Below are 57,671 nucleotides of genomic sequence, written 5' to 3'. Positions count from 1 at the left end.
TGGTAGGTACCGAGCTTCTGCGGGATGAAGTACTCGTCGTTCTGCTTGCCCGGGAGCATGTCCTTCTTGTAGAGGAAGTCGATGATCCAGAACGAGTGGTCGACGTCGCGGGACGAGAGCTCGATGTGGACCTTCTTGCCCTTGGGCAGGTAGAGGGTCGGGAGCTGCGACTCGTCGATCGCGCCGTTGGCGTTCTCTTCTTCCTGGGCCTGGATGCCCTGGTAGTAGACGCTCTTGGACTTGTCGTCCTCGTTGATGTAGTTGAAGTCCCACGCCCAGCGCTTGCCGTAGACGTGGATCGTCGCGTCGGCGTTCTTGAACGGCTGCTCGATCGCGGCCTGGTCCTTTGCGGTGAAGGCGAAGAAGCCGAGCACGAGGATCAGCGGCACGATCGTGTAGAAGATCTCGAGCGGCATGTTGTAGCGCATCTGCACCGGCAGGCCGGTCTGGCCCTTGCGGCGGCGGTAGACGATCGCTGCCCAGATGATGAGGCCCCACACGATCAGACCGACCGCGAGCAGCACGACCCAGCTGGTGGTCCACAGGCCGACGATGCGGCTCGTGTGGTTGGTGACGTCCTTCGTCTCCTCCGTGCCGGGGAGCCATCCGTTCAGCTGCTGCTGCGTGCAACCAGCCAGTGCGATGACCAGACCGACGGCCACCGGGACGGCCGCCCAACGTATACGGCGATTCGAACGCACTGTTACCTCTCGGAAGAACGTGAAACCGGAGCAGGCCGCGACGTGAAGGTCGCGCATGGCTCGCTCCCAGCTTGGTTGGAACACTCCTAGCTTACTCGCAGCTCGGGACCGCTCGCGCACACGCGACACACCTCGGGCCGCGATCCGCACTCCGTCCGGGCGGGTTTTCCCTGGTCGTGCGGGATGCCACGCCCGGGAACGAACGAGCGGGGAGCGACCGTGTCGGTCACTCCCCGCTCGTGTCGGGTCGACGGAGATCAGTGGAAGCTGTCACCGCACGCGCAGCTGCCCTGCGCGTTCGGGTTGTCGATCGTGAAGCCCTGCTTCTGGATGGTGTCCTCGAAGTCGATCGAGGCGCCGTCGAGGTACGGGACGCTCATCTTGTCGACGACGACCTCGATGCCGTCGCCGAACTCGGCCGTGGCGTCGCCGTCGAGCAGGCGCTCGTCGAAGTAGAGCTGGTAGATCAGGCCGGAGCACCCGCCGGGCTGGACGGCGAGGCGGAGGCGGAGGTCGTCGCGGCCTTCCTGTTCGAGGAGGCTCGCCACCTTCGCCGCGGCCGCGTCGCTGAGCAGGACGCCGTGCGACGGCGCCTCGGTCGTCGGTGCGTGGTCGGTGATGGTGTCGCTCATCCGCGCGTCTCCCTCCGTGCGGTGTCGTTCACCGCGCTTGGACCGATTGTAAGCACCCTCAGCCGCGAGTCGCGAGACGCGCGAGCAGGATCGTCTCCGATGCGATGGCGCGGTGCAGGACGCCGAGGTGCTGCGACTCGTTCGGGCTGTGCGCGCGGGTGTCCGGGTCCTCGACGCCGGTCACGAGGATCTGCGCGTCCGGGAACTGGGCGGCGAGGTCCGAGACGAACGGGATCGAGCCGCCGATGCCCTGCTCGACGGGCGACTCGCCCCAGCCCTCGGCCATCGCGGTCCGCGCTTCCTGGACGGCCCACCCGGCGGTGTCCACGAGGAACCCGTCGCCAGCGTCCGGCTCGCTGATCTCCATCCGGGCGCCGAACGGCACGTGCGCCCGCAGGTGCCGCTCGACCGCGGCGTACGCGTCCGTCGCGGCCTGCCCCGGCGCGACCCGCACCGAGACCCGTGCGGAGACCGTCGGCATCAGGGTGTTCGACGCGTTCGCGACGCTCGGGACGTCCATGCCCGTCACGGTGATCGACGGCTGGAACCACATCCGCGACAGCACGTCGCCACGGCCGACCGGACGGACACCCGGGAGCAGTGCCGCGTCGCCGGCGAGCTGCTCCTCGGTGCGCTCGGGCACGTCGGCCTCGTACGACGAGAGGCCTTCGACCGCGACGGCGCCGTCGTCGTCGTGCAGCGAGGCGAGCAGGCGGACCATCGGGATCATGGCGTCCGGCGCCGCTCCCCCGAACATGCCGCTGTGGCTCGCGTGCTCGAGGGTCGTCAGGGTCAGCTTGAAGGTGACGTTGCCGCGCAGGGAGACGGTGATCGACGGGACCTCGGTCGACCAGTTGTCGCTGTCCGCGACGACGATGACGTCGGCGGAGAGGTGCTCCTGCTGCTCGCGGAGGAACGTGCGGAACGACCGGGAGCCGAACTCCTCCTCGCCCTCGATGAACAGGACGACGCCGAGCTCCAGGTCGTCGCCGAACTGCGCGTGCAGCGCCCGCAGCGACGCGATGTGGGTCATCACGCCGGCCTTGTCGTCCGAGGCACCGCGGCCGTACAGGCGGTCGCCACGCAGCGTCGGCTCGAACGGCGGGGTCTCCCAGAGCGCGTCGTCGCCCTGCGGCTGGACGTCGTGGTGGGCGTAGAGCATCACGGTCGGCTTGCCGTTGCGGGCCGGGCGGACCGCGAGGACCGCGGGCTGACCGAGCTCCCCGCCGGCGGCCTCGACCGCTGCGGTGTCGCCGTCCACTGCCGACCGGACGATGCGCACGTCGTCCGCGCCGAACACGCCCGTCGACCGCGCCAAGTCCGCGACGGCCTCGGCGCTGGCCCGCACGTTGGCCGGGTCGAACGCCGACCAGGACACCGAGGGCAACCGCACCAGGTCGGACAGGTCGGCGATCGTCGAGGGCAGCGATCCCTGCACGTGTTCGCGGAGGGCGTCGAGGAGTGCGGGGTCGGTGGCGGCGGCGTGCTGGTCGGTGTCGGTCATGTCCCGTAATCTAGAGGACGATCCAGCACGCAGACCGCAGTCAGGAACGCATCGTGGCGAAGGCAGCCCCCAAGACCAACACGACCGTCAACCCGTCCGAGGCCGAGCTCCTCGAACAGGGGAAGGGCCGTCCGACGCCGACCCGTCGCGAGCGCGAGGCGGCGAACCGTCGTCCGATCGTCGGCGGCTCCGCCGAGGACAAGAAGGCGGCTCGTGCACGGCTTACGAACGAGCGCGAGAAGGCCCGTGTCGGCATGGCCAACGGCGAGGAGCGCTACCTCCCCGCGAAGGACAAGGGCGAGCAGCGAAAGTTCGTGCGCGACTGGATCGACGCCCGCTGGAACGTCGGCGAGATCATGATGCCGGTGCTCGTGCTGTTCCTCATCGTCGGGTTCGCCGCGTCGCAGACCGTGATCGCGTCGTACTCGCTGCTGCTCGTGTGGGCGTTCGTGGCGCTCTTCGTGCTCGACTGCATCGTGCTCTGGCTGTCGTTCCGCAAGAAGCTGACGGCCAAGTTCGGCTCGATGCAGCGCGGGACCTTCCTCTACATCCTCACGCGCGCGTGGCAGCTGCGCTTCCTGCGCCTGCCGAAGCCGCAGGTCCGGCGCGGGCAGTACCCCACCGTCTGATCGCTCCCCATCGCAGCGCCGTCCGGTCCGCCGGGCGGCGCTGCGTCGTTCCCGACGCGCGGCCCGGCCCCCGGCCCCCGGGCCCCGTCCCCCGCCGCCCCCGCCGCCCCCACCGCCCCCACCGCCCCCACCGAGCGGGCAGTATCCGTCACGCTCGCGGGCTCCGCACGGCACATTCCGCCCACTCGCCGAATGCGAGCGGCGCGTCGCGCCCACTCGCGGCCTGCCCGCCGACCACCCACCGGACGGGAGGCGCGGTGCGACCCCGCCCCGCGCCTCCCGTCCGTCAGGTGCTCGATGCGGCCACGCAACCCGCCCGGTACGCACCGCCGAGGTCGCGAGAAGTGCCGCCCCGCGGAGCGCGCGACGGCACATTGCGCGACCTCGCCACAGCACACGCGGCGTGTCGTGCGACCTCGACGACGGACACGCGGCCCCGACGACGGCCAGCCGGACCCGGCCGCGGGCGCGCAGACACGGACCCGCGACCTCGACCGGTCACGACTCGCCGCGTACGACTCGCCGAGCGGGCACAACGCACCGCCACGACGCGTCGAGCGTGACGTACTTCGCCCGCTCGACGACGCGCACGCGACGTCAGCGTGCCGCGCGCCCCAACCGCCGCCGCCGGAGCCGGTTGATCCGCGTTGCCCAGGTCGGCCCCTCGTAGAGGAACGCCGTGTAGCCCTGCACCAGGGTCGCCCCGGCGTCGATGCGGTCCTGCACGTCCTGCTCGGTCGTGACGCCGCCGACCGCGATGACGCAGAAGTCCGACGGCACCGCGGCCCGGACCCGCCGCAGGACCTCGAGCGACCGAGCCGCAACCGGTGCCCCGGACAGACCGCCTGCGCCCATCGCCTCGACGTCCACAGCCGGGGTGCGGAGTCCCGAGCGGGAGATCGTGGTGTTGTTCGCGATGACACCGGCCAGCCCGAGGGAGACGGCGAGCCCCGCGATCGCGTCGATCTGCTCGTCCGTGAGGTCCGGCGCGATCTTCACCAGCACCGGCACCTTGCCGGCGGCGTCGCGCACGGCGGTGAGCAGCGGTCGGAGCTGGTCGAGCTCCTGCAGACCGCGCAGCCCGGGCGTGTTCGGCGAGCTGACGTTGACGGCGAGGTAGTCCGCGAACGGCGCGAGCCTGCGCGTCGACTCGAGGTAGTCGTCGACGGCGTCCTCGACGGCGACGACCCGGCTCTTGCCGATGTTCACGCCGATGACGGGCCGCCCGGGGTTGCGCCGGGCACGCTCCAACCGACGTGCTGCTGCGGCGGCACCGTGGTTGTTGAAGCCCATGCGGTTGATGAGGGCGCGGTCGGGGATGAGCCGGAAGAGCCGCGGGCGCTCGTTGCCGGGCTGCGGCTTGGCGGTGATGGTGCCGACCTCGACGTGCCCGAACCCGAGGACACCGAGTCCGGCGATCCCCCGGGCGTCCTTGTCGAACCCGGCGGCCAGGCCGAAGCGGGACGGGAAGTGGATCCCCATGGTCGTCACGCCGTCGGCGGCGGAGGGCCGCGAGTAGCGCTCGACGAGCCGTCCGACGACGGGCACGTGCGGCAGCCACTTGATCACCGCGAACGCGATGTGGTGCGCGCGCTCGGGGTCCATGTTGGCGAACACCGAGCGGAACACGACGGAGTACCCGCCGCGGACGATCCGTTCCGCGATGCCGCTCACGCGCCGGCCCCGGCCGGGGACGAGCCGGCGACCGGGTCGGCCGCGCCGTGGTGGTCGCGGCGGAGTTGGCCGATGGCGTCCTCGAAGTCCTCGAGCGAGTCGAAGGCCTGGTAGACGCTCGCGAACCGGAGGTAGGCGACCTCGTCGAGTTCGCGGAGCGGCGCGAGGATCGCGAGCCCGATGTCGTTCGCGTCGATCTGGCTCGACCCCGAGGACCGCACGGTCTCCTCGACGCGCTGCGCGAGGATCGCCAGGTCGCCGTCGGTCACCGGGCGTCCCTGGCAGGCCTTGCGCACGCCGGACACGATCTTGTCGCGGCTGAACGGCTCGGTCACCCCGTTGCGCTTCACCACGTTGAGCGAAGCGGTCTCGGTGGTCGAGAAACGGCGGCCGCAGTTCGGGCACTGACGACGGCGACGGATGGAGGTTCCGTCGTCGCTCGTCCGGGAGTCGACGACGCGGGAGTCCGGGTGGCGGCAGAAGGGGCAGAACATGTCGACCCCAGGCTACCGGTTCGTACGCTCCGTCACGGCGGCGCCGTGCGCGGGGAGCTGCTCCTCGGTCGCGAGGGCGACGATGTGCGGCGCGACCTCGGCGAGGGCCTCGGGCGAGTAGCGGATGAGCTGCTGCGGGCGGAGGAACGTCGACGCGGACAGCCCGGAGCCGAAGCGCGCCTGCCCGCCGGTCGGCAGGACGTGGTTCGACCCGGCCAGGTAGTCGCCGAGGCTGACCGGCGTGCTCGGCCCGACGAACACCGCGCCCGCGGCGTCGATGTCAGCGAGGACCGCGTCGTCGTCGGTGGTCTGGATCTCGAGGTGCTCCGGCCCGTAGGCGTTGCTCACGGTCGCCGCGTCGGCGAGCGAGTCCACGAGCACGATCGCGGACTGCGGTCCGTCCAGGGCGACCTGGAGGCGCGACGCGGTCCCGACACGCGCAGCACGTTCCGGGATGGCCGCCTCCACCGCGTCGGCGAACGCCGCCGACGTCGTCACCAGCACGCTGCCGGCCTGCTCGTCGTGCTCGGCCTGGCTGATGAGGTCGGCGGCCACGTACCCGGGGTCCGCGGTGTCGTCGGCGATCACGAGGATCTCCGTCGCGCCGGCCTCGGCGTCGATGCCGACGACACCGCGCACGAGGCGCTTGGCCGCTGCAACGTAGTTGTTGCCGGGCCCCGTGACGAGGTCGACCGGCTCGAGGCCGATCGACGGGACGCCGTACGCCAAGGCACCGACGGCTCCGGCGCCGCCCATCGCGTAGACCTCGTCGATGCCGAGCAGGCCGGCCGCCGCGAGGATCGTCGGGTGCACCGCTCCCCCGTGGTCGCGCTGCGGGGGCGACACGAGCGCGATCGACCGCACGCCGGCGACCTGGGCGGGGACGACGTTCATGACGACGCTCGACGGGTACACCGCCTTGCCACCGGGCACGTAGAGGCCCACCCGACGCATCGGCTGCCAGCGCTGGTGCACCTCGGCGCCGTCGGCCAGGGTGGTCACGGACGCGGCGGGCACCTGGGCCGCACTCGCCGCCCGGACCCGGCGGATGGCCTCGTCGAGCGCTTCCCGGAGCTCGGGCGTGAGGCCGGCGACGGCCGCGGCGATCTCGGCAGCGGGGACCCGCACGTGCTCGGGCGCTCCCCCGTCGAACCGTTCGGCCTGGTCGTGCAGCGCCGACGCCCCGTGCTCGCGGACGGCGTCGACGAGCTCGCGGGCGGCGTCCACCGCGTGCGAGACGTCACCGGCGGCGCGCGGCATGAGTCGGAGGAGTTCGGCACGGGCGGGGAGGCCACCACGGAGGTCGATTCGCTGCATCATCAGGTGGTCAAGCCTACCGAGCGCGGACTGGAGGTCGGTGGCGGACCGGCACCGCACCTCCTGGTTCGCGGTGACGGGGCCCGGGGCTCGCGTCGTCAGGCGAGCGCGTCGACGACGGGGCGGTGTCGGGCGGCGGCTGCCGCGTCCCAGGCGCCGAGCAGGTGGAGCGTCGCGATGCGGAACGCGAGCGCGCGGACGAGCAGTTGGTCCCACTCCGCGACGTCGGCGCCGAGCGCGCCGAGCTGCGCGACCGGGACGCCGTGCCAGCACACGGCGTCGACCGCGGCGACGGCCGCACCGAACCCGGCGGGTCGCCAGGACGGCGGCCAGTCGATGACGGCGGGGACGGCGGGGACGGCGGCATCGGCGAAGAGGACGTTGCCGAGCAGGTCGCCGTGGACGAGCTGCGACGGCGCTCGGACGGGCCGGAACGCCGCCGCGAGGCGATCGAGCGTGGGGTCGTCCGGCAGGCGCGCTGCTCCCCAGGCCATCCGGTCAGCGCGGCCCCACGGGTCGGCGGGGCAAGGCGTGGACGGGGCGAGGAACGCGGGGCGGTCGAGGTGTGCGATCGCTCGGTGGAAGGCGTTCCCGACGCGGATGACGTCGGCGACCCGGGTCTCGTCGGCGCGGCCGGGCAGCCACTCCCATGCCTCCCACGCGCCGGCGCGCCAGGGGCCCTCGACTGTTCGGACGGGTCGAGGTGTGCGGAACGTCGAGGTGTGCGCCAGCTCGGCGAGGACGCCCGCCCGCCAGTCCGTGACCGTCGCGCCGTCGTGCGGTCGGAGGACGACGTCGCCGGCGCGCCAGGTCAGCCCGCGCCCGCCCGCGAGCCGTTCGAGCCGCTGGTCGGCCACGCCGAAGGCACGCAGGGTGCCGGCATCCGGAGCGCCCGCCACGGTGTTCACGCGGTCCGGAGCACCTTCGACATCGGACGGCCCTTCGCGACCTCGTCGACGAGCTTGTCCAGGTACCGGATCTGCCGCATGAGCGGGTCGTCGAGTTCCTCGATCCGGACGCCGCAGATCACGCCGGTGATGAGCGGTGCGTTCGGATGGAGGTGCGCGGCCGCGAAGAAGTCCTCGAACGTCGTCTCGTCGGCGAGGTGCTCCTCGAGCGCGGCGTCGTCGAACCCCGTGAGCCACTCGATCACCGCGTCGAGCTCGGCCTTGGTGTGCCCCTTGCGCTCCACCTTCGCGAGGTAGTGCGGGTACACCGCGGCGAACGGCGTGCCGAAGATGCGGTGCCCGGCCATCGTCAGACCAGGCAGCGCGGCCCGAGCAGGCTCTTCAGCTCGCCGAAGAGGTCGGGTGTCAGGTTCACCGGGAACGGCAGCTCGAACGTGCGGGCGACGTCGTCCTTGATGAGCTTCAACCGGACCTCGGTCTCGCCGCTGTGCCGACCGAGGACGGCGGCGAGTTCGGTCACCGTCGTGGTCGTCGCCTGCCGCTCGGGCAGGCTCAGCGTGAGCGGGCCGGACCCCATGGCGTCGCCGACGTTCGGCTGGAACATGCTCACCGCGTGCAGGGCCTTGCCGTCGTCGCGCACGTTGACACGACCGCGCAGGACCACGATCGAGTCGGCGACGAGCGACGGCCCGAACTCTTGGTAGGTCTTGCCCAGGAACATCACGCCGATCTGGCCGCCGAAGTCCTCGATGTCGACGATGCCGTACGGGTTGCCGCTGGACTTCGCCACCCGGTGCTGCACGCTCGTCAAGAGCCCCGCGACGGTGACCGTCTCACCTTCGACCGAGTCGTCGGCCGCGATGAGGTCGGCGATGGTGATCGACTGGTGCTTCGCCAGCTCGATCTCGAGCCCGGCGAGCGGGTGGTCGGAGACGTACAGGCCGAGCATGTCCCGTTCGAACGCGAGCTTGTCGCGCTTGGACCACTCCGGGCGGTCGGGCACCTGGGACACGACGGCTGCCGACGGCTGTTCCTCGGCGACCTCGGCGAACAGCGAGTCGAAGTCGAACCCGACGTTGCCGTGGGCCTCGTCGCGCTTGACCTTCACCGCACCCTCGACGGCGCCCTCGTGGATCTCGACGAGTGCACGGCGGGAATCGCCGAACTCGTCGAACGCACCGGCCTTGATGAGCGACTCGACCGTGCGCTTGTTCGCCGACGAGATCGGGATCTTGCGGAGGAAGTCGTGGAAGGACTCGAACGCGCCCTTCTCGGTGCGGGCCTGGACGATGTCGTCGACGACGTTGAAGCCGACGTTGCGGATCGCGCCCATGCCGAAGCGGATGTCCTCGCCGACGGCGGCGAAGAAGCCGATCGACTCGTTGACGTCCGGCGGCATGACCTTGATGCCCATCCGGCGGCACTCGTTGAGGTACAGCGCGAGCTTGTCGCGAGCGTCGCCGACGCTCGTCAGCAGGGCCGCCATGTACTCGGCCGGGTAGTGCGCCTTGAGGTACGCGGTCCAGAAGGACACCACGCCGTACGCCGCCGAGTGCGCCTTGTTGAACGCGTAGTCGGAGAACGGCAGCAGGATGTCCCACAGGGTCTTGATGGCAGCGGCCGAGTAACCGTTGTCCTGCATGCCCTTCTCGAAGCCGGCGTACTGCTTGTCCAGCTCGGACTTCTTCTTCTTGCCCATCGCGCGGCGGAGGATGTCCGCTTGGCCGAGGGAGAACCCGGCGACCTTCTGCGCGATGGCCATGACCTGCTCCTGGTAGATGATCAGGCCGTAGGTCGTGCCGATGATGTCCTGCAGGGGCTCCTCGAGCTCCGGATGGATCGGCGTGATCGGCTGCTCGCCGTTCTTGCGGAGCGCGTAGTTCGTGTGCGAGTTCGCACCCATGGGGCCCGGACGGTACAGGGCGATGAGCGCCGAGATGTCTTCGAAGTTGTCGGGCTTCATCAGGCGCAGCAGACCACGCATCGGTCCGCCGTCGAGCTGGAACACGCCGAGGGTGTCACCACGCTGCAGGAGCGCGTACGCCTCGGGGTCCTCGAGCCCCATGGTCTCGAGGTCGAGCTCGATCCCACGGTTCGTCTTGATGTTGTCGAGGGCGTCACTGATGATCGTGAGGTTGCGGAGCCCCAGGAAGTCCATCTTGATCAGGCCGAGCGACTCCGCTGCCGGGTAGTCGAACTGCGTGACGATCTGGCCGTCCTGCTCGCGCTTCATCACGGGGATGATGTCGATCAACGGATCGCTCGACATGATGACGCCGGCGGCGTGCACGCCCCACTGGCGCTTCAGCCCCTCGAGCCCGAGAGCGGTGTCGAACACCGTCTTCGCCTCGGGGTCGGTCTCGACGACCGTGCGGACGTCCACGGCTTCCTTGTAGCGCGGGTGGTCCTTGTCGAAGATCCCGGTGAGCGGGATGTCCTTGCCCATCACGGGCGGCGGCATCGCCTTGGTGAGCTTCTCGCCCATACCGAACGGGAAGCCCAGGACGCGCGAGGAGTCCTTGAGCGCCTGCTTCGCCTTGATCGTGCCGTACGTGACGATCTGCGCGACACGCGCCGACCCGTACTTCTCGGTGACGTACTTGATCGCCTCACCGCGGCGCCGGTCGTCGAAGTCGACGTCGAAGTCGGGCATCGAGACGCGGTCCGGGTTGAGGAAGCGCTCGAAGATCAGGCCGTGCCGGATCGGGTCGAGGTCGGTGATGCGCATCGCGTACGCCACCATCGAGCCGGCACCGGAACCACGGCCGGGACCGACGCGGATGCCGTTGTTCTTCGACCAGTTGATGAAGTCGGCGACCACGAGGAAGTACCCCGGGAAGCCCATCTGGTTGATGATGCCGACCTCGTAGTCGGCGCGTTCCTGGACTTCGCGCGTGATGCCGTCGGGGTACCGGTACTCGAGGCCCTTCGCCACCTCTTTCTCGAACCAGGAGTGCTCGGTCTCCCCCTCGGGCACGGGGAACTTCGGCATGTAGTTGGCCGCGGTGTCGAACTCGACGTTGCACCGCTCGGCGATGAGCAGCGTGTTGTCGCAGGCCTCGGGGTTGTCGCGGAAGAGGTGCCGCATCTGCTGCGGGGTCTTCAGGTAGAACTCGTCGGCGTCGAACTTGAAGCGGTTCGGGTCGTTCAGGGTCGAGCCGGACTGGACGCAGAGCAGCGCCGCGTGCGACTTGGCGTCGTGCGAGTGCGTGTAGTGCAGGTCGTTCGTGCCGACCAGCGGGATGTCGAGGTCCTTCGCCAGCCGGATCAGGTCGCTCATGATCCGACGTTCGATCTCGAGCCCGTGGTCCATGACCTCGGCGAAGTAGTTCTCCTTGCCGAAGATGTCGCGGTAGTCCGCCGCGGCCTTGACGGCTTCGTCGTACTGGCCGAGCCGCAGCCGGGTCTGGATCTCCCCCGAGGGGCAGCCCGTCGTGGCGATGATGCCCTCGTGGTACTCCTCGAGAAGCTCGATGTCCATGCGGGGCTTGAAGTAGTACCCCTCGATCGACGCCTTGCTCGACAGCCGGAACAGGTTGTGCATGCCCGTCGTGTTCTCGGCGAACATCGTCATGTGCGTGTACGCGCCGGAGCCCGACACGTCGTCGCCGCCGCCGTCGCCCCAGCGCACACGGGTCTTGTCGGTCCGGTGGGTGCGCGGCGTGATGTACGCCTCGGTCCCGATGATCGGCTTGACGCCGCCGGCCTTGGCGGCCTTCCAGAACTCGAACGCGCCGAACATGTTGCCGTGGTCGGTCACGGCAACGGCGGGCATGCCCTGCGCGGCGGTCTCGGCCACGAGGTCGCCGAGCCTGGCGGCGCCGTCGAGCATCGAGTACTCGCTGTGCACGTGCAGGTGGACGAAGGAGTCGGAATCCGACACGGAACCTCCGGTTCGCGGGAGCTGCTGCGGTCTGGGAACAGCCTAACCGCGACCGGGGACAAACCCGGGCGCGTCGAGGCGGACGGGAGGCGCGGTGCGGGGCCGACCCGCGCCTCCCGCCCGTCAGGGGGTCGCGCCACGCGCGGGGCGCGACGCCGAGGGCGCGCAACACGCCGCGCGCGTCCCGCCGAGAGCGCACGAAGTGCCGCTCCGCAGCGCCGACAGCGACCGATTTCGCGACCTCGGCGGGCGCGGCCGGGCGCGTCGAGACGGACGGGAGGCGCGGTGCGGGCCCGACCCGCGCCTCCCGTCCGTCAGGGGGTCGCGCCGCCGAGGGCGCGCAACACGCCGCGCGCGTCCCGTCGAGAGCGCACGAAGTGCCGCTCCACGGCGCCGACAGCGACCGATTTCGCGACCTCGCCGGGCGCGGCCGGGCGCGTCGAGGCGGACGGGAGGCGCGGTGCGGGCCCGACCCGCCTCCCGCCCGCCAGGGGGGCGCGCCGCCGAGGGCGCGCAACTCGCCGCGCGCGTGCCGTCGAGAGCGCACGAAGTGCCGCTCCTCGGTGCCGACAGCGACCGATTTCGCGACCTCGGCGGGCGTGGCCGGGCGCGTCGAGACGGACGGGAGGCGCGGTGCGGGCCCGACCCACGCCTCCCGTCCGCCAGGGGGGGGGCGCCGCCGAGGGCGCGCAACACGCCGCGCGCGTCCCGCCGAGAGCGCACGAAGTGCCGCTCCGCGGCGCGGCGAGCGGCACTTCGTGCGACCTCGGCGCGCCAGGCGCGCGCCAGGCGCGCGCGCGCCCTACGCGGCGCGGATCCGGTCCAGCGCCCGCTGCAGGTCATCGGGGTACTCCGCCGAGTACGACACCCACGACCCCGTGCGCGGGTGCTCGAACCCGAGCCGGACGGCGTCGAGCCACTGCCGCGTGAGCCCGAGCTCCTCGGCGAGCACCGGGTCGGCGCCGTACATCGTGTCGCCCACGAGCGGGTGCCGGGTCGCCGCCATGTGCACCCGGATCTGGTGCGTCCGACCGGTCTCGAGGTGCACCTCGAGCAGGGTCGCGGAGCGGAACGCCTCGAGGGTCTCGTAGTGCGTCACGCTCGGCTTGCCGTCGGCCGTGACCGCGAACTTCCAGTCGCTCGAGGGGTGCCGGCCGATGGGCGCGTCGATCGTGCCGGAGGTCGGGTCGGGGTGCCCCTGCGCGAGCGCGTGGTAGACCTTCTCGACCGTGCGCTCCTTGAACGCGCGCTTGAGGTGCGTGTACGCGAGCTCGGTCTTCGCCACGACCATCAGCCCCGAGGTGCCGACGTCGAGCCGGTGCACGATGCCCGCGCGTTCGGCGGCACCGGAGGTCGCGATCGTGAAGCCGGCGGCGGCGAGGCCACCGGGGACCGTGGGGCCGTCCCAGCCGGGCGAGGGGTGTGCGGCGACGCCGATCGGCTTGTCCACCACGACGATGTCGTCGTCGTCGTGCACGACCGTCATGCCGGGGACCTCGACCGGGATGATCCGGGGGGCTTCCTTCGGCGTCCACTCGACCTGCAGCCAGGAGTCGGCGTGCAACCGGTCGGACTTGTCCACCGTGACCCCGTCGACGGTCACGCCGCCGGCCGAGACGACCTCGGCAGCGAAGGAACGGCTGAACCCGAGGAGCTTCGCGATGGCGGCATCGACACGCTCACCGGCGAGCCCGTCCGGCACCGGAAGGGAACGGCTCTCGGTCACGTCGCGTCGTGCCCGAGGGTGTCCCGCCCGTCACGCGGCGCGCGCGGGTCCTCGACGAGGGGCCGGGAGGCGCGGTGCTCGTCCGCCTCGGAGGCGTCCGACTGCGCACGCGCCGCGTCCACTGCGCGCTGCTGCTTCGCGGAGAGGGCACGGGTGCCGTCGAGGTTCACCCCGAGGATCACCAGCAGGACGAAGACCACCATGCTGATGCAGATGAACGAGTCGGCGATGTTGTAGATCGCGGGCATCATCCACGGGGTCGAGATGAAGTCCACCACGTGGCCGCGACCGAAGCCGGGCTCACGGAAGAGCCGGTCGAGCAGGTTGCCGAGCGCCCCGCCGAGGAGCATGCCGAGCACGAGTGCCCACCACATCGACCGGATCCGCCGGGCGAACACGATGATCGCGACCACGACGGCGGTCGAGACGATCGAGAACACCCACGTCATGTTCACCGCGAACGAGAACGCGGCGCCGGGGTTCCGGACGTAGAGCAGCTGCAGGGCGTTCCCGAGGACCGGGACGGCGGTGCCGTACGGCAGGTTGGCGACGACGAGCGCCTTCACGCCCTGGTCGAGCGCCACCACGACGACAGCGGCGAAGGCCAGTGCCGCGATCGCGCGGACACTGACCTTCGCTCGTGATGCTGGTCGCGACAACGTCAGTTGCCGAAGCCCTGCGCCGATGCCGGCGCCGGGGTGAGCCCGGACTGCTCGGTGCCCGAGCCGTCCAGCTCGTTGAGCTGACCCTGGATGTAGCTCTTGAGCTGTGCACGGTAGTCGCGCTCGAACGTACGGAGCTCGTCGATCTTGCCCTCGAGCTGGCGCTGCTCCTGCTCGAGCACCGCGACACGCTGACGGTTCGTGTTCTCGGTGTCGGCGATGATCTGGCGCTGCTTCGCCTCGGCCTCGGAGACGAGACGGGCGGCCTGCGCGGTGCCCTCGGCGATGAGCGCGTCGCGCTTCTCGACGCCTTCGCGGACGTGCTCCTCGTGGAGACGACGTGCGAGCGTCAGGAGGTTCGTGGTGCCCTCGGTGTCCTCGTCGGCCGGGACCGTGGTGGCCGGCGCGGCGGCCGCGACCGGAGCGGGCTCCGGCGCGGCTGCCACGGGGGCGGGCTCCGGCTCGGGCTCGGGGGTCGGAGCGGACTGCTCGGCCTCGGCCGGCTTCGGCGCGGACTCGGCCGACTGCAGGCGCTGACGGAGCTCGTCGTTCTCGGCCGTCAGGCGACGGAGCTCGACGACGACCTCGTCGAGGAAGTCGTCGACCTCGTCCTGGTCGTAGCCCTCGCGGAACTTCGTCGGCTGGAACCGCTTGTTGACTACGTCTTCCGGCGTCAAAGCCATTGCCGTCACCTCAATAGAACTGCTGAACGTGTGGAACCGTCTCGGTGCGACCGAATCTACCAGTCGCGCCGAACGGTGCGGATGCCACGCCGGGGCGAGCATCGGATCCCGACCACCGTACACCGATGGTGGCCGTGAACCGTGACCACGCACTGGGCGTGGCGCGTGTCGTGTCCTCTTAGTTGGCGAACACGGGGATGAGCAGGGCGATCACGAACCGGATGATGATCGCCAGGAGGAGCACGATCGTCCAGCCGAAGTCGAGCGCCACGGGGCCCATGCGCATCGGCGGGAGGACCCGGCGGACCGCCCGGATCGGCGGGTCCGTCACGGTGTAGACCACGTCGGCGACGACGAGGAGTGCTCCGCGCGGCCGCCACGACCGGTTGAACTGCTGGACGATGTCGAGGACGAACCGCCCCCACAGCACGAGGATGTACAGCAGGAGGAGGTAGTACAGGATCGTGAGGATCGCGGTCACGATGGGGCTCGCTCAGCTCGGGTGCGGACCGTCATGCGACGAGCCGCACGGGGCGGGTGGGCCTGAGGGACTCAGGACTGGGCGAAGAAGGACGCCTCGATGTCGGACTCTACCTCAGGCGCCTCACCGCTCACCGCGACGTGCGCCGGCGACAGCAGGAACACCTTGTTGGTGACGCGCTCGATCTTGCCGTAGAGGCCGAGCGACAGCCCGGAGGCGAAGTCGATCATGCGGCGGGCGTCGGCCTCGGTCATCTGCGAGAGGTTGATGATGACGGGGATGCCGTCGCGGAAGCTCTCGGCGATGGACTGGGCGTCCTTGTACTCGCGGGGGTGGACGGTGAGGATCTCGTTCATTTCCTGGACCGGTGCTGCCTTCTGTGCGGACGTGTGCGAGCGGCGGAGCGGGGTGACCTGGGCGCCGCGCTGGTGGGTGTGCGCCTTGGGCTCGGCGGCGACGGGCGCCACCGGTGCCGCGGCGGGCGCGGGGGTCTCGTCGGCGACCGGAGCGGGCGCGGGGGCAGGGGCCGGAGCGGACTGCTGCCGCGCGGGCTGCTGCGGCTGCTCGTCCTCGTACTCGAGTTCCTCGTCGGCGAGGCCCAGGTAGACCATCGTCTTCTTCAGCGGGTTGGCCATGGTTCCTCCGGAGGTCGGTGCTCGTGGATGCCCTTGCAACGAGGCTAGGGCGCGACCGGCCGATTTCCCGTGATTGCGGTCCCGATCCGCAGGTGTGTCGCGCCCTCGAGCACGGCGTCGGCGTAGTCGCCGCTCATCCCGGCCGAGATGTCCGTCGCGGCGGGGGCGAGGGACACCACGCGCTCGGAGACCCCACGGAGCCGGGCGAAGGCCGCGCGCGGCTCCTCGTCGAGCGGTGCGACGGCCATCACCCCGCGGAGCCGGATCGTGCCGGTCGCGAGCACCCGCGACACCATGGCCTCGACGGCGTCGGGTCGGACGCCACCGCGGTCGGGGTCGTCGGTCAGGTTGACCTGCACGAACCCGTCGATCACCGGCGGCTCGGGCTCGGCCTCGGTCGGCGCGAACGCGTCCACGACGGACTCGCGGTCGAGCGACTGCACGACGTGCGCGTACCGCCGGACCTGCCGGGCCTTCTTCGACTGCAGCTGTCCGACGAAGTGCCAGGTCAGCGGGAGGTCGGCGAGCTCGGCGGCCTTCGCCTGCGCCTCCTGGTGCCGGTTCTCCCCCACGTCGGTCACGCCGAGCGCGGCGAGGTCGCGGACGAGCGACGCCGGGTGGAACTTCGTGACGACGACGAGCGTGAGCTCGTCGGCCGAGCGCCCTGCGGCGCGCGCCGCGTCGGACATGCCGCTCCTGACGGACGCGAGACGCGCCTCCAGTCCGTCGTCTGCTGACGGGGCGGACGGGAGGCGCGTGTCGGCTACCAAGGAGGGCTTACTTCAGGAAGTCGGGGACGTCGAGCTCGTCGTCATCGTCGTCGAACGCCGGGTCGGCGGCACGCTGCGCGGGCGCCTCGTGCTCCTGCGACGCCCACGACGGGGCGGACGAGGACGAGTCCTCGATCGCGCCGGTCGCACCGGCGGACGCCACCGGGACGGTCGCGCCGGCCTCGGGGTCGACCCAGCTGGAGCGGCGCTCCTTCTGCTGCGAGGTGGGCTCGCCACCGTCGAAGCCCGCGGCGATGACGGTCACGCGGACCTCGTCGCCGAGCGTGTCGTCGATGACGGCACCGAAGATGATGTTCGCCTCGGGGTGCACGGCTTCCTGCACGAGACGGGCCGCGTCGTTGATCTCGAAGATGCCGAGGTTCGAACCACCCTGGATCGAGAGCAGCACGCCGTGCGCACCGTCGATCGAGGCCTCGAGCAGCGGGCTCGCGACGGCCAGTTCGGCCGCCTTGATCGCCCGGTCGGCACCGCGCGAGGAACCGATGCCCATGAGCGCGGAACCCGCACCCTGCATGACGGACTTCACGTCGGCGAAGTCGAGGTTGATCAGGCCGGGGGTGGTGATCAGGTCGGTGATGCCCTGGACGCCGGCGAGGAGCACCTGGTCGGCCGTGGCGAACGCCTCGACCATCGAGATGCCGCGGTCGCTGATCTCGAGCAGGCGGTCGTTCGGCACGACGATGAGCGTGTCGACCTCGTCCTTGAGGCCGGCGACACCGTTCTCGGCCTGCGACTGACGACGCTTGCCCTCGAAGCTGAACGGCTTGGTGACGACACCGATGGTGAGCGCGCCGATCGACTTCGCGATGCGGGCGACCACGGGCGCACCACCCGTGCCGGTCCCACCGCCCTCACCGGCCGTGACGAAGACCATGTCGGCACCGGCGAGGGCCTCTTCGATCTCCTCCGCGTGGTCCTCGGCGGCACGACGGCCGACCTCGGGGTCTGCTCCGGCGCCGAGGCCGCGGGTGATCTCGCGGCCCACGTCGAGCTTGACGTCGGCGTCGCTCAGGAGCAGCGCCTGCGCGTCGGTGTTGATCGCGATGAACTCCACCCCGCGGAGGCCGAGCTCGATCATCCGGTTGACGGCGTTCACGCCGCCGCCGCCGACGCCGACGACCTTGATGACGGCGAGGTAGTTGTGGTTCGTGGTCACGTCAGTCAGGCCTCCGGTCGAACCCTCAACCTCTACTTGAAGTTCAGGGGCATTGCTGGTAGATGTGGTGCTGGCTTCGACGCTACGGGTGCGCTCCGGGCACTGTCGCCCCGCCACGCCGCGTGTCGCGCGATTCCGCGACGACTTCCGCTACTTCTTCGCGCGGATGATGCCGTTGTCCGGAGCGCTGACGTCGTACTCGACGACGACGCCGGGGTTCCGCGCCGCGTGGTCCTTCACGAGGGCCGCGAGCAGGGCCGCCTTCGCGTCCGACTGCTCCGGGTTCCCCCAGACGACGCTCGAGCCGTCCTTGAGGGTGAGCGTGACGTCGTCGGCGGTCGAGCCCTTCACGCTCGTCACCTGCTGACGCACGGTCGACGGGAGCGCGAGCACCACCTCGGTCATCGTGCGGAACTCCGACGAGCCGAGCTTCGCGTTGCCGATGTCGGCGACGGGCATGTTCGCGGGCTGCTTCGGCGACGACTGTACGACGATGCCGGCCGGGTCGACCAGGTCGAAGGACTTCCCCGACCGCACCGCGACGACCGGGGTGCGCTCGGTCACGGTGACCACGAGGGTGTGCGGCGGGGCTTCCTCCGTCACGTAGCTCTCGATGAGCGGGAAGCCGGCGATGTCCTTCTTGATGGCGTCGAAGTCGAGCCGGGCGAGCGGGGTGCCGATCTGGTCGGAGAGCGCCTGGCGGAGCTGGGTCTCGTCGACGCGGTTCGTCCCCTTGACCTCGATGGTCTGGAGCGCCATCAACGGCGAGAACACCGCGACGAGGATCGAGATCCCGAACACGAGGACGATGCTCGCGGCGGTGATCCAGGCGGCGCGGCGGTGCCGGCTGCGTCGGGTGAAGCGGCGGACCTCGGCGCGCTCGAGGAGGCGACGACGGCGCTTGGCCACCCGGGCCTCCCGGGCGGTCTCGGCAGCGCGGACGCCGGCGCCGATCGGGCGCTCGTGGCCGTCCTCGTCCGGGCCGTGCAGGTCGGTGAGGTGGGCGAGCCGCTCGGCGTCGCGGCGCTCGGTCTCCTGCCGCTCCCGGGCGAGGCGCTCGGCCTCGGGGTCGTGGTGGTCCTCGTCGGGCGTGTACTCGCGCAGTCTGCCGGCGACGGACGACAGTCCGGCGCCGAGGCGACGGCCGGCGGCGCCGGCGAGGGCACCGGCGCGGTCGCGAGCCGAGCCGTTCGACGTGTCGGCGGCGGTGGGGTCGTCCGTCTCGACGGCCGGTTCCTCGGTGGCGGGCTCGAGCCGCGCCTCCTGGACCTCCGGCGCGGGCTCGCGGGACGGACGCCGCGGGATCAGCGGGGCACGACGCTGCCGGGGCGCGCCCGCGCCGTCGGCAGGTGCGTCCGGACGGGCCGGCCGCTCGTCGAACCCCTCGGGACGCTTCACCGGGACAGCGCCCCGTCGTCGTGGAGGGCGCTGAGCACCTGCGGGATGATGCGGTACACGTCGCCGCAGCTCAGGGTCATGATGATGTCGCCGTCGCGCGCGGCCGCGGCCGCGCGCGCCGAGGCCTCGTCCCAGTCGGGCAGGAACTCGACGCGGGACTGGTCCGCGAAGCGCTCCTGCACGAGGGCGCCGGTGACACCGGGCTCCGGGTCCTCGCGGGCGCCGTAGACGTCGAGGACGACGGTGTGGTCGGCGAGCTCCTCGTAGACCTTGGCGAAGTCACCGGCCATGAGGCGCGTTCGCGAGTACAGGTGCGGCTGGTGGATCGCGATGATCCGGCCGTCGCCCACGACGTTCCGTGCAGCCTTGAGCGCCGCCGCCACCTCGGTCGGGTGGTGCGCGTAGTCGTCGTAGACCGAGACGCCGCGCTCGACGCCGTGCAGCTCGAAGCGCCGCTGGGTCCCGCCGAAGGCCTCGATGCCACGGATCGCGTCCTCGGCGGCGACGCCGAGTCCGGTCAGGACGGCGAAGGCGCCGACGGCGTTGATCGCGTTGTGGCGGCCCGGGACCCGGAGCGTCAGGTGGTGCGCCTCGCCCGCGGCGCGGAAGTCGACCTCGACCCCGGCGGACTCGGTGATCCCCTCGATCCGGACGTCGGCGTCGACGGCCTCGCCGAAGGTGACGATCTCGGGCGCGTCCGCGCGGGCGCGGATCCCGGCCGTGACCGCCTTCGCGCCGGCGTCGTCGCTCGAGATCACGACGCGCTCGCTCGCCTTCGCGGCGAATTCGACGAAGGCCTCGGTGAAGGCCTCCTCGCTGCCGTAGTGGTCGAGGTGGTCGGCGTCGACGTTCGTGATGAGGGCGACCGCGACGTCGTAGAGCAGGAACGAGCCGTCGGACTCGTCGGCCTCGACGACGAACAGGTCGCTCGAGCCGGGCGCCGAGCTCGTGCCGAGGGACTGGATGACCCCGCCGTTGACGAAGCTCGGGTCCAGCCCGAGCTCGACGAGCGCGGTGACGATCATGCCGGTGGAGGTGGTCTTGCCGTGCGCGCCGGCGACGGCGACGAGGCGGTGCTCGGCGATGAGGGCGGCGAGGGCCTGCGACCGGTGCAGGACCGGCAGGCCGCGGCGCTGGGCCTCGAGGAGTTCCGGGTTGTCCGGCCAGAGCGCGCTCGTGACGACGATGGAGTCCGCGTCACCGACGTTCGCGGCGTCGTGGCCGATGTGCACCTCGGCGCCGAGCTCGCGCATGGTGCCCGTGGTGGCGGTCTCGCGGGAGTCGCTGCCGGTCACGCGGTGGCCGGCGGCGAGGAAGAGCCGGGCGATGCCGCTCATGCCCGAGCCGCCGATGCCGACGAAGTGGACCGTGCCGAGGTCGTCGGGGATCGGCTGCGTCAGGTCCGGCTTGATGGTCATCGTTCCTCCGTGGTGCTGTCGTGCGTGCCATGCTTCGCATCGGTCGCGCGCTTCGCGGCGTCGAGGACGAGGTCCGTCATGCGGTCGGCGCCGTCGCGGTGTCCGACGCTGCCGGCACGGACGGTCATGTCGGCGATGCGGGCCCGGTCCTGCAGGGTGTTCAGCAGCTGGAACGTCACCCAGTCCTCGTCGAATTCCGCGTCGGCCACGAGGACCGCTCCCCCGGCGTCGACGACGTCCTTCGCGTTGTGCCGCTGCTCGCCGTTGCCGACAGGGTACGGCACGAGGACGCTCGGCAGCCCGACGGCGGTCAGCTCGCAGACCATGCCGGCGCCGGCGCGCGAGACCACGAAGTCGCTCGCGGCGTACGCCAGGTCCATCCGGTCGCAGTAGGGCAGCACGTGGTAGCCGTCGAGGTCGCTCGGGCCGATGTCGGACTTCCCGCCGACGACGTGCAGGACCTGCCAGCCGGCACCGACGATCGTCGCGGCGCTCCGGTTGACGGTGCGGTTGATGCTCCGCGCGCCGGAGGACCCGCCCGTGACGAGGAGGACCGGTCGGGCGGGGTCGAGACCGAACTCAGCGAGCCCCTCGGCGCGGCTCGCGCGACGGTCGAGCGACTCGATCTCGCGCCGGAGCGGCATGCCGACGACCCGGCCGTGACGGAGACGGGTGTTCGAGAAGGTCACGCCCACGTGGTCGGTGAGGAACGCTGCCAGGCGGTTCGCCAGGCCGGGCTTGGCGTTCTGCTCGTGCACGACGATCGGGGTGCCGGTACGGCGTGCGGCGATGTACGCCGGTGCGGCCGCGTAGCCCCCGACCCCGAGGACGACGTCGACCTCGCGCTCGCGGATGATCTGTTCGACCCGACGGACGGCGCCGAGGAACCCGCCGGGGAAGCGGAGCGCGGCGGCGTTCGGCTTGCGCGGGAACGGCAGGCGCGGGATCGTCAGCAGTTCGTAGCCGCGCATCGGGACGAGCCGGGACTCGAGCCCCTCGGCGGTACCGAGGACGAGGACCTCGGCGTCGGGCTCGCGCTCGGTCAGCCGGTCGGCGACCGCGAGCAGCGGGTTGACGTGGCCGGCGGTGCCGCCGCCCGCGAAGAGGTACGTGTTCACCGGAGGGTTCCGTTCGTGGTGGTGCGGCCGACGCTGTTCCTGCCCGGGAGGTCGCTCTTGCCCGGGAGGTCGCGCGCGAAGGACAGGACGACGCCGATGGCGACGAGGGTCATGATCAGCGCGGAGCCACCGGCCGAGATGAGTGGGAGGGGGACGCCGAGGACCGGTAGGAGGCCGAGGACCACGGCGATGTTGACGAGCGCCTGGCCGATGATCCACGCGAGCACGCCACCGGTGACGGTCTTCACGAAGGGGTCGTTCGACTGCCGGATGATCTTGATCATGCCGACCGCCAGGACCACGAACAGGGCGAGCACGACGACGGCGCCGACGAGCCCGAGCTCCTCGCCGATGATCGCGAAGATGTAGTCGTTGTCGGCTTCTGGGAGCCACGACCACTTCGCCTTGGAGTTGCCGAGACCCACCCCGAAGACGCCGCCGGAGGCCAGCGCCCACATGCCGTGGGTCGGCTGCCAGCAGAGGTCCTGGTACTGGCTCGTGTCGGTGCAGCCGGAGAGCCAGGCGCTGATGCGGTGCGACCGGGAGCTCGACGCCATCGTGACGAACGGCAGCAGCACGGCGAGGCCGAGCACCCCGACGAGCAGGTGCTTCGCCCGGGCGCCGCCGACGTAGAGCGCGCCGAACACCAGGATGAGCATGATCATCGCGGTGCCCTGGTCGCCGCCGACGAGGACGAGGCCGATCGACCCGAGCGACGCGATGCCGATCGGGATGAAGACCTCTTTCCAGTCGTCGAGCTTCTCCCGCTTGACGTACATGATCGCGCCGATGCCCAGCACGAGCGCGAGCTTGAGGATCTCGGACGGCTGCGCGGTGAACGACCCGAGGCGGATCCAGTTCCGGTTGCCCTGGATCGAGTAGCCGAGCGGGGTCAGGACGACGAGCGCCTGCACGACGAGGCCGACCCCGACGATCCACATCGCCCACTTCCGCCAGAACCGTGCGGGCAGGCGGGAGGCGATGAGCATGAGCGGGACGCCGAGCACGGCGTAGAGGCCCTGGCGGGAGGCCGCGCCGAAGAAGTCGTGCGTCGCCGCGTACTGCTCCACGCTCGACGAGGACAGCACCATGACGACGCCGAAGACGACGAGGAAGAGCGTGACGCCCAGGATCGTGTAGAAGGTGCTCGACTCGGCGACGAAGACGTTCTTGACGGCGACGACCGCCCCGTGGTGGCGGCGTGCGGGTGCGTGCGGTCGGCCGGGGGCCGCTCCGCCGCTACGGCCGCTCGGGAGATCCGTCGTCGCCATCGGCGTTTCCTCCCAGGTGCTCGTGGACCGCCGCCGCGAATCGACGCCCCCGGTCCGCGTAGGAGCCGAACTGGTCGAACGACGCCGCAGCCGGGGCGAGGAGGACCGTGTCGCCCGGCCTCGCGACCGATGCGGCATGCCGGACCGCCTCGGGCATGACCTGATCAGTGTCCGCTGCCTCGACCTGCAGCACCGGCACCCCGGGCGCGTGTCGCGCGAATGCCTCGAGCACGGGGCCGCGATCGGTCCCGATCACGACGACGCCACGGACGTCCGGCCCGAAGCGCTCGACGAGTCCGTCGATGTCGACGCCCTTGAACAGACCACCGACGATCCACACCACCTTGTCGAACGCCGCGAGCGACGCCGTGGCCGCGTGCGGGTTCGTCGCCTTCGAGTCGTCCACCCAGGTGACGCCCTCGGCGGAGGCCACCAGCTCGGTGCGGTGGTGGTCGGCGCGGAAGCCCTGCACGGCGGTGCGGATCGCGCTCGGCTGCACGGAGGCCGCACGGGCGAGCGCGGCCGCGGCGAGCACGTTCATCGTCATGTGCGGGCTGGCGAGCCCGGCGGCCTCGAGGTCGGCGACGGTCGCGAGCTCGAGCGCGCTGTTCCGTCGGTCGTCGGTGAAGGCCCGGTCGCAGAGGACGTCCTCGACCACCCCGACGTCGCCGGGCGCGGGGATCCCCGGGCCGAAGCCCACGGCACGGCACCCCTCGACGACGTCGGCGTCCTCGACCATGTGCCGGGTGACGTCGTCCGTCGTGTTGTACACGCAGGCGAGGACCGTGCGCTCGTAGACCTTGGCCTTCGCGGCCCGGTAGGCCTCCGCCGAGCCGTGCCACTCGAGGTGGTCGTCGGCGATGTTCAGGCAGGCACTGGCGAGGGGCACCACGGCACCGTCGCCGGTCGTCGGCATGTAGTGCAGCTGGTGGCTGGAGAGTTCGACGACGAGGACGTCGTAGCCGTCCGGGTCGCGCACGACGTCGAGGACGGGCACGCCGATGTTGCCGCACGCCACCGCGCGGAGCCCACCGGCCTCGAACATCGCGGTCGCGAGCTGCGTCGTGGTGGTCTTGCCGTTCGTGCCCGTGATGGTCACCCAGGGCGCAGCGACGGGGCCGCGCACGACCTTGTCACGGACACGCCAGGCAAGCTCGATGTCCCCCCACACGACGCTGTTCGCCACGGCCCACTGCACGGTCGCGTTGTGCGGCGGCAGGCCCGGCGACACGATGACGACGTCCGGCGCCTGGGTCTCGAGGGCGGCGGGGACCGAGTCGAGGGGCACCTGCACGAACTGCGCACCGATCACGTCGAGCAGCTCCACGCTGTCCGACGGGGCGTCGGTCGAGTAGACCGTCACCGCGCTGCCGAGCTCGACCAGGGTGTCGGCGACCGAGAACCCGGTGGCGCCGAGGCCGAGCACGGCGACGTTCAGCCCCTTCCAGCCCTCGGCGTACCAGCTGTCCAGGGAATCCAGGCGGGACGAGGACACCGCGTCAACCAACTCGTGCGATCCATTCGAGGTAGAACAGTCCGACACCCGCGGCGACGCAGAGTCCCGCGATGATCCAGAACCGGACGACGACGGTCACCTCGGCCCACCCCTTCAACTCGAAGTGGTGGTGCAGCGGACTCATCCGGAAGATGCGCTTGCCGTGCGTGATCTTGAAGTACGCCCGCTGCAGGATGACCGAGCCGGTGACGATGAAGAACAGACCACCGATGAGGATGAGCAGGAGCTCCGTGCGGCTGAGGATCGCGAGGCCGGCCAGCGCGCCGCCGAGCCCGAGCGACCCGGTGTCGCCGAGGAAGATCTGTGCCGGCGACGTGTTGTACCAGAGGAAGCCGATCAGGCCACCGCAGACCGCCGCCGCCACGACCGCGAGGTCCAGCGGGTTGGTCACGGTGTAGCAGGCGTGCTCGGTGTTCGCGTCGAGCCGGGCACCGCCGCAGATCTGGTTCGACTGCCAGAAGCCGATGATCACGTACGAGCCGATGGCCAGGATGCTCGAGCCGGTCGCGAGACCGTCCAGCCCGTCCGCCACGTTCACGCCGTTCGACGTCGAGACCGTCAGCAGGACGATCCACGCCAGGAACAGCACGGTGCCGATCACGGTGCCGAGCGCCATGAAGTCGAGCCACGGGATGTCCCGGATGGCCGACACCATCGTCGACGCCGGCGGCTTGCCGTTGCCGGACGGGACGACGAGCGCGACGGTCGCGAAGATGACGCCGACGATGACCTGCCCGAGGACCTTCGCCCAGCCGCCGAGGCCGAGACTGCGCTGACGACGGACCTTGAGGAAGTCGTCGATGAACCCGACGAACCCGAGGCCGACCATGAGGAACAGGACGAGCAGGCCGGACAGCGTGACCGAATCACGGCCGACCAGGTGTCCGACGAAGTAGCCGAGCACCGCGCCGATGATGAGGACGATGCCGCCCATCGTCGCCGTGCCGCGCTTCGTGTGGTGCGACTGCGGGCCGTCGTCGCGGATGAACTGTCCCCAGCCGAGGCGGTGGAACAGCTTGATGAACAGCGGCGTGAGCAGCAGTGTGAACACCAGCGACACGGCGCCGGCGATCAGGAGGGCGATCATTCGGTGACACCTCCGAGGCGGTCGCCGAGGAATCGCAGTTCGGCGGACTTCGAGGACTTGACGAGGACGACGTCGCCGGGGCGGAGCATGTCCTGCAGTGAGTGGACGGCGTCGTCGACGTCCTCGATGAACACGGACTCGCCGTCCCACGATCCCTCGAGGGTGGCGGCCTGGTGGATGGGCATCGCGCCGCGGCCGACGACCACGAGCTGTCCGATGCCGAGACGGACGACGAGCCGACCGATGCGGTCGTGCTCCTCCGTCGAGAACTCGCCGAGCTCGGCCATCTCGCCGAGCACGGCGACGGTCCGCTCCCCCGGGCGCACGATCTGCGCCAGGGTCCGCAGCGCCGCTGCGGTCGAGTCGGGCGACGCGTTGTAGGCGTCGTTGATCACGGTGACGCCATCGGGGCCGCCGGGGAGGAGCTCCATGCGCCAACGCTCGGCGCGTGTCATCGACGCGAGCGCGGCGGCGCCGGCGGCGAGCGGGACGCCCCACAGGTGGGCGACCGTGAGCGCGGCGGACGCGTTCATGGCGTGGTGCTCACCCAGGATCGCGAGCTGCACGTCGACGTGATCCGTGCCTCCTGGCCGTCCGTCCGCAGACGGGTCGCCTTCCTGGCGGACGGGAGGCGCGGTGAGCGTGAAACGGGTGCCGTTGCGGTCCGTCTCGATGCCGGTGATGCGGTAGTCGGCGTCGTCGGACGTGCCGAAGCCGACGACGTGGGCGGCCGTCAGGTCGCGCATCGACGCGACACGGTCGTCGTCGACGTTGAGGAGCGCGGTCGCGCTCCGGGGCAGGTCGGTGACCATCTCGGACTTGGCGCGCTGGGTCGCCTCGATCCCGCCGAACTCGCCGGCGTGCGCGAGGCCGACCTTGAGGACGACGCCGACGTCCGGCTCGGCGATCGCGACGAGCTTGGCGATGTGGCCGATGCCGCTCGCGCCCATCTCGACGACCAGGTACCGGGTGTCCTCGGTGATGCGGAGCATCGAGATCGGCGCACCGACGTGGTTGTTGAACGACCCCTGCGGCGCGACGGTCTCGCCGTGCTGCTCGAGGATCGTGCGGAGCATGTTCTTCGTGCTCGTCTTGCCGTTCGAGCCGGTGATCCCGACGACCTTGAGCGGCGCCGGGCGTCCGTCGACGTCGACGCGGTCGGCGGTCGCCATCCGGACGCGCGTGACGACCTCGTGTGCGAGCGCGGCGAGGGCGTCGTAGCCGTCCGCCACGACGATCTGCGGTGCCGTGGTCTCGACGCGCTCGGGCGTGATGACGAGCGCGGCGCCGGCCTCGGTCGCCGCGGGGACGAAGCGTCGCCCGTCGGTGACCTCGCCCGGGAGCGCGAAGAACACGCTGCCCGGCGTCACGAGGCGGGAGTCGGTCTCGACCGTGCCGTCGACGACCAGGTCGCCCTGGTCGGCGACGTCGGTCGCCTGGGCACCCGGGATCAGCTCGCCGTCGACCGCTGTCGCGATCTCGGCGAGGGTCATGGCGATCATCGGAGTTCCTCGGTGGGGCCGGAGTTCGGTTCCCAACCGGCCTCGCGGAGGGCCTGGCGGGCTTCGTCGCGTGCCGAGTACGGCGTGCGGACGCCCTGGATGTCGCGGTAGTCCTGGTGGCCGGGGCCGGCCCAGAGGATCGAGTCCCCCTCGCCGACGAGGCTCACCGCGGTGCGGATCGCAGCCTCGGGCGGGCTGACCTCGTGGAGCTCGTGCTCGGGGAACGCCTCGCGCGCGGCGTCGACGAGGGTCTTCCGGATCGACGCGGCGTCCTCGAAGCGCGGGTGGTGGTCGGTGACGACGAGGATGTCGCTCCCCGCAGCCGCCACGCGGGCCATGTCACCGCGCTTGGTCTTGTCGCGGTCGCCGTCGGCGCCGAAGAGCATGAGGACCTTGCCGGGGGTGAACTGCCGGACGGCCGCGAGGGTGTTCTCGAAGGCGTCGGCGCTGTGGCCGAAGTCGACGTAGACGCTCGGGCCGCGGTCGCCCGAGACGCGCTCGGTCCGGCCGGGCAGGTAGCACTCGATGGCGCTCGTCCGCTCGCCGCGCTGCTCGCGCTCGTCCTCGTCCGGGTAGCGGCGGTGGTTCGTCTCGAGCGCGTGCGCGATGGCGCCGAGCTCGAACCCGCCCTCGACCAGCATCACGATCGCGAGCGCGGCGTTCGCGGCCATGTGCCAGCCGATCAGCGGCACACGGGTGGTGAGCGCACGGCCCTCGGGACCGGTCAGGCGGAACTCCGTGTAGGCGGCGTGCGCCTCGACGATGTCGACGTGCCACTCGGCCTCGACGTCGGGGTGGACCGTGATGGTCGTGACCGGGATCCGGGAGTCCTGCACCACGCGGTGACCCCAGTCCGTGTCCAGCGAGACGACACCGCGACGGGCGTGTTCGGGCTGGAACAGCGGGAGCTTCGCCTGGTAGTACTCCTCCATGTCGGCGTAGTCGTCGAGGTGGTCGTGCGACAGGTTCGTGAAGGCCGCGACGTCGAAGACGATGCCGTCGACGCGGTGGCGGCTGAGGGCCTGGGCGCTCACCTCGACGGCGACCGCGCGCACCTCGCTCTCGCGCATCCGGGCGAGCAGGGCGTGCATCTCGCTCGCCTCGGGCGTGGTGAGGCGGCTCGTGACGCTGAGCGCGCCGATGTGCCGCTCGGCGGTGGAGCTGAGGCCCGTGACGAGGCCGAGCTGCTTGAGGATCCCCTCGAGGATGTAGGACGTGCTCGTCTTGCCGTTCGTGCCGGTGACGGCGAACAGCTGCGGCAGGTCGGTGGCCTCGTCCGGGTGGGTGCGGTACACCCACGCCGACACGTCGCCGAGGGCCGCACGGGGGTCGTCGACGACGAGCACCGGCAGACCTGCCGCCTGGGCGTGCTCCACGCCGGCGTCGTCGGTCAGGACCGCGACCGCGCCGCGCTCGGCGGCCTCGGCGGAGAACTCCGCGCCGTGCCGGTTCGCACCGTGCACGCCGACGAAGAGGTCACCCGGCTGCACCTCGGCGGCGCTCAGGGTGACGCCGGTCGTCTCGACGGCGTCGACCGAGCCGACGACTCGCAGACCGAACGCGTTCGCGAGTTCGGCCACGGCCCTCGGGGTCGGGTGTTCGGGTCGGAGGACCGGGGGGATCCGTGCGGACAAGTGCTCCTTCTTCCTCACCACGTGGTCGGGTAGGTCTTCGCCGGCGTCGTGGAGGGGGCTACTCGGTACTTCTCGAGCACCTGGGACATGAGAGTTCGGAACGCCGGAGCCGCTCCGCTGGACCACTTGTTGGCCTGCGGCTTCGTGAACGTCACCGTGACAACATACTGGGGGTCCTCGGCGGGTGCCATTCCGGCCACCGAGGTGATGCGCTGGCCGCCGTAGCCCTTCGACCCCTCGGCGACCTCGGCCGTGCCCGTCTTCGCGGCGATGTTGTAGCCGGAGATCGGCTTCATCCCCACGAGGGTGCCGCCGGTGACCACGCTCTGCAGCATGTCCGTGACCTGCGTCGCGGCGTTCGCGGACACGACGCGCGTCGGCTGCACGTCGGGCGCGTCGATCGTCTTGCCGTCGGCGGTCTGGCACCCCTTCACGAGGTGCAGCGGGATCCGGACGCCGTCGTTCGCCAGGGTCTGGAAGATGCTCGCGACCTGGATCGCGGTCGTCGAGATGCCCTGGCCGAACATCGAGTTGATGTTCGTCTGCTGGTCCCAGTTCGGGCTCGTGCCGTAGTCCATCGACGGCTGGCCCGGGTAGTCGATCGCCGACTCGGGCTCGAACAGGCCGAACTTCTGCATGTAGTCGTACCGCTGCTGCGCGGTCAGTCGCTCGCCGAGCTCGGTGATCCCGACGTTCGAGGAGTTCTGCAGGATGCCCGTGAGCGTGAGGTTCTCGGTGTCGTGGAACTCGGAGTCGTGGATCGACCCGCCCCAGGGGAACGAGCGCGTGTACGGCACGACGGCCTGGTCGGTCGGACTCGACTTGCCCTGGTCGATGAGGGCCGCGGCGATGGCGGCCTTGATGGTGGAGCCGGGCTCGTACGTGGCCGTGAGGGCCCGGGAGCCGAACGCGCCCTTGTCGGTCGTGCCGTCGACGTTGTTCGGGTCGACCGTCGGGTAGTCCGCGACGGCCAGGAGTTCGCCGGTCTTCACGCTCGTGACGGTCGCCGTCGCCGACTCGGCCTGCAGGGACTTCGCGGCGGACGCGATCGTCTGCTCGGCCATGTACTGCAGGTCGCCGTCGATCGTGGTCTCGACGGTCCCGCCGTCCTTGGCTTCCTTCGTGGTCACGGTGCTGCCCGGGAGCTGGACACCGTCGGACCCGCGCTCGTACGTCTCGGAGCCGTTCGACCCGGCCAGGCACTTGTCGTAGGCGTACTCGAGGCCGGCCTGGGCGCCGTCGGTGCCCATGAAGCCGGTGATGTTGCCGGCCGTCGCACCCGTCGGGTACACCCGTGACGCCTGCTGCTCCTTGTAGATCCAGGGGATGTCGAGCGCGGTCACCGCCTCGTAGTGCTTCACGTCGAGGCCCTTGACCAGGTAGGCGAAGTCGGACCGCGGGTTGGCCGCGATGTTCTTCTGCATGGTGGCGACGTCACCGCCCGACGCCTTCGCCAATGCCGTCAGTGCCTGGTCGACCGAGACGTCCTTCACCCGGGTGCCGCCGAGCTTGCCCTCGAACTTCTTGACCAGGCGTGGCGCGGTCGTGATGTTGTACCGGGTGACGCTGTCGGCGAGCTCGGTCCCGTTGCGGTCCACGATCGACCCGCGGGTGCCGTAGATCGTGACGGGGATGCTCCGCTTCTCCTTCGACAGCTCGTTGAGCGCGGCGGCCTGGACCACCTGGATGTCGACGAGGCGGATCACGAAGACCGCCACGAGGGCGATCACGGCGATCATCACGACGCTGTAGCGGAGTCGTCGGCTGCGGATCGTCTTCGTCACGCGGTGCGGTCCTTCCCGGGGTGGAGCGGTCGTGCGGCAGGAGCCCCCGGCCCGCAGGTCACCGGGTGGACGGGGCCTGGAGCTGGTTCGGGTCGGACTCTACGTCGGCCGTCGAGGAAGCCCCGGCCGACGCGCTGGCGCCTGCGGTCTTCCCAGCGTCCGCCGCGGCGGCGTCGCTGCCCGCCGTGGGCCCGGTCTCCTTGCTGGTGGAGGTGTCGCCCTGCTTCGCGGCGAGCGGCACCTCGTCCAGCAGCGAGTTCGGGACCTGGTTCGAGGTCGCCGCCGTGGCCTGGTCCGCGACCGCCGGGGTCGGCGTGCCGTACACGCGGCCGGTCTTCGGGTCGAGGTACACCGGCGTCGAGTTCGCGATCATGCCGAGTGCCTGCGCGTTGCGGGCCAGGTTCTGCGGCGAGTCGAGCACTCGGAGCTCCTCGGACAGCGACTGCTGCGTGCGGGAGAGGTTCGTCTGCTCCGCGCTGAGGGAGTTCAGCGTGTACGCGCCCTGGCTGAGCACCATGCTGATGCCGAGCTGCGCGAGGAGCAGGATGCCGAGGGCGGCCACCGCCACCACGGCGTACGCGATGCGCGGGCGGGCACGGCGCTGGGCCTTCGTCGGGGTGACCTCGACGAGCTCCGGCCGGTTCTGCCGCGTCGGACGCGGGGCGCGGGACGGGACGACGGCGGGGTCGACGAGTGCGAGGTTCGTGCTCATGTCACTTCCGGATCCGCTCGGCCGCGCGCAGGCGCACGGGGGTTGCTCGTGGGTTGGCGGCGCGTTCGGCTTCGTCGGCCAGCTCGGCGCCCTTGACGACCAGTTCGTACGTCGGCCGGTGCTCGGGCAGTTCGACCGGCAGGCCAGCGGGTGCGCTCGACTTCGTCCGTGCGGTCAGCGCCCGCTTGACGATGCGGTCCTCGAGCGACTGGTACGACTCGACGACGATGCGGCCACCGACCGCGATGGCGTCGAGCGCTGCCGGGATCGCCCGTTCGAGCACGCTCAGTTCGGCGTTCACCTCGATGCGCAGCGCCTGGAACACGCGCTTCGCGGGGTGCCCCTGGCGCTGGATGGCCACCGGGGTCGCGTCGTGCAGGACCTGGACGAGGTCGCCGGACATCTCGAACGGGGCGGTCGCCCGTCGCTCGACGATCGCCCGGGCGTAGCGTCCTGCGAGCTTCTCCTCGCCGTAGCGCTGGAAGATCCGGCGCAGCTCGCCCTCGTCGTAGGTGGCGAGGACGTCGGCGGCGGTCTGCCCCTCGGTCCGGTCCATCCGCATGTCGAGCGGTGCGTCCTGGCTGTACGCGAAGCCACGCTCGGCACGGTCGAGCTGCAGGGAGCTGACGCCGAGGTCGAACAGGACGCCGTCGACCTCGTCGAAGCCCTCGCCCTCGATCGCGTCGACGATGCCGTCGTAGACCGTGTGCACCAGGCGGACGCGGTCACCGAAGCGGGCGAGCCGCTCCCCCGCGATGCCGAGCGCGTCGGTGTCGCGGTCGAGGCCGATGAGTGTCAGCTCCGGGAAGCGCTCGAGCAGCCCCTCGGAATGGCCGCCCATGCCGAGCGTCGCGTCGACCACGACCTTGCCCGGCCCCTCGAGGGTGGGCGTGAAGAGGTCGACGATGCGCTCGAGCATCACCGGGGTGTGGGGGAAGCGCTGTGCGCCCGTCTCGTTCTCGGCCATGTGCAGCCCCTCGTCCTCCGGGCCGCGGGTCCGGATCCCCATCCATGCGACCTGACACCGGGGAAGGGGTGTCAGGGATGCACGGCTGGGAGTCCCGATCCACGGATCAGAAGATCCCCGGGATCACCTCCTCGTCGTTGTCGGCGAAGCCCTCTTCGACTTCTGCGTAGTAGGCCTCCCAAGCGGGGGTCGACCAGATCTCGGCACGGTCACCGGAGCCGATGACCGTCAGGTCCCGCTCGAGCCCCGCGTACTCGCGGAGGTTCTGCGGGATGGTGACGCGGTTCTGCTTGTCGGGCTGTTCCGCGCTCGCTCCGGAGAGGAACAGGCGCATGTAGTCCCGGGTGCGCTTCGAGGTCATCGGTGCGGTGCGGATGCGCTCGTGCAGTTGCTCGAACGTGTCCGCGCTGAAGACGACGACGCAGCGCTCCTGCCCGCGGGTCATCACGAGGCCCCCGGACAGTTCGTCCCGGAACTTGGCGGGGAGGATCACGCGACCCTTCTCGTCGAGCTTCGGGGCATGGGTACCGAGCAGCACGTCGGGCCTCCCCTCCGCTCCACCGGACCGTTGTGTCCCCCACTTTACTCCACTCCCCTCCCCAGGGTGCGGAAATCATTCCCGAAATCGCCGTCGTGCCCTGTTTTGGGGTCGATGGAGGCTCAGTTCCGGCGCGCTCGAGCGCGGAGAAGCCCGAATCCTCGGGGATCGGAGACCCGGTGGAGGGATGTGGAGCGCGTGGAGGGAAGTGGAGGACTTCCACAGCTCGAGCGCGCGCTCCCGCGGCGCGGCGGCGGCTCGCGCCGCTCGTGCCGCTCGTGCCGCTCGCCGAGCGGGCGGAATCGTTCGCTCAGCGGCGCCGAGCGGGCCGTTTCGCGCCCGCTCGGCGACCGGCCGGCGGCGTGTTGCGCCCGTTCAGCGGGCACCTGCGGGACGGGAGGCGCGGTGCGGCGCCGACCCGCGCCTCCCGTCCGATGGCACGCACCGCCCACCCCCGCGGTCACGACCCGCCGCGCGCGGACCGCCGAGCGGGCGCGATCGGCCGCCGCGCGGCCTCGAACGGGACCAATTTCGCCCGGTCGCCGAGCGGGCACGATCCGCCGCCGCGCGGCCTCGAACGGGACGTGTTTCGCCCGCTCGGCACCTCCGGACGGCCGTGCCGGATCCCGAGCACCGGGCGGGGTTCCACGACTCGCCGAACGTTCGACGCCGAGGTCCCGGGAACTGCCGCTCCGGGCGGCCGAGATGCCACGATCGTGGAACCTCGCCAGCCGCGACCGCCCCGGCGCCCGCCCACCCAAGCCGACGCCCGGCCCACCCCCCGGACGCACGAAACGGGGCCGGACCCGAAGGACCGACCCCGTGGAGGAGTGTGGAGGGCCGCTAGCCCTGGTTGTCGTTCCGCTTGTCCCAGCGGTCGTTCATCCGGTCCATGAAGGACCCGCCGCCGCCCTGACTCGGCCGCGAGGCTCCGCCCGTCGACGGCTTGCCGGCCCGAGGCGCCTTCGCCTTGGGGGCTCGCATACCGGGACGCAGCGCGAAGAGGACTCCGGCCAGCATCACGACGAAGCCGAGGATCCCGACGAGCGGCTGGCGCATGACCAACCCGACGATGACGATGGCGACGCCGGCGAGTGCTCCGAGCACCCCGAGCGTGATCGACGTGTACGTCGGACGACCCTGGCGACGCGTGACACGCGCGACGAAGTCGGAGTCATTCTGGTAGAGGCTGCGCTCCATCTCTTCGAGGAGGCGCTGCTCTTGCTCCGAGAGTGGCATCTTTGTTCCCTCTGTTCCTGGGATCGACGCGTGGTTGAGGTGGACCGAGTCTACGACTCGACCGCTCCACTAGGGTAGGGAGTGTGGCTGAGAGTACGCGATTAGTGGACCTCGTGTCGGCGCGGATCGATCGGGCGCTGGACGACCAACGGGAACGGCTCGCCGCGATCAGTCCGGACCTGGGTCCGTTCGACGAGTACGCGCGGGATCTGCTCGCCGGGGGCAAGCGGTTCCGGGCCCTGTTCTGCTACTGGGGCTGGCAGTCCGTCGCGGGTCGGTCGGGCTCGTTCGACCCGCTCGGCGAAGGGTCCCGGCAGACCACGGCCGAGGCGATCGTCACGGTCGCGGCCGCGCTCGAGATCTTCCACGCCGCGGCGCTCGTCCACGACGACATCATGGATCGCTCGGACACCCGTCGCGGGCGTCCTGCAGCGCACCGCCGGTTCGAGTCCCTGCACGAGGAGTCGGGCTGGGTCGGCGACCGGGCGCTCTACGGCACGAACTCGGCCCTGCTGCTCGGCGACCTCCTGCTCTCCCTGAGCGACTCCGTCTTCGACGAGGGGCTCGCCCTGCTCGACCCCGCGCGGGGCCGCATCGTCCGCCAGGAGTTCCACACCATGCGCCTCGACGTCACGGCGGGGCAGTACCTCGACGTGCACGAGGAGACCGCCTGGCCGACCATCGACGAGGACGAGCACCTCGTCCGGGCCCAGCGCGTCATCGTCTTCAAGTCCGCGAAGTACTCGATCGAGGCCCCGCTCGTGATCGGTGCCCTCGTGGCCGGGGCGTCGGACGCGCAGCTCGAGGGGCTCCGGGCGTTCGGCCTCCCCCTCGGCGTGGCGTACCAGCTCCGCGACGACATGCTCGGTGTCTTCGGCGACCCCGAGGTCACCGGCAAGCCCGCCGGCGACGACCTGCGCGAGGGCAAGCGCACCGTCCTCATCGCCTCGGCCCGCAAGGCGTTGCCGAGTGGCCCCCGGCAGTTGCTCGACGAGCTCCTGGGCGATCCGGACCTCGACGAGGCGCAGGTGCAGATGCTCCGCGCGACACTCACCGAGTCCGGTGCGGTCGCCGCCGTCGAGCGGTCGATCGAGCGGCACGTGCAGCGCGCGAAGGCGGCGATCGAGGCGGCGCCGCTGACGCCGTCGGCGCGCGAGCAGCTCGTCGCGCTGGCCGACACGGTCAGCCGCCGCTCCGCGTAGACGCCGCCACCTGCATGCCAGGAGGTGGGCCCCACCCGCCGGTTCCGGCGTGACGCGCCAGCGGCACGACGGCCGTGACGGGAGGGACGGTGCCGGTTAGCACCGCGCCTCCTGGACCCGACGTGGGAACCGCTAGAGCAGCGACTGGGCGATGCGACGCACCTCGGCCTTGCGGCCGGCGCGCAGCGCGGCGATCGGCGAGGTGCCCATCGCGTCGTCGACGGAGAGCATCCAGCGGACGGCCTCGTCGTCGGTGAAGCCGTTGTCGGACAGGACGATGAGCGTCCCGCGGAGTTCGGGCAGGGGCTCAGTGTCGTCGAGGAACTCGCTCGGCACACGCAGGACACCGTCGATGCGCGCGGCCAGCAGCGTCTTCTGCTCGAAGAGCCGGTGGACGCGTCCGGGGCTCACCCCGAGCAGGTCCACCAGGTCGGGGACGGTCAGCCATCGCTCGGAAAGGGTCGTGTCGTCGATGGGTGCAGCACTCACAGGCCCCATGTTGCCAGAGTGGGACGGGGCACCACACCGACTCGTTCGTCACATTCGTCACACACGCAACATCCGACTCTCTGGTTGACTTGGGAATCACGCCATGCCAGCGTGGGAACACCTGTGAGTGCGCACGCACGTGCAACGGCTCACCGCTCGAACAGGAGACACCGTGGACAACGCTGCAGACGAAGACGCCCGGCGCGCACGATCCGCCCGGTTCGCGACCATGCCCATCGTCCTCGCGGGGACGATCGCGGTGACCGCCGGACTCACCGGCCCGGTCGCCCACGCCGAACCGCGCCACGACGACGACAACCGCAACAAGCGGCACGTCGACGAGGACCGCACGGTGACCGATCGACCGGTCTTCGAGACCGCCGTCGCCCGTCCGTCGCAGACCACCGTGACCACGGTCGCCGCCGTCTCGACGAAGGCGCCCACCACGGCTGTGCCCACGAACTACACCGTCCGTCAGGGCGACACCGTGTCGGGCATCGCCGCCCGCTACGGCCTGTCCGCGCAGGAGGTCCTCGTGCGCAACGGCCTCGGCTGGAACACGATCATCCACCCCGGGCAGACGCTGCACCTCTCCTCGACGCCGGCGGTCAGCACGGCGTCGGCGACGACCTCGGCCACGGGCAGCTACCACGTCAAACAGGGCGACACGGTGTCCGGCATCGCCTCGCGCGTCGGTGTGTCGACCACGGCGCTCCTCAGTGCGAACAAGCTCTCCCAGCGCTCGGTGATCTACCCCGGGCAGACGCTGCGGGTGCCGACCGCGGGTGCGACGGCAGCGCCGGTGGCCGCGGTCGCGTCCGCTCCGGCATCCGCGTCCGGCAGTGCGTCGTCGGCCCGGGCCGGCAGCGTGAAGATCGGGACGGGTGACACCATCGCCTCGATCGCGGCCTCGCACGGCGTGACGGTCTCGGCGCTCCTCTCGGCGAACGGGCTCACCTACACGAGCACGATCTACGCCGGCAAGACGCTCGTCCTGCCGTCGTCGGGCCCATCGCTCTCCGCCGAGCAGCGGGGCAACGCGGCGACGATCGTGGCGGTCGGCCGCTCCCTCGGGGTGTCCGACCACGGGATCGTCATCGCCCTCGCCGCGGCGATGCAGGAGTCGAGCCTGCGCAACCTCTCCCACGGGGACCGCGACTCGGTCGGGCTGTTCCAGCAGCGGCCGAGCCAGGGTTGGGGGTCCGCTGCGGTCCTCCAGGACCCGGCGACGGCGGCGAAGCGGTTCTTCACGGGCAACCCCGGGCACACCCGCGGGCTGCTCGACATCGCCGGGTGGTCGTCGATGAACGTCACGACCGCGGCGCAGGCCGTGCAGGTGTCGGCGTACCCGAAGGCGTACGCGCAGTGGGAGAAGACCGCGCAGAGCCTGCTGGCGTCGCTCTGAGCCTGGCCGCCGGGCCGTCGCGCGCGCTCGCACGCCCGTCCGCCGGGCCGTCGCGCGCGCTCGCGCGCCTGGCCGCTCGGCGGAACCGAGTCATCCGCAAGATCGAGATTCGGTCACGACCGGAGCGTCAGTGCGGGTCCGTGCAGTCCCGATTCGTAGAATGCCGCCGATGACCACCAACGCCGCCACGGATCCGATGATCGGTCGCATGATCGATCACCGGTACCGCGTACGCTCCCGCATCGCGCGCGGGGGCATGGCGACCGTGTACCTGGCGACCGACGTGCGGCTCGAGCGGCGCGTCGCGATCAAGATCATGCACGGCCACCTGGCGGACGACCAGGCCTTCCGGGAGCGCTTCATCCAAGAGGCCCGGTCGGCCGCCCGGCTCTCCCACCCGAACCTCGTCGGCGTGTACGACCAGGGCGCCGAGGACGACACGGCGTACATCGTCATGGAGTACATTCCGGGCATCACGCTCCGCGACCTCCTGCAGGAACACCACGCGCTGACGCCGGAGCAGGCGACCGACATCCTCCGGGCCGTCCTCGCCGGGCTCGCCTCGGCCCACCGCGCCGGCATCGTGCACCGCGATCTCAAGCCGGAGAACGTCCTCCTCGCCGACGACGGCCGCATCAAGCTCGGCGACTTCGGTCTCGCCCGTGCGACCACGGCGAACACCGCGACCGGGGCGGCCCTGCTCGGGACGATCGCGTACCTCTCCCCCGAGCTCGTCACGCGCGGCGCCGCCGACTCCCGCAGTGACATCTACGCGCTCGGCATCATGCTGTACGAGATGCTCACCGGCGAGCAGCCCTACAAGGGCGAGCAGCCGATGCAGATCGCCTACCAGCACGCCAACGATTCCGTCCCCGCGCCGAGCGCCGCCGTCGCCGGGGTCCCGCCGGAGCTCGACGACCTCGTCGCCTGGTCCACCGCCCGCAACCCGGACGACCGGCCGCGCGACGCCCGCGAGATGCTCGACCACATGTCGGGCGACCAGCAGCGCGCCACCGGTCAGTACCGCACCGCTGTGCTGCGCCCCGAGAACGCGACCGCGATCATCCCCGCCGGGTCCGCGACGCCGACCTCGGCGGACTCGGGCGACGCGACCACCATCCTCGAACCGGCCCAGCGCTCGTCGGCCCAGCAAGCCGGCGGCCGCGGTGGTCGGAACGCGCCGGGTCCCCGCCGGACCGGGTCGCAGCCAGGAGCCCTCTCCCCCGCCGGACAGCGGCTCGCCGACAAGTCGACCAAGCGTCGCAAGCGCGGGTGGATCATCCTCGTCGTCGTCCTCGTGCTCATGGCGATCGGCGGCTCGATCGGCTGGGCGCTCGGACCCGGGCCGTGGGGCAACGTCCGCATCCCCGAGGTCACGGGCAAGTCCGTCTCGCAGGCACGACAGCTGCTCGAGGCGCAGGGCCTCCACACGGCGTCGTCGACCGCGACCCGCTTCGACGCCGTCGTCGCGAAGGGCCAGGTGTCGACGACCAAGCCCGCCGCCGAGCGCGAGGTCCGCAAGGGCACCTCGGTGCAGATCGTCGTGTCGAACGGCCCGAAGATGATCGCCCTGCCGGCCATCGTGGGGCAGCCGCTCTCCACCGTCACCGCGGCGCTCGACGACGACTTCCAGCTGCAGGACGACCAGTACCAGTTCTCCGCCGACGCCCCGAAGGACACCGTCATCGCCGCGACGGGCCTCGGCACCGACGGCCAGACGATCGACCTCTCGACGGTCGAGACCTACGGCGAACGCGGCCCGGTGACGCTCACCGTCTCCCTCGGCGCGGTCCCGGACGTGGTCGGCAAGTCCGTGAGCGACGCCACGGCGACGCTCGACACGGTGGGGCTCACGCTCGGCTCGCAGGACGGCCAGTTCAGCGACGACGTGCCCGAGGGGCAGATCATGTCCGCGAAGGCCCAGGACGACCCCGTCCTACGCGGCTCCGCGATCGACGTCGTCGTGTCCAAGGGTCCGGCGCCCATCACGCTGCCGGACGTGCACGGGAAGACGATCAACGACGCCACCTCGACGCTCGACGCGCTCGGGCTGAAGGTCTCGGTGCCGGACTGCACGAACATCCTGTGCGGCTTCTACGACTGGAAGGCCTCGCTCCCCGTCGAGTCCACCGACCCGGCGGCGGGCACGACGGTGCACCGCGGCGACACGATCACGCTCGCCTACAAGCAGTAGGCGAACCGCGCGGCGGCGAGTCTCGGCCCCGCGGACAGTTCCGCGCCCTCGCGCAGCCCGAACTGTCCGCCGGGCCGAGTCTCGGCCCCGGCCGTAAGCGCGTGACGGACGGGAGGCGCGGTGCGGGCTGGCACCGCGCCTCCCGTCCGTCGGTCGTGGCGACCACTGCGCGAACGCGACGGACGTGCGCGTCGCCGCTCGGCCCGTGCCGCTGAGGCGACAGGGTCCCGCGGAGACTCCGCAGGACCCTGTCGCTTTCGCGGATCGCGACCGCGCTACGCGCGCACGTGCGGGTGGGCGCCGAGCTCCTCGGCGACCAGGAACGCCAGCTCGAGCGACTGCATGTGGTTCAGCCGCGGGTCGCACAGGGACTCGTAGCGAGTCGCGAGGGTGGCCTCGTCGATCTGCTCCGAGCCGCCCAGGCACTCCGTGACGTCGTCACCGGTGAGCTCGACGTGCATGCCGCCCGGGTACGTGCCGACCTCGCGGTGGGCCTCGAAGAAGCCGAGGACCTCGTCCACGACGTCGTCGAACCGGCGGGTCTTGTACCCGGTCGGCGTCGTCAGGCCGTTGCCGTGCATCGGGTCCGTCACCCACAGCGGATTGGCGTCCATACCCTTGATCGCCTCGAGCAGCTTCGGCAGCTCGTCGCGGATCTTGCCGGCGCCCATGCGGGTGATGAACGTGAGACGCCCCGGCTCGCGGTTCGGGTCGAGCTTGTCGACCAGGGCCTTCATGTCGTCGACCGAGGTCGTCGGGCCGAGCTTGACGCCGATCGGGTTCCGCACGCGGGACAGGAAGTCCACGTGGGCGCCGTCGAGGTCGCGGGTGCGCTCGCCGATCCAGATGAAGTGTCCGGAGGTGTCGTAGGCGAGCCCGGACCGCGAGTCGATCCGGGTCATCGGGCGCTCGTAGTCCATGAGCAGCCCCTCGTGCGAGGCGTAGAACTCGACGTGCTTCAGCTCGTCGAAGTCCGCACCGCAGGCGTCCATGAAGCGGATCGCGCGGTCGATCTCCTTCGCGAGGTGCTCGTACCGGGCGTTCGCCGGGTTCGACGCGAAGCCCTTGTTCCACGAGTGCACCTGGCGCAGGTCGGCGAACCCGCCCTGCGTGAAGGCACGGACGAGGTTCAGGGTCGACGCAGCGGTGTGGTAGCCCTGCACGAGGCGACGGGGGTCGGCCTGGCGGCTCTCCGGGGTGAAGTCGTAGCCGTTCACGATGTCGCCGCGGTAGGCGGGCAGCGTGACGTCGCCGCGGGTCTCGAAGTCGCTCGAGCGCGGCTTGGCGAACTGCCCGGCCATGCGGCCCATCTTGATGACGGGCATCGACGCACCGTAGGTGAGCACGACGGCCATCTGGAGGATGGTCTTCACACGGTCGCGGATCGAGTCCGCCGTTGCACCGGCGAACGTCTCGGCGCAGTCGCCGCCCTGCAGCAGGAACGCCTTGCCCTGGGCCGCCGACGCGAGCCGTTCACGCAGCTTGTCGACCTCGCCCGCGAAGACGAGCGGGGGCAGCGTGGCGATCTCGGCCGAGGCGGCCTCGGCCGCGCTGGCGTCCGGCCACGTGGGCTGCTGCTTGATCGGGAGCGTCCGCCAATAGTCGAGGCCCTCGATCACGTCCGGATCCTGCAGGGCGACGAAGTCGGTCGACTCGAACAAGGGTGGTACCTCTCGAAGGGATGGCCGTCCGGGCGGATGCCGGAACCATCGAATCCTAACGTGCCGAGGTGCCCCGCCCATTCCGCGTGACCTTGCCGCGGAGGACCTGCTCGCGCGCCGTGCTCGCCCGCTCCTTGACACTCGTCGCGTAGACGTCGACGTACTCCTGGCGGCTCAGCCCGGCGAGCTCGTGCATGACCTCGTCGGTGACGCTGCGGAGGATGAAGCGGTCGGTCTCGAAGCCCTCGAAGCGGGAGAAGTCGAGGGGCTTGCCGAAGACGACGCCCACGCGCTTGAACTTCGGGAAGCGCTGCCCGATCTGCTGCACCTCGCGCGTGCCGACCATGGCGACGGGGACGACGGTGACGCGCCCCTCGAGGATCATGCGGGCGATGCCGGTGCGGCCCCGGTAGAGCTTGCCGTCCGGGCTGCGGGTGCCCTCGGGGTAGATGCCGAGCTGCTCACCCCGGGCGAGGACCTGCAGCCCGGTCCGGAGCGACGCCTCGGACGCCTTGCCGCCGGAACGGTCGATGGGCAGCTGGCCGATGGCGTTGAAGAACGTCTTCGTCGCCCAGCCCTTGAGCCCGCGACCCGTGAAGTAGTCGCTCTTCGCCAGGAACGACAGCCGGCGGTCGAGCACGGCGGGCAGGATCACCGAGTCGATGAACGAGATGTGGTTGGACGCGAAGATCACCGGCCCCGTCGCGGGGACGTGCTCACGGCCGACGACCCACGGCCGGAAGAGCGTGAGGATGAGCGGCCCGAGCAGGAAGTTCTTCAGCAGCCAGTAGGTCATCGTCGACTCCGAGACGGTGGGGTGGTGCGACCCTACGCCGTGCGGGCGTGGATCCGAGCGAGGTCGGCCGCGCCGACGACACCGGCGTCGTTGACGAGCTCGGCGATCACGAAGTCCGGCTCCGGGTGGTAGCCCCGGGCCGGCAGGTTGTTGAGGTAGGCCTGCTTGATCGGGTCGAGCAGCCGGTCCCCCGCACTCGCGACGCCGCCGCCGAAGACGAAGAGCTGCGGGTCGAGCACGGCGGACAGCGAGGCGCAGGCCTCGCCGAGGTGCCGACCGAGCCGCCGCAGGGCCGCGAGGGCACCGGGGTCGTCGGCCAGGATCAGGTCGCCGACGATGTGCCCGTCGAGCTCGCCGCCGTTGGCCGCACGCGCGTCGGCGAGGGCTGAGCCGATGCCGCCGGCGTCCGCGACGTCGTTCGCCATGCGCTGCAGGGCACGACCGGAGCCGTACTGCTCGATGCAGCCGCGGGCGCCGCAGCCGCACGGGAGGCCGTTCGGCACGATCCGGAGGTGGCCGATCTCGCCACCGGTGCCGAAGCCCCCGCGGAAGAGGCGGTCCTCGGTGACGATCGCACCGCCGACGCCGGTCCCGATCGTCAGCATGGTCATGTCGGACACGAGCCGACCGGCACCGAAGCGGAACTCCGCCCAGCCCGCCGCGTTGGCGTCGTTGTCCACGGTGATGTGCAGGTCACCGATGCGCTGCTGCAGCTTCTGGCGCAGCGGCTCGTTCCGCCACCGGATGTTCGGCGTGTAGTAGACGATCGACTGCGAGGCGTCGATGAAGCCCGGCGCGGCGACGCCCACCGCGCTGACCTCGTTCGCGGCGCGCAGTCGCGAGACCATCGCCACCACGTCGTCGAGCATGGCGTCCGGGTCCGCAGCGTTGGTGGCCACCCGGTCCTCGGCGACGATCTCGCCCAGTTCCGTGACGACCGCTCCCGCGATCTTGGTGCCCCCGATGTCGATTCCGATGGCGTGCACGAGGAACGAGCCTACCGGTTCCCTGCGTCCACACGGAACGCTCGACACCGCGCCCTATGCTGGCGGTGTCGCCTCGACGATGAGGCGCACTCGAATCGAACCGGCCGACAAGGGAGTCACCGTGAACGATCAGCGGCACCCAACCCCGATCACCGCACCCGACCACGGCTCGGCTGCCCGACTGCTCTCCGAGCGTGCGCGGGCGACACCGGACCGTCCGATCCTCGCCGAGCGCCGCGGCGACACCTGGACCCCGATCAGCGCAGCCGACGTCGAACGTCGGGTCCGCGGGATCGCGAAGGGCTTCGTCGCTGCGGGCCTCGAGCCCGGCGCGCACGTGGCGATCCTGTCGCGCACCCGCCTCGAGTGGACGCTCGTCGACTTCGCCGTGTGGTCCGCCGGCCTCGTGTCGATCCCGGTCTACGAGACCAGCTCCCCCGACCAGGTCCGCTGGATCCTCTCCGACTCCGAGGCCGTCGCGATCGTCGTCGAGCAGGAGGAGCACGCTCGCCGTGTCGCGTCGATCGCACCGGACCTGCCGCACCTCGGCCAGCACTGGACGATCGACGGCGGCGGGCTCGACGACCTCGTCCGCCTCGGCGAGGACGTCACCGACGCCGAGCTCGACGCCCGTACCGTCGACGTGCACGGCCACGACGACGCCACGATCATCTACACCTCGGGGACGACGGGCCGGCCGAAGGGCTGCGTGCTCCGGCACGACAACTTCACCGCGACCGTGGAGGGCGCGTCGGAGGCGATGCCCGAGGTCGTCGCCGACGACGCCTCGACGCTGCTGTTCATCCCGATGGCCCACGTCTTCGCCCGGTTCATCGCGGTGATGTCCGTCTCCGCGGGCGTCCTCGTCGGTCACGAGCCGGACACGAAGGACCTCATGCACGCGGTGTCGACGTTCAAGCCCTCGTTCCTGCTCGCCGTCCCGCGCGTGTTCGAGAAGATCTACAACTCCGCCGAGCAGAAGGCCGACCTCGGCGGCAAGGGGCGGATCTTCCGCGCCGCCGCGAAGACCGCGGTCGCGCACTCCGAGGCCCTCGCGAGCGGGAAGGTCCCGCTCGGACTCGCCCTCCGGTTCAAGCTCTTCGACCGGCTCGTCTACGCCAAGCTCCGCGACGCGATGGGCGGCCGCGTCCGCTACGCCGTGAGCGGCTCGGCACCGCTCTCCCCGCGGCTGTCGCACTTCTTCCGGTCGATCGGGGTGCTCATCCTCGAGGGGTACGGCCTCACCGAGACGACCGCTCCCGCGACCGTGAACCGAGCCGGGGAGCTCCGGATCGGCAGTGTCGGCCGCGCGCTCCCGGGCGTCGAGATCCGGATCGCCGAGGACGACGAGATCCTCATCCGCGGCGTCGACGTCTTCGACCGCTACTGGCGGAACGACGAGGCCACCGCGAAGGCCCTCGTCGACGGCTGGTTCCGGACCGGCGACCTCGGCCGGCTCGACACCGACGGCGTCCTCACCGTGACCGGCCGCGCCAAGGAGCTCATCGTCACGGCCAGCGGCAAGAACGTCGCACCGGCACCGCTCGAGGACGGCATCCGCGAGCACCCGCTCATCGGCCAGGTCGTCGTCGTCGGCGAGGGCAAGCCCTTCGTCGCCGCCCTCGTCACGCTCGACCGGGACATGCTCGCCGGCTGGTGCGAGACGCGCGGGATCACCCCGGCGCTCTCCGCGCACGAGGCCGCCTACGACGAGCGGGTCCACCAGGCCGTGCAGGAGGCGATCGACGCAGCCAACCAGCGCGTGTCACGTGCCGAGTCGGTCCGGTCGTTCACGGTGCTCGACACCGACCTCACCGAGGCGTCGGGGCACCTCACGCCGAAGCTGACGATCAAGCGCGCGGTCGTCCTGAAGGACTTCGCCGTCGACGTCGAGCACATCTACTCGGGGTCGAAGGTGCAGACCACCGCGACGCCCGTCGTCGAGGGTCGCCGCCGCCGGGGCTAGGTCCGCGACGCGTGCCAGGAGGCGCGGTGCCGGTCCCGTGGACCGGCACCGCGCCTCCTGTGCGTCACCCTGCGCGCGGGGCGCGACCCGTGGTCGCGTCCGCCCGCGCGCTCAGCGCTCCTGCGGTTGCTGCGTCTCCGGAGCGTCGAGGACGGCCGTCGAGGAGGTCGTGACCTGGACCTCGGTGGGGCGACGGTTGGTGCGGGTGCGGTGCGAGCTGAGCTCGTCGTTCTGTGCGGTCATGGGGATGTCCTGGGGGGTGTGGGAAACGGTGTCGGTGGGAAGCCGACGGCGATACGGTACCTCTTCGTCAGGACAAAGCGACAATCCCACGTTGGGGTGTCACCACGGCGTTCACGGAACGCGGACGGTCCGGCATCCGAGGTCGGTCTCGGGCATGCCCGAGCCGGTGCCGACGGCGGTCGTGCAGAGGGTGTGCGAGCCGCTCGCCAGCGGGACCGCGATGCGGTAGCCGGAGCCGACCGGCGCGTCCGGGTGCACCTTCCGGACGTCGTTCCGGGTGAGGCCGGTCGTGCCGGTCGCGAGGACCCGCCCGGCCTCGGCGACGCGGATCGTCAGCGGCCGGGTCGTGTCCGGGTCGTAGGCCCAGCCCGCGACCGTGACCCCCGTCGCGGTGGCCGCCGGTGCCTGTTCGTGCCCGCGCGGGTCGTGGGCGCCCACCGGGGCAGCCGACATCCGGACGGGCGCCGCGGAGGTGCTCGTCGCGGTCGAGCCGTCCGGGTGCCGGAGCGTGACGGTCGCGTGGTAGCTGCCCGCCGGCAGTGAGCCGAGGACGAACGGCACGCTGTTCGCACCCTTCGCCACGGCCACGCCGTCCACCAGCACGCGCTTCGTCGTCGTGCCGTCGCGCGTCACGGTGACCTTCGCGGTCGTCCCGGCGGTCCAGGCGGCGTCGTGGAAGCCGATGCGTGTCCACCCGTTGGCTGCCGGGTCCGCGCGGAGGTGGAACGACTTGAGGTGCCAGACGGCGGCGCCGCGGTCCTCGTTCGGGTCCCAGCGGAGGCTCGTGACGACCTGCTTCCACCCGGGGCTGCCCTTCGGCATCGTCTCGTCGAGGGGGTTCGTCGCCGCCAAGTCGATGCGGTTCTCGCCCGACTCGTTCGGACCGACCGGGGTGGCGTTGGCTCCGGAGAAGGTCAGGACGTCGTTGCTGACCTGCAGGCCCTTCGCGCCGCGCACCGACCACACCAGGCGCGCCATCTTCCCGCCGCCGGGGGCGTTGCGGAGGTCGTAGGCGCCGTCGTACGACATCGACCAGGACAGCCAGTGGTACTGCTTGCCGTCGAAGGCCGACACCGGGAAGACGACCTCGGGGTCGCGCACGATCGGGCCGGCGTTCTGCGCGGTGAGGCCGACGGAGCTCCAGCTGCGGAACCGGGCGTTCTTCAGCGTGACGCCGCGCCCGGCGACGCCGTTCGTCAGGACCCAGGAGCGCCCGCGCTGGACGGCCGCGAGGTCCTTGCCCTGGTCGGGGTTCGGGCTGTCCACGACCGCGATCGGTCGGGCGACGACCCGGAAGGTGCCGTAGTCGCCCGCCGGCAGGGCGTCCTGCGGAGCGGAGCCGCCGTGGAGCCGGGTCCAGTCGATGCTGACCTTCCCGCTCGGGCTCTCGCCGGTGTGGACGACGATCGGCTGCACGCGGAGCAGCGTCGGCTTCGAACCGGTCCAGGGGACGTGCCCGCCCATGACGGACTTCCCGGTGAGGTCGACGTCGACGACGTGGTTCCCCTTCTCGACCTTCGCCGTCACGCCGCCCATGCAGCTGAGCGATCGTGCCGCGCAGGTGAACCAGCTGATCGCGATCTGCCGGCCGGCGTACGGCTGGTCCATCGAGACGGAGAGGTGCGTGTAGCGCTTCGTGTCGATCGGGTGGAGGGCGCCGTCGCGGCCGTAGGGCAGCGTGCCGGGCATGGTCTCGACCGGGGAGAAGTAGGTGGAGCGCTCGAGGGTGCCGATCAGGTGGCCCTTGCTGATCGAGTAGCGGCCGTAGCCGACGCGGTCGGTGTTCTGGTCGGCGGTGTTGCTGTAGTCCCAGGGGTCGCCGAAGGTCTCGGTGGCGTAGTCCGGCGACTCGGTGTAGGTCGGCACGGTCGCGGCCGTGGCGGCGGCCACGCTGCTCGCGGTGGCCTGGGTGGCCTTGGTGGCCGCCTCGGCCGGCGCGGTGGTGGCCGGGCCGACGGCGGTGGCCGCGGCGACGGCGAGGACGCCGAGGACGCCGAGGACGGCGACGACGGCGACGACGGCGCGGCGGGCTGGTCCCTGTGTCATGGTGCTCCCCTGGTCGACGCGGTCACCGTACCCAGGAGTGCGAACGCACCTCACCCCCGAGTCAGGGTGCCGCCCGACCGAGGGTGGGCACTTCGGAGGACTAGTGGAACCAGTCCTGCGCGCGGATGTCGCGGAGCGCCTGGCGGCGGATCTCCGGGTCGAGCGTCATCACGTAGACGGTGCCGTCGAGGTGGTCCACCTCGTGCTGGAGCGCCTCGGCCATGAGCCCGGTGCCCTCGAGCACGACCTCGGCCCCGTCGACGTCGACGCCGCGGACCTTCGCGTACGGGTACCGGCGCGTGGGGTACGACAGACCGGGGACGGAGAGACAGCCCTCGTCCATGAGCTCCGGCTCCCCCGACACCTCGACGACCTCGGGGTTGAGCACGTAGCCGACCTCGCCGTCGACGTTGTACGAGAAGGCGCGCAGACCGACACCGATCTGGGGAGCGGCGACGCCGGCACGGCCGGGCTCCTTGACCGTGTCGACCAGGTCCTGCACGAGGTCGCGGATGCCCGCGCTGCCGAGGGCGTCTGGACGGATCGGGTCGGCCGGGGACCGGAGGACGGGGTCGCCGAACAGGCGGATGGGACGGACGGTCAATTTACTGCAGCACCACCAGGAGGTCGCCGGCGTCCACCTGCTGGGTCACCGGGATCGCGAGTCGGCCGACGGTCCCCGCGACGGGTGCCGTGATGGCCGCTTCCATCTTCATCGCCTCGATGCTCGCCACGGCCTGTCCGGCCTCGACGACGTCACCGACGGCGACCTTGAGCGTCACGACACCGGAGAACGGTGCCGCGACGTGCTTCGGGTCGGTCTTGTCCGCCTGCTCGGCGGCCTTGGTCTCGACCTCGATCGAGCGGTCGCGGACGTACACCGGGCGGAGCTGCCCGTTCATCGTCGCCATGACCGTGCGTACGCCGCGCGCGTCGGCCTCGCCGATCGCCTCGAGCCCGACGAACAGGTCCACGCCCTTGCCGAGCGGCACGACGTGCTCCTGCTCGGGGCGCAGGCCGTACAGGTAGTCGACGGTCGGCACGACGGACAGGTCGCCGTACTGCTCCCGGACGCGCTCGAACTGCTGCGTCGGCTGTGGGAAGAGCAGGCGGTTGAGGGCCTGTCGCCGTTCGGGGCCGGGGGTGTCCAGGTGTGCGCGCTCGGCGTCCGGCACCGGCGTGATCTCGAGCCGGACGTCGCGGCCCGCGAGGACCTTCGACCGGAAGGGCTCGGGCCAGCCACCGGGCAGGTCGCCGAGTTCGCCGGCCATGAAGCCGACGACGGAGTCCGGGATGTCGTACTTCTGCGGGTTCTGCTCGAAGTCGACCGGGTCGGCGTCCACCGCGGCCAGCTGCAGCGCGAGGTCCCCGACGACCTTCGACGACGGCGTGACCTTCGTGGGGCGGCCGAGGATCCGGTTCGCCTCGGCGTACCAGTCCTCGACCTGCTCGAAGCGGTCGCCGAGCCCGAGGGCGATGGCCTGCTGCCGGAGGTTCGACAGCTGACCGCCGGGGATCTCGTGCTTGTACACGCGGCCCGTCGGACCCGGCAGGCCCGACTCGAACGGCGCGTACGCACGCCGCACGGCTTCCCAGTACGGCTCGAGGTCGCCGACGGCGTCGAGGGAGAGCCCCGTGTCGCGCTCGGTGTGCGCCAGGGCGGCGACGAGCGCGGACATGCTCGGCTGGCTGGTCGTGCCGGCCATCGGCGCGGCGGCGACGTCCACCGCGTCGGCACCGGCGCGGGCTGCGGCGAGGAGCGTCGCGAGCTGTCCGCCCGCGGTGTCGTGCGTGTGCACGTGCACCGGCTGGTCGAAGCGCTCGCGCAGGGCGGTGACGAGCTGCTCGGCCGCGCCGGCGCGGAGCAGGCCGGCCATGTCCTTGATGCCGATGACGTGCGCACCGGCCTCGACCATCTGCTCCGCGAGGCGGAGGTAGTAGTCGAGCGTGTAGAGGTCCTCGGACGGGTCGAGGAGGTCGGCGGTGTAGCAGAGCGCCGCTTCGGCGACGGCCGTGTCGGTGGCGAGCACCGCCTCCAGGGCCGGACGCAACTGGCTGACGTCGTTGAGCGCGTCGAACACGCGGAACACGTCGACACCCGTCGCGGCCGCCTCGGCCACGAACGCGTCCGTCACCTCGGTCGGGTACGGCGTGTAGCCGACGGTGTTGCGTCCGCGGAGCAGCATCTGGATCGGGATGTTCGGCATCGCCTCGCGCAGCGAGGCGAGCCGCTCCCACGGGTCCTCGCCGAGGAAGCGGAGCGCCACGTCGTAGGTGGCACCGCCCCAGGCCTCGACGCTGAGCAGCTGCGGCGTGAGTCGGGCGACGTACGGGGCGACCGCGACGAGGTCCTTCGTGCGCACACGGGTCGCGAGGAGCGACTGGTGGGCGTCGCGCATCGTCGTCTCGGTGACGGCGAGCTCGGTCTGGCCGCGGAGCGCTTTCGCCCACTCGGCCGGACCCAGCAGGCGGAGGCGGTTGCGCTGCCCCTCGGGGACCGGGGCGCCGAGGTCGATCGTCGGCAGCTTCTCGCTCGGCTCGACGGTCTGCGGGCGACGCTCGCCGTTCGGCTTGTTCACCGTGACGTCGGCGAGCCAGTTCAGCACCTTCGTGCCGCGGTCCTTCGAGACGTGACCGCCGAACAGCTGCGGGCGCTCCTCGATGAACTTCGTCGAGATGTCGCCGCGGTCGAAGTCGGGGTCCTCGAGCACGGCCTGCAGGAACGGGATGTTCGTGGAGACGCCCCGGATGCGGAACTCCGCGAGGGCGCGCTTCGCCCGGGCCACCGCCGCCGGGAAGTCCCGCCCGCGGCAGGTCATCTTCGCGAGCATCGAGTCGAAGTGCGGGCTGATCTGCGCGCCGGTGGCGACCGTGCCACCGTCGAGGCGGACGCCCGCGCCACCCGGGCTGCGGTAGGTCGTGATGCGACCCGTGTCCGGGCGGAAGCCCTGCGTCGGGTCCTCGGTGGTGATGCGTGTCTGCAGGGCTGCGCCGTGCACGCGGACGCTGTCCTGCGACAGGCCGAGGTCGCCGAGGGTCTGCCCGGCGGCGATGCGCATCTGCGACTGGACGAGGTCGACGTCCGTGACCTCTTCGGTGACGGTGTGCTCGACCTGGATGCGCGGGTTCATCTCGATGAAGACGTGCTGGCCCGCACGCTCGCCCTCGGTGTCGAGCAGGAACTCCACCGTGCCGGCGTTCACGTACCCGATCGACCGGGCGAAGGCGACGGCGTCGCGGTGCAGCGCCTGCGCGATCGCCGGGTCGAGGTTCGGCGCCGGTGCGATCTCGACGACCTTCTGGTTCCGGCGCTGGACCGAGCAGTCGCGCTCGAAGAGATGGATCGTGCCGGCGTCGGTGCCGGTGGCGTCGGCGAGGATCTGCACCTCGATGTGGCGCGGGCGGATGACGGCCTGCTCGAGGAACATCGTCGGGTCGCCGAAGGCGCTGTCGGCCTCGCGCATCGCCTCTTCGAGGGCCGCACGCAGCTCGGTCTTCGTCTCCACCCGGCGCATGCCACGGCCACCACCACCGGCGACGGCCTTCGCGAACACCGGGAACCCGATGGCGTCCGCGCCGGCGAGGAGTTCATCGATGTCGCGGCTGGCCGGGGTGCTCGCGAGGACCGGGACACCGGCCGCGACCGCGTGCTCCTTCGCGGTGACCTTGTTGCCCGCCATCTCGAGCACGTGCTCGCCCGGGCCGATGAACGTGATGCCCGCGGCGGCGGCAGCAGCGGCGAGCTCCGGGTTCTCGGACAGGAAGCCGTAGCCCGGGTAGATCGCGTCGGCACCCGACTCGCGTGCGACACGCACGATCTCGGAGACGTCCAGGTAGGCGCGGACGGGATGTCCGCGCTCCCCGATCAGGTAGGCCTCGTCCGCCTTGAGGCGGTGCAGGGAGTTGCGGTCCTCGTACGGGTAGACGGCGACGGTCTTCGCCCCCAGCTCGTACGCGGCCCGGAAGGCACGGATGGCGATCTCGCCACGATTGGCGACCAGGATCTTGCTGAACACGAGGTCCCTTTCAGCCCGGGTTGAGGTGAGACAACCCTACTGGCGGTAACGTTGCTCACCGTGCATGTACTCAGCGTGAGCTCCCTCAAGGGTGGTGTCGGCAAGACGACGGTGACGCTCGGCCTGACTTCGGCCGCGTTCGCCAAGGGACTGCGCACGCTGGTGGTGGATCTCGACCCGCAGTCGGACGTCTCGACCGGCCTCGACATCAACATCTCCGGCCACCTCAACGTGGCGGACGTGCTCGAGAACCCGAAGGAGAAGATCGTCCGTCAGGCGATCGCCCCCTCGGGGTGGACGAAGGGCTCCCAGGGCAAGATCGACGTCATGGTCGGATCGCCCTCGGCCATCAACTTCGACGGGCCGCACCCGTCCATCCGCGACATCTGGAAGCTCGAAGAGGCCCTCGCCAACGTCGAGCAGGACTACGACCTCGTCCTCATCGACTGCGCGCCGTCGCTGAACGCCCTCACCCGCACCGCCTGGGCAGCGTCCGACCGTGTGACCGTCGTCACCGAGCCCGGACTCTTCTCGGTGGCCGCTGCCGACCGGGCCCTCCGCGCGATCGAGGAGATCCGTCGCGGGCTCTCCCCCCGCCTGCAGCCGCTCGGCATCATCGTGAACCGTGCCCGCGTGCAGTCGCTCGAGCACCAGTTCCGCATCAAGGAGCTCCGCGACATGTTCGGCCCGCTCGTGCTCTCGCCGCAGCTGCCCGAGCGGACCTCGCTGCAGCAGGCGCAGGGTGCGGCGAAGCCCCTGCACGTGTGGCCGGGTGAGTCGGCGCAGGAGATGGCGAAGAACTTCGACCAGCTGCTCGAGCGCATCATGCGCACGGGCAAGATCGGCCCGTACGCCGAGGGCGGCGCGGCCTAGGGCGCGTCGCGCCGCGCGTCGCTGGCGCGTGGGGCGTGGGTCCGTTCGGCTTCGCCGAGGTCGCGCAACACGCCGCTCGCGTTCGCCGAGGTCGCGCGAAACGCCGCCGGGAGCTGGCCCGAACGGCAGAACGTGCGACCTCGCCTCCGGCATGGCGCGCACGACATCGACCGGGAGGCGCGCCTCGCCTCCCTCGCACCGCCGCCGGGCAACACGCTCGGGTTCACCCCGCGAGGTCGCCCGACATGCGGCTCGCGTTCGCCGAGGTAGCACGAACGGCCGCCTGGAACGGGCTCGCGCGGCAGATCGTGCGACCTCGTGGTCGGGGCGGTGTGGCGCCCGCGGAGGCTCGCTCGAGGTCGCACGACGCCCGGCGCGCGCCGAGGTCGCACGATACGCTACGGCTTGCGTGCCGAGGTCGCACAACGTGTCGCACGGAATGGGCGCGCGCGGCAGAACGTGCGACCTCGCGACTCGAGCGGACGCGGACCCGGGCGCGGGCAGGCCCGCCAGCGCGGGACTAGGACGCGCGGGAAGCCCGGCGGGCGGCGAGCTCGTCGTCGGGGTCGGCCGCCGGCGTCGCGTCGAGCTCGACCAGCGAGGACTCGACCTCGCGCAGGACCTTGCCCACCGCGATGCCGAACACGCCCTGACCCCGCGACACCAGGTCGATGACCTCGTCGTCGGAGGTGCAGAGGTACACCGAGGCGCCGTCCGACATGAGCGTCGTCTGCGCCAGGTCCGAGACGCCGGACTCGCGCAGCTGGTTCACGGCGGTGCGGATCTGCTGGAGGGAGATGCCCGTGTCGAGCAGGCGCTTCACGAGCTTGAGCACGAGGATGTCGCGGAAGCCGTACAGCCGCTGCGACCCTGAGCCCGCGGCCCCGCGGATCGTCGGCTCGACGAGCTCGGTGCGGGCCCAGTAGTCGAGCTGGCGGTAGGAGATGCCGGCAGCACGAGCAGCGACGGTACCGCGGTACCCGTTCTGCTCGTCGTGCTCGGGCAGGCCGTCGGTGAAGAGCAGCCCGAGGTCGTACCGGGTCATCTCCGACTCGGTGCCGGGGGTGTCGTTCCCACTCATCAGGCTGCCTTCCACGACGATCGAGCTCCCAACTGAACGTTCAATGACGGGTTGAGAGTTGTTCCGAGGTCCACGGTAGCGACTCGGACCGCTCCGGCGCGGGACATCCGACTCGGCGCGTCCGGCGTGTCGAGGATACGCCCCACCCACCGACGCACACCAGCGGTCGACGAGGGACGAGCCACGACGCGCGTCATGCGTCGAGACGCCCGATCGCCGTGCGGATGAGGTTCGACCGGATCACCTCGAGGTGGCCGGCGATCTCGCGCGCGAGCTCGGTCGCCTTCGCCCGGGACGTGGCGTCACCGCGGCGGGACACCGGCATGAGCGCGGACTCGATGAGCCCGACCTCGCGCTCGGCGACGCTGCGCATCGTGCGGAGGTGTCGCGGTTCGATCCCGGTGCGCTGGAGTTCGACGAGGGCCTTGAGCACCGAGACCCCGTCGTCGCCGTACGTGTCGGCAGCAGGCAGCAGCGACGCCGAGACCGCATCGGCGAGGAGCATCGGTGAGGCACCGGCAGCCCGGACCGTCTCGTCGCGGGTGTAGCGCCGCTCACGCCCGAGGATGGACGGCTTCGGCGCGTCGCCGCCCCCGGGGAGGACCGGTTCACGCCCGGCGTCGAGGTCGGCCAGGTAGTCCTTGATGACCTTGAGCGGGAGGTAGTGGTCGCGCTGCAGCCCGAGGACGACCCGGAGCCGCTCGACGTCGGCCGCCGAGAACTTCCGGTAGCCGCTCGCGGTGCGGATCGGGGTGACCAGCTCGCGCTCTTCCAGGAACCGGAGCTTCGAGCTCGACAGGTCCGGGAACTCCGGCTTGAGGCGAGCGAGGACCTGCCCGATCGTGAGCAGGTCCGGGACCGCGGACCCCGCCCGGGCCGCGGCGGACCGTGCGGCCACTACGCAGTCGCCAGGCGCGCCAGGTCGACCCGGGAGGCGTAGAAGGTCAGGCGGAACTTGCCGACCTGCACTTCGGACCCGTCGGTGAGGAGTGCTTCGTCGATGCGGACGCCGTCGAAGTACGTGCCGTTGAGCGACCCGTTGTCCTTCACGCTGAAGCTCGTGCCGTGGCGGAGGAACTGGGCGTGCTTGCGCGACACAGTGACGTCGTCGAGGAAGATGTCGGCGTCGGGGTGGCGCCCCGCCGTGGTGACGTCCGAGTCGAGGAGGAACCGAGCACCGACGTTCGGCCCGCGACGGACCACGAGCAGCGCCGACCCGGAGGGCAGCGCGTTGATCGCTTCACGTTCTTCGGCGGACACACCGGACTCGGCAGTGAGCGCCGCCCCCATGTCCATGCTGAAGGTCAGTGTGGTGTCGACCAGCCGCTGCTCAGGGGTCTTCTGACCGTCCGGCTGCGGGACCACTGGTTCTGGCATCGTGGACCTCCTCCTCTTGGCGCACCAGCGTATCGGAAACGAGCGGCCGAACGGGAGCCCCGAACGGGGCTGGGGACAACTCGGCAGAACGCGTACAGCGAACGTACCGGGAACACGGATGCGTCAGCGCCCGCGCGCGAGCAGCCACAGCAGGTAGGGCGCCCCGATGACCCCCGTCACCACACCGACGGGCAGCGCGTTCCCCGGGATCGCGAACTGCGCGATGAGGTCGCTCGCCAGCGTGATCGCGGCGCCGACGGCGGCGGTCGACCCGAGGGCGACCCGTCCGCCCCCGACGAGCCTCCGGGCGATGGGGGCCGCCATCAGCGCGACGAACGACACCGGTCCCGCGGTGGCCACGGCGGCGGCGGTCAGGCACACGGCGGTCAGCAGGAGCAGCACCTTCGCGCGGTTCGGCCGGAGCCCGAGCGCCGAGGCCACCTCGTCGCCGAGGGTCAGCACGGTGAGCCGCGAGGACTGCAGGAGGGCGAGCGCCGTGAACACGACGAAGACGACGGCGAGCACCCCGACGAGGTTCCGGTCGACGGCGTTCAGGCTGCCGGAGAGCCAGAGCAGCGCGGTGCCGGCCTGGGTGACCGTGCCGCTCGTGAGCATCCACCCGGTGATGCTCAGGCAGATCGCCGCGACGCCGATGCCCACGAGGACGACTCGGTTGCCGGTGATCCCCCGACGCCACGCGAGTCCGGCGATGACGAGGGAGACGAGGACGGCACCGACGAGCACCACCGAGAACAGGGTCCCGCCGCTCGCGCCGAACAGGACGATGGCGGTCAGGCCCGAGGCGCTCGCGCCCGAGGTGATGCCGATGACGTCCGGACTCGCGATGGGGTTCCGGACGACGCTCTGCACGATGCCACCGGCCACGCCGAGCGACGCCCCCACGAGGATCGCCCCGGCGACCCGGGGGCCACGGAGCTGCCCGATCACGAAGTCCGAGACGGTGTCGCCGTGCCCGACGAGCGCGCTCGCGACCTGCACGGGTGAGAGCGGGATCTCGCCGACGCCGAGCCCGACGAGCACGAGGGCGAGGAGCAGGACGAGGACGGCGCCGAGCACGAGCCACTCGCGGCGCACGGCCGTCACAGGCCCTTCACCGCCCGCGACCGCACGAGCCAGATGAACACCGGCGCGCCGATGAGTGCCGTGACGATCCCGACCTGCAGCTCCCCCGGGTACGCCACGACGCGGCCGATCACGTCGGCGACGAGCAGCAGCGCCGGCGCGACGATGGCCGACAGCAGGATCGTCCACCGGTGGTCCGGCCCGCTCAACCGACGGACGGCGTGCGGCACGGCGAGCCCGATGAACGCGATCGGCCCGGCCGCCGCGACGGCCGATCCGGCGAGGAGCACGGTGACGACTCCCCCGACGGCGCGCACGAGCACGACGCGCTGCCCGAGCGACGCGGCGAGCTCGTCACCGAGCGCGAGCGTGTTGAGCGACCGGCCGAGGGCGAAGGCGATGACGAGCCCGACGAGCACCGGCACCGTGATCACCCCGGCGGTGCCGAGGTCCTTGCCGGCCAGCGCTCCGACCTGCCAGAAGCGCAGCTGGTCGAGGAGGCTCTGGCTCGTCACGAGCACCGCCGTGGTGATCGAGGACAGTGCAGCGGCGACGACGGCCCCGGACAGGGCGAGTCCGACGGGCGACAGCCCCCGACGGGCCACTGCGGCGATGCCGTACACGAGGAGCGCGGCGAGGGCGGCCCCGAGGAAGGCGAACGGCAGGTACGCGGCGGTGCCGCTGACGCCGAACAGCGCGATCCCGGCGACGACCGCGAGCGCGGCCCCGGAGTTGATGCCGAGGACGCTCGGATCGGCGAGCGGGTTCCGGGTGACGCCCTGCATGACGGCGCCGGCGACCCCGAGCGCGGACCCGGCGAGGAGTCCGACGACGGTGCGGGGCACGCGGTTGCCGAGCACGATCAGGCCGATCTCGTCGTTCCGTCCGGGGTGCAGGACGGTGTCGAGCACGGTGCCGAGCGGGATCGGACGGGAGCCGAAGGCCACCGAGAGCGCCACCGCCACGACGAGGACGACCACCGCCAGCACGGTGGCGCCGACGAGGCGGGACACGGAGCTGGGCGCAGGAGGGGTGGGCGACGGCGAACGCATGGGAAGTAAGGCAACCCTAACGGACGACGTCGTACGGCGACCCCCGAGCAAGCCGTGAGCAGCCGCAGGGTCCGTTCATAGGCTCGTCATGGGAACCGGGCCTGTACTCGTACCCATCGACGCCCGACCGGGCAGCCGAGGGACGACCGGAGAGCACTGATGAACGAGACCCCGAACCCCGCCGCCGACGAGAACGGCACCGCCCGCACCGACGCCGCGCAGCCGCAGGCCGGGGCGACGTGGGAGGCACCGCACGCCGACCCGTCGACCCTCCGCTCGGCCTACGCGTTCGACGGCAGCGGCCCGTTCCTCTACGGGCCCGACGGCTCCGGCCCCTACGGCTACACCCCGGACGGCCGCGGCCCGTTCCTGATCGGCAGCCCGTCGCTCCCCGGGTTCCAGCACGGCTGGGTGCACGGCGCCGCCGCAGCGAACCACGCCACGAAGCGGCCCCGGCGACTGGGCCTGATGATCGGCTCCGGCATCGCGGCCCTGGCGATCGTCGGTGCGGCGGGCGGGACCGCGCTCGGACTGTCCTCGCAGCACACGACGACGACCTCGAGCCAGTCGCAGGGCACGACGCTGCCGGACACCGGATCGGGTTCCGGCACCGGCTCCGACGGCAGCGGCACGAACGGCTTCACGGTGCCGGGCGACGGCACCGGCAGCGGGTCGAGCGACGGCGGCAGCGGCACGAGCACCGAGTCCGCGGCGACCGCGGCGACGAGCGCCCAGAAGAAGGGCGTCGTGACGATCAACACCGTCCTCAACTACGACGAGTCGTCGCAGGCGGCCGGCACGGGCATGATCCTCACCTCGAACGGCACGATCCTCACGAACAACCACGTCATCCAGGGCGCGACGAGCATCACGGTCACCGACGAGACGACCGGCAAGGAGTACAAGGCGGACGTCGTCGGGACGGATGCCACCCACGACGTCGCGGTCCTCAAGCTCGAGGGCGCGTCGGGCCTGTCCACGGTGACGCTCGACGACGACGGCGAGCCGAGCACCGGCGACACCGTGACCGACGTCGGCAACGCCGAGGGCACGGGCAACCTCGTCGCCGCCGAGGGCACCGTGACCGCGACCGACCAGGACATCCAGGTGCAGAGCGAGTCGGGCACGGGCACCGAGTCGC

Annotated in this window: 49 protein-coding genes (2 of these 49 only partly in view); 7 read left to right on the top strand and 42 right to left on the bottom strand. The window is 71.3% G+C overall.

Going from position 1 to position 57,671, the window contains the following annotated elements; genetic code table 11:
• The 3 genes from ctaC to ACEN8D_RS00785 form a co-directional block, all read right to left on the bottom strand.
• Positions 1-701 carry the 5' portion of an aa3-type cytochrome oxidase subunit II gene (gene ctaC / locus ACEN8D_RS00795; RefSeq protein ID WP_071294807.1) on the bottom strand. 202 nt of this gene lie to the left of the window's left edge, so 701 of the gene's 903 nt are visible here — the first part of the coding sequence; its start codon is at positions 699-701; its stop codon lies off the left edge, out of view.
• Positions 702-958: 257 nt separating this feature from the next.
• A complete protein-coding gene (locus ACEN8D_RS00790) occupies positions 959-1,333 on the bottom strand; it encodes a HesB/IscA family protein (protein WP_413398255.1) in 375 nt (124 codons plus the stop codon).
• 58 nt (positions 1,334-1,391) lie between these two features.
• Positions 1,392-2,837, bottom strand: a complete 1,446-nt coding sequence (locus tag ACEN8D_RS00785) for a dipeptidase (protein ID WP_413398254.1) — start codon at positions 2,835-2,837, stop codon at positions 1,392-1,394.
• 53 nt (positions 2,838-2,890) lie between these two features.
• Here ACEN8D_RS00785 and ACEN8D_RS00780 point away from each other — a divergent pair, with 53 nt between their 5' ends.
• Entirely contained in the window at positions 2,891-3,466 is a 576-nt protein-coding gene (locus ACEN8D_RS00780; RefSeq protein ID WP_071294805.1) for a DUF3043 domain-containing protein, read from the top strand.
• A 597-nt stretch (positions 3,467-4,063) separates the two neighbouring features.
• On the opposite strand, the gene ACEN8D_RS00775 is transcribed toward ACEN8D_RS00780, so the two are convergent.
• The 26 genes from ACEN8D_RS00775 to ACEN8D_RS00650 form a co-directional block, all read right to left on the bottom strand.
• Complete coding sequence (locus tag ACEN8D_RS00775) at positions 4,064-5,140, bottom strand: quinone-dependent dihydroorotate dehydrogenase (protein ID WP_083403198.1); 1,077 nt, start codon at positions 5,138-5,140, stop codon at positions 4,064-4,066.
• Positions 5,137-5,634, bottom strand: coding sequence for a transcriptional regulator NrdR (gene nrdR / locus ACEN8D_RS00770; RefSeq protein WP_070418661.1), 498 nt, complete (start codon positions 5,632-5,634; stop codon positions 5,137-5,139). The genes ACEN8D_RS00775 and nrdR overlap by 4 nt, the downstream gene beginning before the upstream one ends.
• Positions 5,635-5,646: 12 nt before the next feature.
• Positions 5,647-6,954, bottom strand: coding sequence for a histidinol dehydrogenase (gene hisD, locus ACEN8D_RS00765; RefSeq protein ID WP_413461672.1), 1,308 nt, complete (start codon positions 6,952-6,954; stop codon positions 5,647-5,649).
• A 95-nt stretch (positions 6,955-7,049) separates the two neighbouring features.
• Positions 7,050-7,859, bottom strand: coding sequence for an aminoglycoside phosphotransferase/kinase family protein (locus ACEN8D_RS00760; RefSeq protein WP_413461671.1), 810 nt, complete (start codon positions 7,857-7,859; stop codon positions 7,050-7,052).
• Positions 7,856-8,206 carry a DUF2200 domain-containing protein gene (locus ACEN8D_RS00755; protein WP_309779284.1) on the bottom strand — a complete coding sequence of 117 codons (351 nt, stop codon included), beginning with the start codon at positions 8,204-8,206 and terminating at the stop codon, positions 7,856-7,858. The genes ACEN8D_RS00760 and ACEN8D_RS00755 overlap by 4 nt, the downstream gene beginning before the upstream one ends.
• Before the next feature lie 2 nt (positions 8,207-8,208).
• The gene (gene dnaE / locus ACEN8D_RS00750) at positions 8,209-11,691 is read right to left on the bottom strand and encodes a DNA polymerase III subunit alpha (RefSeq protein ID WP_396127763.1); all 3,483 of its coding nucleotides are present in this window, start codon (positions 11,689-11,691) and stop codon (positions 8,209-8,211) included.
• An 853-nt stretch (positions 11,692-12,544) separates the two neighbouring features.
• The gene (locus ACEN8D_RS00745) at positions 12,545-13,468 is read right to left on the bottom strand and encodes an RluA family pseudouridine synthase (RefSeq protein ID WP_070418659.1); all 924 of its coding nucleotides are present in this window, start codon (positions 13,466-13,468) and stop codon (positions 12,545-12,547) included.
• Positions 13,465-14,127 (bottom strand): signal peptidase II, encoded by a 663-nt coding sequence (gene lspA, locus ACEN8D_RS00740; protein WP_413400151.1) that lies wholly within the window; start codon positions 14,125-14,127, stop codon positions 13,465-13,467. Before lspA ends, ACEN8D_RS00745 begins: the two co-directional genes overlap by 4 nt.
• 2 nt (positions 14,128-14,129) lie before the next feature.
• Positions 14,130-14,813 (bottom strand): DivIVA domain-containing protein, encoded by a 684-nt coding sequence (locus tag ACEN8D_RS00735; RefSeq protein ID WP_309779281.1) that lies wholly within the window; start codon positions 14,811-14,813, stop codon positions 14,130-14,132.
• A 178-nt stretch (positions 14,814-14,991) separates the two neighbouring features.
• Entirely contained in the window at positions 14,992-15,294 is a 303-nt protein-coding gene (locus ACEN8D_RS00730) for a YggT family protein (RefSeq protein WP_083295315.1), read from the bottom strand.
• A 71-nt stretch (positions 15,295-15,365) separates the two neighbouring features.
• The gene (locus ACEN8D_RS00725; protein ID WP_309779280.1) at positions 15,366-15,929 is read right to left on the bottom strand and encodes a cell division protein SepF; all 564 of its coding nucleotides are present in this window, start codon (positions 15,927-15,929) and stop codon (positions 15,366-15,368) included.
• 44 nt (positions 15,930-15,973) lie between these two features.
• Positions 15,974-16,618, bottom strand: coding sequence for a YggS family pyridoxal phosphate-dependent enzyme (locus ACEN8D_RS00720; protein ID WP_413399902.1), 645 nt, complete (start codon positions 16,616-16,618; stop codon positions 15,974-15,976).
• 88 nt (positions 16,619-16,706) lie between these two features.
• Positions 16,707-17,876: a cell division protein FtsZ gene (ftsZ, locus tag ACEN8D_RS00715; protein ID WP_070418655.1), complete on the bottom strand. Its 1,170-nt coding sequence runs from the start codon at positions 17,874-17,876 to the stop codon at positions 16,707-16,709.
• A 150-nt stretch (positions 17,877-18,026) separates the two neighbouring features.
• Positions 18,027-19,274, bottom strand: coding sequence for a cell division protein FtsQ/DivIB (locus tag ACEN8D_RS00710; protein WP_495601115.1), 1,248 nt, complete (start codon positions 19,272-19,274; stop codon positions 18,027-18,029).
• A complete protein-coding gene (gene murC, locus ACEN8D_RS00705) occupies positions 19,271-20,692 on the bottom strand; it encodes a UDP-N-acetylmuramate--L-alanine ligase (RefSeq protein WP_495601114.1) in 1,422 nt (473 codons plus the stop codon). The genes ACEN8D_RS00710 and murC overlap by 4 nt, the downstream gene beginning before the upstream one ends.
• The gene (murG, locus tag ACEN8D_RS00700) at positions 20,689-21,810 is read right to left on the bottom strand and encodes an undecaprenyldiphospho-muramoylpentapeptide beta-N-acetylglucosaminyltransferase (RefSeq protein WP_413398541.1); all 1,122 of its coding nucleotides are present in this window, start codon (positions 21,808-21,810) and stop codon (positions 20,689-20,691) included. The genes murC and murG overlap by 4 nt, the downstream gene beginning before the upstream one ends.
• The gene (ftsW, locus tag ACEN8D_RS00695) at positions 21,807-23,081 is read right to left on the bottom strand and encodes a putative lipid II flippase FtsW (protein WP_413398539.1); all 1,275 of its coding nucleotides are present in this window, start codon (positions 23,079-23,081) and stop codon (positions 21,807-21,809) included. Before ftsW ends, murG begins: the two co-directional genes overlap by 4 nt.
• On the bottom strand, positions 23,050-24,576 hold the full coding sequence (gene murD / locus ACEN8D_RS00690; RefSeq protein WP_413398538.1) for a UDP-N-acetylmuramoyl-L-alanine--D-glutamate ligase: 1,527 nt from the start codon (positions 24,574-24,576) through the stop codon (positions 23,050-23,052). The genes ftsW and murD overlap by 32 nt, the downstream gene beginning before the upstream one ends.
• A 4-nt stretch (positions 24,577-24,580) precedes the next feature.
• Positions 24,581-25,684 carry a phospho-N-acetylmuramoyl-pentapeptide-transferase gene (gene mraY, locus ACEN8D_RS00685; RefSeq protein WP_070418650.1) on the bottom strand — a complete coding sequence of 368 codons (1,104 nt, stop codon included), beginning with the start codon at positions 25,682-25,684 and terminating at the stop codon, positions 24,581-24,583.
• Positions 25,681-27,186, bottom strand: coding sequence for a UDP-N-acetylmuramoyl-tripeptide--D-alanyl-D-alanine ligase (locus ACEN8D_RS00680; RefSeq protein WP_413398536.1), 1,506 nt, complete (start codon positions 27,184-27,186; stop codon positions 25,681-25,683). Before ACEN8D_RS00680 ends, mraY begins: the two co-directional genes overlap by 4 nt.
• Positions 27,183-28,820: a Mur ligase family protein gene (locus ACEN8D_RS00675; RefSeq protein WP_413398535.1), complete on the bottom strand. Its 1,638-nt coding sequence runs from the start codon at positions 28,818-28,820 to the stop codon at positions 27,183-27,185. The genes ACEN8D_RS00680 and ACEN8D_RS00675 overlap by 4 nt, the downstream gene beginning before the upstream one ends.
• A 14-nt stretch (positions 28,821-28,834) precedes the next feature.
• Positions 28,835-30,604 carry a peptidoglycan D,D-transpeptidase FtsI family protein gene (locus ACEN8D_RS00670; RefSeq protein WP_309886819.1) on the bottom strand — a complete coding sequence of 590 codons (1,770 nt, stop codon included), beginning with the start codon at positions 30,602-30,604 and terminating at the stop codon, positions 28,835-28,837.
• Between the two features lie 58 nt (positions 30,605-30,662).
• On the bottom strand, positions 30,663-31,316 hold the full coding sequence (ftsL, locus tag ACEN8D_RS00665) for a cell division protein FtsL (protein ID WP_309886818.1): 654 nt from the start codon (positions 31,314-31,316) through the stop codon (positions 30,663-30,665).
• Between the two features lies 1 nt (position 31,317).
• Positions 31,318-32,283, bottom strand: a complete 966-nt coding sequence (gene rsmH, locus ACEN8D_RS00660) for a 16S rRNA (cytosine(1402)-N(4))-methyltransferase RsmH (RefSeq protein ID WP_175473627.1) — start codon at positions 32,281-32,283, stop codon at positions 31,318-31,320.
• Between the two features lie 106 nt (positions 32,284-32,389).
• Complete coding sequence (gene mraZ, locus ACEN8D_RS00655; RefSeq protein WP_022906684.1) at positions 32,390-32,821, bottom strand: division/cell wall cluster transcriptional repressor MraZ; 432 nt, start codon at positions 32,819-32,821, stop codon at positions 32,390-32,392.
• Positions 32,822-33,664: 843 nt separating this feature from the next.
• Positions 33,665-34,060 (bottom strand): SCO2097 family morphological protein, encoded by a 396-nt coding sequence (locus ACEN8D_RS00650; RefSeq protein WP_413400247.1) that lies wholly within the window; start codon positions 34,058-34,060, stop codon positions 33,665-33,667.
• 83 nt (positions 34,061-34,143) lie between these two features.
• Here ACEN8D_RS00650 and ACEN8D_RS00645 point away from each other — a divergent pair, with 83 nt between their 5' ends.
• Positions 34,144-35,262 carry a polyprenyl synthetase family protein gene (locus tag ACEN8D_RS00645; RefSeq protein ID WP_413461753.1) on the top strand — a complete coding sequence of 373 codons (1,119 nt, stop codon included), beginning with the start codon at positions 34,144-34,146 and terminating at the stop codon, positions 35,260-35,262.
• Between the two features lie 132 nt (positions 35,263-35,394).
• On the opposite strand, the gene ACEN8D_RS00640 is transcribed toward ACEN8D_RS00645, so the two are convergent.
• Positions 35,395-35,760, bottom strand: coding sequence for an Rv2175c family DNA-binding protein (locus tag ACEN8D_RS00640; RefSeq protein WP_229087087.1), 366 nt, complete (start codon positions 35,758-35,760; stop codon positions 35,395-35,397).
• A gap of 220 nt (positions 35,761-35,980) precedes the next feature.
• On the opposite strand from ACEN8D_RS00640, the gene ACEN8D_RS00635 reads away from it, so the two are divergent.
• Together ACEN8D_RS00635 and pknB are read left to right on the top strand one after the other, a co-directional pair.
• Positions 35,981-37,156: a LysM peptidoglycan-binding domain-containing protein gene (locus ACEN8D_RS00635; protein WP_495601240.1), complete on the top strand. Its 1,176-nt coding sequence runs from the start codon at positions 35,981-35,983 to the stop codon at positions 37,154-37,156.
• Between the two features lie 169 nt (positions 37,157-37,325).
• On the top strand, positions 37,326-39,350 hold the full coding sequence (pknB, locus tag ACEN8D_RS00630; protein WP_413461754.1) for a Stk1 family PASTA domain-containing Ser/Thr kinase: 2,025 nt from the start codon (positions 37,326-37,328) through the stop codon (positions 39,348-39,350).
• A 275-nt stretch (positions 39,351-39,625) separates the two neighbouring features.
• Here the strand turns inward: pknB and ACEN8D_RS00625 are convergent, their stop codons facing one another.
• From ACEN8D_RS00625 to ACEN8D_RS00615, 3 genes are all read right to left on the bottom strand, one after another.
• Entirely contained in the window at positions 39,626-40,969 is a 1,344-nt protein-coding gene (locus tag ACEN8D_RS00625) for a class II 3-deoxy-7-phosphoheptulonate synthase (protein WP_092387865.1), read from the bottom strand.
• A gap of 97 nt (positions 40,970-41,066) precedes the next feature.
• Entirely contained in the window at positions 41,067-41,807 is a 741-nt protein-coding gene (locus ACEN8D_RS00620; protein ID WP_413398930.1) for a lysophospholipid acyltransferase family protein, read from the bottom strand.
• Between the two features lie 32 nt (positions 41,808-41,839).
• Positions 41,840-42,793 carry an ROK family glucokinase gene (locus ACEN8D_RS00615; RefSeq protein WP_070418641.1) on the bottom strand — a complete coding sequence of 318 codons (954 nt, stop codon included), beginning with the start codon at positions 42,791-42,793 and terminating at the stop codon, positions 41,840-41,842.
• Positions 42,794-42,914: 121 nt separating this feature from the next.
• Between ACEN8D_RS00615 and ACEN8D_RS00610 the strand changes: the two genes are divergently transcribed.
• A complete protein-coding gene (locus ACEN8D_RS00610) occupies positions 42,915-44,759 on the top strand; it encodes an AMP-dependent synthetase/ligase (protein ID WP_413461770.1) in 1,845 nt (614 codons plus the stop codon).
• A gap of 111 nt (positions 44,760-44,870) precedes the next feature.
• Here ACEN8D_RS00610 and ACEN8D_RS00605 read toward each other — a convergent pair whose 3' ends face one another.
• The 4 genes from ACEN8D_RS00605 to ACEN8D_RS00590 form a co-directional block, all read right to left on the bottom strand.
• Positions 44,871-45,002: a hypothetical protein gene (locus tag ACEN8D_RS00605; protein ID WP_258027649.1), complete on the bottom strand. Its 132-nt coding sequence runs from the start codon at positions 45,000-45,002 to the stop codon at positions 44,871-44,873.
• Positions 45,003-45,113: 111 nt separating this feature from the next.
• Positions 45,114-47,048, bottom strand: coding sequence for a hypothetical protein (locus ACEN8D_RS00600; RefSeq protein WP_413461484.1), 1,935 nt, complete (start codon positions 47,046-47,048; stop codon positions 45,114-45,116).
• 100 nt (positions 47,049-47,148) lie between these two features.
• On the bottom strand, positions 47,149-47,652 hold the full coding sequence (locus ACEN8D_RS00595; RefSeq protein ID WP_413400217.1) for a peptide deformylase: 504 nt from the start codon (positions 47,650-47,652) through the stop codon (positions 47,149-47,151).
• A gap of 1 nt (position 47,653) precedes the next feature.
• Positions 47,654-51,064: a pyruvate carboxylase gene (locus tag ACEN8D_RS00590; protein WP_413461485.1), complete on the bottom strand. Its 3,411-nt coding sequence runs from the start codon at positions 51,062-51,064 to the stop codon at positions 47,654-47,656.
• 60 nt (positions 51,065-51,124) lie between these two features.
• Here ACEN8D_RS00590 and ACEN8D_RS00585 point away from each other — a divergent pair, with 60 nt between their 5' ends.
• Positions 51,125-51,937, top strand: coding sequence for a ParA family protein (locus ACEN8D_RS00585; RefSeq protein ID WP_070418636.1), 813 nt, complete (start codon positions 51,125-51,127; stop codon positions 51,935-51,937).
• Positions 51,938-52,457: 520 nt separating this feature from the next.
• On the opposite strand, the gene ACEN8D_RS00580 is transcribed toward ACEN8D_RS00585, so the two are convergent.
• The 5 genes from ACEN8D_RS00580 to ACEN8D_RS00560 form a co-directional block, all read right to left on the bottom strand.
• The gene (locus ACEN8D_RS00580; RefSeq protein ID WP_070418635.1) at positions 52,458-53,018 is read right to left on the bottom strand and encodes a MerR family transcriptional regulator; all 561 of its coding nucleotides are present in this window, start codon (positions 53,016-53,018) and stop codon (positions 52,458-52,460) included.
• 193 nt (positions 53,019-53,211) lie between these two features.
• The gene (ftsR, locus tag ACEN8D_RS00575; protein ID WP_071301860.1) at positions 53,212-53,916 is read right to left on the bottom strand and encodes a transcriptional regulator FtsR; all 705 of its coding nucleotides are present in this window, start codon (positions 53,914-53,916) and stop codon (positions 53,212-53,214) included.
• Positions 53,916-54,395 carry an FHA domain-containing protein gene (locus tag ACEN8D_RS00570; RefSeq protein WP_071294956.1) on the bottom strand — a complete coding sequence of 160 codons (480 nt, stop codon included), beginning with the start codon at positions 54,393-54,395 and terminating at the stop codon, positions 53,916-53,918. The genes ftsR and ACEN8D_RS00570 overlap by 1 nt, the downstream gene beginning before the upstream one ends.
• A 123-nt stretch (positions 54,396-54,518) precedes the next feature.
• Entirely contained in the window at positions 54,519-55,499 is a 981-nt protein-coding gene (locus ACEN8D_RS00565; RefSeq protein ID WP_070418632.1) for a FecCD family ABC transporter permease, read from the bottom strand.
• Positions 55,496-56,530 (bottom strand): FecCD family ABC transporter permease, encoded by a 1,035-nt coding sequence (locus ACEN8D_RS00560; protein WP_139201873.1) that lies wholly within the window; start codon positions 56,528-56,530, stop codon positions 55,496-55,498. Before ACEN8D_RS00560 ends, ACEN8D_RS00565 begins: the two co-directional genes overlap by 4 nt.
• 159 nt (positions 56,531-56,689) lie before the next feature.
• Between ACEN8D_RS00560 and ACEN8D_RS00555 the strand changes: the two genes are divergently transcribed.
• Positions 56,690-57,671: the 5' portion of a S1C family serine protease gene (locus tag ACEN8D_RS00555; RefSeq protein WP_413398880.1), read on the top strand. The gene runs 485 nt beyond the window's last position; only the first 982 of its 1,467 coding nucleotides appear in the window; its start codon is at positions 56,690-56,692; the stop codon falls past the right edge of the window.

This window comes from Curtobacterium sp. Curtsp22, assembly GCF_059492135.1.
Note: the sequence above shows the minus strand (reverse complement) of the source record. Positions and strands in the feature narration are given on the sequence as shown.

What these genes read in the sequence shown, in the direction of transcription:
- ACEN8D_RS00790 (WP_413398255.1), bottom strand. Translation starts at nt 1,333, where the DNA reads ATGAGCGACACCATCACCGACCACGCACCGACGACCGAGGCGCCGTCG.
- ACEN8D_RS00785 (WP_413398254.1), bottom strand. Translation starts at nt 2,837, where the DNA reads ATGACCGACACCGACCAGCACGCCGCCGCCACCGACCCCGCACTCCTC.
- nrdR (WP_070418661.1), bottom strand. Translation starts at nt 5,634, where the DNA reads ATGTTCTGCCCCTTCTGCCGCCACCCGGACTCCCGCGTCGTCGACTCC.
- hisD (WP_413461672.1), bottom strand. Translation starts at nt 6,954, where the DNA reads ATGATGCAGCGAATCGACCTCCGTGGTGGCCTCCCCGCCCGTGCCGAA.
- ACEN8D_RS00755 (WP_309779284.1), bottom strand. Translation starts at nt 8,206, where the DNA reads ATGGCCGGGCACCGCATCTTCGGCACGCCGTTCGCCGCGGTGTACCCG.
- dnaE (WP_396127763.1), bottom strand. Translation starts at nt 11,691, where the DNA reads ATGCTCGACGGCGCCGCCAGGCTCGGCGACCTCGTGGCCGAGACCGCC.
- ACEN8D_RS00735 (WP_309779281.1), bottom strand. Translation starts at nt 14,813, where the DNA reads ATGGCTTTGACGCCGGAAGACGTAGTCAACAAGCGGTTCCAGCCGACG.
- ACEN8D_RS00725 (WP_309779280.1), bottom strand. Translation starts at nt 15,929, where the DNA reads ATGGCCAACCCGCTGAAGAAGACGATGGTCTACCTGGGCCTCGCCGAC.
- ACEN8D_RS00720 (WP_413399902.1), bottom strand. Translation starts at nt 16,618, where the DNA reads ATGTCCGACGCGGCGCGCGCCGCAGGGCGCTCGGCCGACGAGCTCACG.
- murC (WP_495601114.1), bottom strand. Translation starts at nt 20,692, where the DNA reads ATGACCATCAAGCCGGACCTGACGCAGCCGATCCCCGACGACCTCGGC.
- ftsW (WP_413398539.1), bottom strand. Translation starts at nt 23,081, where the DNA reads ATGGCGACGACGGATCTCCCGAGCGGCCGTAGCGGCGGAGCGGCCCCC.
- mraY (WP_070418650.1), bottom strand. Translation starts at nt 25,684, where the DNA reads ATGATCGCCCTCCTGATCGCCGGCGCCGTGTCGCTGGTGTTCACACTG.
- ACEN8D_RS00680 (WP_413398536.1), bottom strand. Translation starts at nt 27,186, where the DNA reads ATGATCGCCATGACCCTCGCCGAGATCGCGACAGCGGTCGACGGCGAG.
- ftsL (WP_309886818.1), bottom strand. Translation starts at nt 31,316, where the DNA reads ATGAGCACGAACCTCGCACTCGTCGACCCCGCCGTCGTCCCGTCCCGC.
- rsmH (WP_175473627.1), bottom strand. Translation starts at nt 32,283, where the DNA reads ATGGCCGAGAACGAGACGGGCGCACAGCGCTTCCCCCACACCCCGGTG.
- ACEN8D_RS00650 (WP_413400247.1), bottom strand. Translation starts at nt 34,060, where the DNA reads ATGCCACTCTCGGAGCAAGAGCAGCGCCTCCTCGAAGAGATGGAGCGC.
- ACEN8D_RS00640 (WP_229087087.1), bottom strand. Translation starts at nt 35,760, where the DNA reads ATGGGGCCTGTGAGTGCTGCACCCATCGACGACACGACCCTTTCCGAG.
- ACEN8D_RS00635 (WP_495601240.1), top strand. Translation starts at nt 35,981, where the DNA reads ATGCCCATCGTCCTCGCGGGGACGATCGCGGTGACCGCCGGACTCACC.
- pknB (WP_413461754.1), top strand. Translation starts at nt 37,326, where the DNA reads ATGACCACCAACGCCGCCACGGATCCGATGATCGGTCGCATGATCGAT.
- ACEN8D_RS00620 (WP_413398930.1), bottom strand. Translation starts at nt 41,807, where the DNA reads ATGACCTACTGGCTGCTGAAGAACTTCCTGCTCGGGCCGCTCATCCTC.
- ACEN8D_RS00605 (WP_258027649.1), bottom strand. Translation starts at nt 45,002, where the DNA reads ATGACCGCACAGAACGACGAGCTCAGCTCGCACCGCACCCGCACCAAC.
- ACEN8D_RS00600 (WP_413461484.1), bottom strand. Translation starts at nt 47,048, where the DNA reads ATGACACAGGGACCAGCCCGCCGCGCCGTCGTCGCCGTCGTCGCCGTC.
- ACEN8D_RS00580 (WP_070418635.1), bottom strand. Translation starts at nt 53,018, where the DNA reads ATGAGTGGGAACGACACCCCCGGCACCGAGTCGGAGATGACCCGGTAC.
- ACEN8D_RS00570 (WP_071294956.1), bottom strand. Translation starts at nt 54,395, where the DNA reads ATGCCAGAACCAGTGGTCCCGCAGCCGGACGGTCAGAAGACCCCTGAG.
- ACEN8D_RS00560 (WP_139201873.1), bottom strand. Translation starts at nt 56,530, where the DNA reads ATGCGTTCGCCGTCGCCCACCCCTCCTGCGCCCAGCTCCGTGTCCCGC.